The sequence below is a fragment of the Veillonella parvula genome (genome assembly GCF_024461875.1).
Classification (GTDB): domain Bacteria; phylum Bacillota; class Negativicutes; order Veillonellales; family Veillonellaceae; genus Veillonella; species Veillonella parvula_I.
The window spans coordinates 403,701-461,371 of record NZ_JANGAL010000001.1 but is presented as its reverse complement, the minus strand read 5'-3'; the positions used below and the strand labels follow the sequence as shown (position 1 = coordinate 461,371).

49 protein-coding genes, 1 other RNA gene and 1 other annotated feature (1 of these 51 only partly in view) are annotated in these 57,671 nt (G+C 37.2%); all 50 genes read right to left on the bottom strand.

What is annotated here, in order from left to right; genetic code table 11:
* A protein-coding gene (gene dprA, locus NE668_RS02130) for a DNA-processing protein DprA (protein ID WP_227036972.1) crosses the window boundary here: on the bottom strand, positions 1-342 show its beginning. Its footprint begins 885 nt before the window's first position; only the first 342 of its 1,227 coding nucleotides appear in the window; the start codon lies at positions 340-342; the stop codon falls past the left edge of the window.
* A gap of 106 nt (positions 343-448) precedes the next feature.
* Positions 449-2,146, bottom strand: a complete 1,698-nt coding sequence (locus NE668_RS02125; protein ID WP_227036973.1) for a YifB family Mg chelatase-like AAA ATPase — start codon at positions 2,144-2,146, stop codon at positions 449-451.
* 12 nt (positions 2,147-2,158) lie between these two features.
* Entirely contained in the window at positions 2,159-2,557 is a 399-nt protein-coding gene (locus tag NE668_RS02120) for a YraN family protein (protein ID WP_004696986.1), read from the bottom strand.
* Positions 2,558-2,877: 320 nt separating this feature from the next.
* Positions 2,878-3,675, bottom strand: coding sequence for a ribonuclease HII (gene rnhB, locus NE668_RS02115; protein WP_227036974.1), 798 nt, complete (start codon positions 3,673-3,675; stop codon positions 2,878-2,880).
* The gene (ylqF, locus tag NE668_RS02110; RefSeq protein WP_227036975.1) at positions 3,668-4,573 is read right to left on the bottom strand and encodes a ribosome biogenesis GTPase YlqF; all 906 of its coding nucleotides are present in this window, start codon (positions 4,571-4,573) and stop codon (positions 3,668-3,670) included. Before ylqF ends, rnhB begins: the two co-directional genes overlap by 8 nt.
* Before the next feature lie 184 nt (positions 4,574-4,757).
* The gene (gene rplS, locus NE668_RS02105) at positions 4,758-5,099 is read right to left on the bottom strand and encodes a 50S ribosomal protein L19 (RefSeq protein WP_004695921.1); all 342 of its coding nucleotides are present in this window, start codon (positions 5,097-5,099) and stop codon (positions 4,758-4,760) included.
* Positions 5,100-5,241: 142 nt separating this feature from the next.
* Positions 5,242-5,628 (bottom strand): MarR family winged helix-turn-helix transcriptional regulator, encoded by a 387-nt coding sequence (locus tag NE668_RS02100; RefSeq protein WP_024061633.1) that lies wholly within the window; start codon positions 5,626-5,628, stop codon positions 5,242-5,244.
* Between the two features lie 166 nt (positions 5,629-5,794).
* Positions 5,795-7,846, bottom strand: a complete 2,052-nt coding sequence (gene glyS / locus NE668_RS02095) for a glycine--tRNA ligase subunit beta (protein WP_227036976.1) — start codon at positions 7,844-7,846, stop codon at positions 5,795-5,797.
* Between the two features lies 1 nt (position 7,847).
* A complete protein-coding gene (gene glyQ / locus NE668_RS02090; protein WP_060919832.1) occupies positions 7,848-8,723 on the bottom strand; it encodes a glycine--tRNA ligase subunit alpha in 876 nt (291 codons plus the stop codon).
* Between the two features lie 300 nt (positions 8,724-9,023).
* Complete coding sequence (locus NE668_RS02085) at positions 9,024-9,560, bottom strand: immunity protein YezG family protein (RefSeq protein WP_227036977.1); 537 nt, start codon at positions 9,558-9,560, stop codon at positions 9,024-9,026.
* Between the two features lie 8 nt (positions 9,561-9,568).
* The gene (locus NE668_RS02080) at positions 9,569-10,060 is read right to left on the bottom strand and encodes an immunity protein YezG family protein (protein ID WP_227036978.1); all 492 of its coding nucleotides are present in this window, start codon (positions 10,058-10,060) and stop codon (positions 9,569-9,571) included.
* A complete protein-coding gene (locus tag NE668_RS02075) occupies positions 10,038-15,050 on the bottom strand; it encodes a DNA/RNA non-specific endonuclease (protein WP_227036979.1) in 5,013 nt (1,670 codons plus the stop codon). Before NE668_RS02075 ends, NE668_RS02080 begins: the two co-directional genes overlap by 23 nt.
* Positions 15,051-15,092: 42 nt before the next feature.
* A complete protein-coding gene (locus NE668_RS02070) occupies positions 15,093-16,412 on the bottom strand; it encodes an amidohydrolase (RefSeq protein ID WP_227036980.1) in 1,320 nt (439 codons plus the stop codon).
* Positions 16,413-16,544: 132 nt separating this feature from the next.
* Positions 16,545-17,006 (bottom strand): hypothetical protein, encoded by a 462-nt coding sequence (locus NE668_RS02065; protein WP_004695934.1) that lies wholly within the window; start codon positions 17,004-17,006, stop codon positions 16,545-16,547.
* Positions 16,999-17,802 carry a DUF3100 domain-containing protein gene (locus NE668_RS02060; protein ID WP_227036981.1) on the bottom strand — a complete coding sequence of 268 codons (804 nt, stop codon included), beginning with the start codon at positions 17,800-17,802 and terminating at the stop codon, positions 16,999-17,001. Before NE668_RS02060 ends, NE668_RS02065 begins: the two co-directional genes overlap by 8 nt.
* A gap of 96 nt (positions 17,803-17,898) precedes the next feature.
* A complete protein-coding gene (locus NE668_RS02055) occupies positions 17,899-18,423 on the bottom strand; it encodes a hypothetical protein (RefSeq protein WP_227036982.1) in 525 nt (174 codons plus the stop codon).
* 65 nt (positions 18,424-18,488) lie between these two features.
* Positions 18,489-19,193, bottom strand: a complete 705-nt coding sequence (recO, locus tag NE668_RS02050; protein WP_077708455.1) for a DNA repair protein RecO — start codon at positions 19,191-19,193, stop codon at positions 18,489-18,491.
* Positions 19,180-20,511, bottom strand: coding sequence for a hemolysin family protein (locus NE668_RS02045; protein ID WP_227037155.1), 1,332 nt, complete (start codon positions 20,509-20,511; stop codon positions 19,180-19,182). The genes recO and NE668_RS02045 overlap by 14 nt, the downstream gene beginning before the upstream one ends.
* Before the next feature lie 54 nt (positions 20,512-20,565).
* Positions 20,566-21,465: a GTPase Era gene (gene era / locus NE668_RS02040; protein WP_077708456.1), complete on the bottom strand. Its 900-nt coding sequence runs from the start codon at positions 21,463-21,465 to the stop codon at positions 20,566-20,568.
* On the bottom strand, positions 21,458-21,934 hold the full coding sequence (gene ybeY / locus NE668_RS02035; protein ID WP_021148196.1) for an rRNA maturation RNase YbeY: 477 nt from the start codon (positions 21,932-21,934) through the stop codon (positions 21,458-21,460). Before ybeY ends, era begins: the two co-directional genes overlap by 8 nt.
* Positions 21,935-21,936: 2 nt before the next feature.
* Positions 21,937-22,950, bottom strand: coding sequence for a PhoH family protein (locus NE668_RS02030; protein WP_008601036.1), 1,014 nt, complete (start codon positions 22,948-22,950; stop codon positions 21,937-21,939).
* Between the two features lie 8 nt (positions 22,951-22,958).
* A complete protein-coding gene (gene mnmL / locus NE668_RS02025; RefSeq protein ID WP_004695956.1) occupies positions 22,959-23,924 on the bottom strand; it encodes a tRNA modification radical SAM protein MnmL/YtqA in 966 nt (321 codons plus the stop codon).
* 108 nt (positions 23,925-24,032) lie between these two features.
* On the bottom strand, positions 24,033-25,871 hold the full coding sequence (locus tag NE668_RS02020; RefSeq protein ID WP_227036983.1) for a B12-binding domain-containing radical SAM protein: 1,839 nt from the start codon (positions 25,869-25,871) through the stop codon (positions 24,033-24,035).
* A 63-nt stretch (positions 25,872-25,934) separates the two neighbouring features.
* Positions 25,935-26,351 (bottom strand): DUF308 domain-containing protein, encoded by a 417-nt coding sequence (locus tag NE668_RS02015; RefSeq protein ID WP_227036984.1) that lies wholly within the window; start codon positions 26,349-26,351, stop codon positions 25,935-25,937.
* 163 nt (positions 26,352-26,514) lie between these two features.
* Positions 26,515-27,963: an Asp-tRNA(Asn)/Glu-tRNA(Gln) amidotransferase subunit GatB gene (gene gatB / locus NE668_RS02010; protein ID WP_227036985.1), complete on the bottom strand. Its 1,449-nt coding sequence runs from the start codon at positions 27,961-27,963 to the stop codon at positions 26,515-26,517.
* The gene (gene gatA / locus NE668_RS02005; protein WP_227036986.1) at positions 27,960-29,420 is read right to left on the bottom strand and encodes an Asp-tRNA(Asn)/Glu-tRNA(Gln) amidotransferase subunit GatA; all 1,461 of its coding nucleotides are present in this window, start codon (positions 29,418-29,420) and stop codon (positions 27,960-27,962) included. Before gatA ends, gatB begins: the two co-directional genes overlap by 4 nt.
* An 11-nt stretch (positions 29,421-29,431) precedes the next feature.
* A complete protein-coding gene (gene gatC, locus NE668_RS02000) occupies positions 29,432-29,722 on the bottom strand; it encodes an Asp-tRNA(Asn)/Glu-tRNA(Gln) amidotransferase subunit GatC (RefSeq protein ID WP_004696952.1) in 291 nt (96 codons plus the stop codon).
* Between the two features lie 74 nt (positions 29,723-29,796).
* Entirely contained in the window at positions 29,797-31,800 is a 2,004-nt protein-coding gene (ligA, locus tag NE668_RS01995) for an NAD-dependent DNA ligase LigA (protein WP_227036987.1), read from the bottom strand.
* An 81-nt stretch (positions 31,801-31,881) separates the two neighbouring features.
* Positions 31,882-34,071, bottom strand: coding sequence for a DNA helicase PcrA (gene pcrA, locus NE668_RS01990; RefSeq protein WP_227036988.1), 2,190 nt, complete (start codon positions 34,069-34,071; stop codon positions 31,882-31,884).
* A gap of 219 nt (positions 34,072-34,290) precedes the next feature.
* Positions 34,291-35,232, bottom strand: a complete 942-nt coding sequence (locus tag NE668_RS01985; RefSeq protein WP_128114073.1) for a manganese-dependent inorganic pyrophosphatase — start codon at positions 35,230-35,232, stop codon at positions 34,291-34,293.
* 155 nt (positions 35,233-35,387) lie between these two features.
* On the bottom strand, positions 35,388-38,570 hold the full coding sequence (locus NE668_RS01980) for an efflux RND transporter permease subunit (protein ID WP_227036989.1): 3,183 nt from the start codon (positions 38,568-38,570) through the stop codon (positions 35,388-35,390).
* A 14-nt stretch (positions 38,571-38,584) separates the two neighbouring features.
* A complete protein-coding gene (locus NE668_RS01975; protein WP_060918851.1) occupies positions 38,585-39,712 on the bottom strand; it encodes an efflux RND transporter periplasmic adaptor subunit in 1,128 nt (375 codons plus the stop codon).
* 241 nt (positions 39,713-39,953) lie between these two features.
* A complete protein-coding gene (locus NE668_RS01970; protein WP_227036990.1) occupies positions 39,954-40,580 on the bottom strand; it encodes a Type 1 glutamine amidotransferase-like domain-containing protein in 627 nt (208 codons plus the stop codon).
* A gap of 189 nt (positions 40,581-40,769) precedes the next feature.
* Positions 40,770-41,111: a transfer-messenger RNA gene (ssrA, locus tag NE668_RS01965) on the bottom strand.
* Positions 41,112-41,248: 137 nt separating this feature from the next.
* Positions 41,249-42,406, bottom strand: a complete 1,158-nt coding sequence (gene bioF / locus NE668_RS01960; protein WP_227036991.1) for an 8-amino-7-oxononanoate synthase — start codon at positions 42,404-42,406, stop codon at positions 41,249-41,251.
* A gap of 4 nt (positions 42,407-42,410) precedes the next feature.
* A complete protein-coding gene (locus NE668_RS01955) occupies positions 42,411-43,139 on the bottom strand; it encodes a 6-carboxyhexanoate--CoA ligase (protein WP_227036992.1) in 729 nt (242 codons plus the stop codon).
* On the bottom strand, positions 43,139-43,639 hold the full coding sequence (locus tag NE668_RS01950) for a hypothetical protein (protein WP_101928323.1): 501 nt from the start codon (positions 43,637-43,639) through the stop codon (positions 43,139-43,141). The genes NE668_RS01955 and NE668_RS01950 overlap by 1 nt, the downstream gene beginning before the upstream one ends.
* Before the next feature lie 154 nt (positions 43,640-43,793).
* Positions 43,794-44,264, bottom strand: a complete 471-nt coding sequence (smpB, locus tag NE668_RS01945) for an SsrA-binding protein SmpB (protein ID WP_227036993.1) — start codon at positions 44,262-44,264, stop codon at positions 43,794-43,796.
* A gap of 8 nt (positions 44,265-44,272) precedes the next feature.
* On the bottom strand, positions 44,273-46,636 hold the full coding sequence (rnr, locus tag NE668_RS01940; RefSeq protein WP_227036994.1) for a ribonuclease R: 2,364 nt from the start codon (positions 46,634-46,636) through the stop codon (positions 44,273-44,275).
* A gap of 58 nt (positions 46,637-46,694) precedes the next feature.
* Positions 46,695-46,931 (bottom strand): preprotein translocase subunit SecG, encoded by a 237-nt coding sequence (gene secG / locus NE668_RS01935; RefSeq protein WP_004695991.1) that lies wholly within the window; start codon positions 46,929-46,931, stop codon positions 46,695-46,697.
* A 5-nt stretch (positions 46,932-46,936) separates the two neighbouring features.
* Complete coding sequence (gene sigH / locus NE668_RS01930; protein WP_155086199.1) at positions 46,937-47,611, bottom strand: RNA polymerase sporulation sigma factor SigH; 675 nt, start codon at positions 47,609-47,611, stop codon at positions 46,937-46,939.
* A gap of 73 nt (positions 47,612-47,684) precedes the next feature.
* The gene (locus tag NE668_RS01925) at positions 47,685-48,218 is read right to left on the bottom strand and encodes an NYN domain-containing protein (protein WP_004695995.1); all 534 of its coding nucleotides are present in this window, start codon (positions 48,216-48,218) and stop codon (positions 47,685-47,687) included.
* Between the two features lie 2 nt (positions 48,219-48,220).
* A complete protein-coding gene (rlmB, locus tag NE668_RS01920) occupies positions 48,221-48,952 on the bottom strand; it encodes a 23S rRNA (guanosine(2251)-2'-O)-methyltransferase RlmB (protein ID WP_227036995.1) in 732 nt (243 codons plus the stop codon).
* A 1-nt stretch (position 48,953) separates the two neighbouring features.
* Entirely contained in the window at positions 48,954-49,430 is a 477-nt protein-coding gene (locus tag NE668_RS01915; RefSeq protein WP_173014530.1) for a Mini-ribonuclease 3, read from the bottom strand.
* Positions 49,420-50,868, bottom strand: coding sequence for a cysteine--tRNA ligase (cysS, locus tag NE668_RS01910; protein WP_155086196.1), 1,449 nt, complete (start codon positions 50,866-50,868; stop codon positions 49,420-49,422). The genes NE668_RS01915 and cysS overlap by 11 nt, the downstream gene beginning before the upstream one ends.
* 49 nt (positions 50,869-50,917) lie before the next feature.
* Positions 50,918-51,124: a binding site (T-box leader), on the bottom strand.
* A gap of 240 nt (positions 51,125-51,364) precedes the next feature.
* Positions 51,365-52,336, bottom strand: coding sequence for a bile acid:sodium symporter family protein (locus tag NE668_RS01905; RefSeq protein WP_008601073.1), 972 nt, complete (start codon positions 52,334-52,336; stop codon positions 51,365-51,367).
* A 118-nt stretch (positions 52,337-52,454) separates the two neighbouring features.
* A complete protein-coding gene (gene gltX, locus NE668_RS01900) occupies positions 52,455-53,924 on the bottom strand; it encodes a glutamate--tRNA ligase (protein ID WP_227036996.1) in 1,470 nt (489 codons plus the stop codon).
* Positions 53,925-53,926: 2 nt separating this feature from the next.
* Positions 53,927-55,102, bottom strand: a complete 1,176-nt coding sequence (gene ispD / locus NE668_RS01895; protein WP_227036997.1) for a 2-C-methyl-D-erythritol 4-phosphate cytidylyltransferase — start codon at positions 55,100-55,102, stop codon at positions 53,927-53,929.
* Positions 55,086-56,237 carry a PIN/TRAM domain-containing protein gene (locus NE668_RS01890; protein WP_004696009.1) on the bottom strand — a complete coding sequence of 384 codons (1,152 nt, stop codon included), beginning with the start codon at positions 56,235-56,237 and terminating at the stop codon, positions 55,086-55,088. Before NE668_RS01890 ends, ispD begins: the two co-directional genes overlap by 17 nt.
* Positions 56,238-56,252: 15 nt before the next feature.
* A complete protein-coding gene (radA, locus tag NE668_RS01885; RefSeq protein WP_024061849.1) occupies positions 56,253-57,626 on the bottom strand; it encodes a DNA repair protein RadA in 1,374 nt (457 codons plus the stop codon).
* Between the last annotated feature and the right edge of the window lie 45 nt (positions 57,627-57,671).

Genomic DNA, 57,671 nt, shown 5'->3' with positions numbered 1-57,671 from the left:
GAGTGCCCGATTACCTCTCATAAATAAAATGGCTGGCGGATTGTATATATGATTTAAGATAGACGGAAAGTCTTTGTCTAAAAAGGTAGTAAAATCCATCTGGTATTCGTCTACTTTATGGATAATATACTCTAATTTTTCATCTTTAGCCGATGCTGAAATGGCACGTTTATCAGATGCAGAAATATATGTATAAGATTTTAAGTTTTCTACATTCTTAATAGCTTGCCACGCATCATAAGGGGATCCAAAATCCTCTATAAAACGCCTTACATATGTGGCTCCAACATTGTATAAGCTTTGTAATCCTGCAATATAAATATTGTCATCGTATCTAATCATATAAACACCTAGTAATTCTTTCTATGTATATAATCATTAATTTTATATAGAATCAAACAACTACTTTTAGCAAATAAACAACTACTAAATTTATGAGATAAATACTTTATTTGCCAGTTCTAAATAACATTGCTTCAGAAATATGATGTGGTTCTACTTTTGGATTTTCTTCTAAATCAGCAATTGTACGAGCCACCTTTAATATGCGATCAAAAGCTCGCCCACTTAAATGAAAATGGTCAAATATATTGCCTAAAACACTCCAAGCCTTATCTGTAATATTGCATAGTTCACTAATTGCCTTATGAGGAACTGCTCCATTCGAATTAAAGTCAAAACCTTCATATCGTTTCTGTTGCATAGCAGTGGCCATGATAACTTGTTGTCTCATACTTTCACTCGTCATATTTGAAGATGATGTATCTAACAGCTGTTCAAGGGTCGGTCTCTCAACGGGAATATGCAAATCAATACGATCCATAATCGGCCCTGATAACCGTTGCTGATAGTTTTTAACCATCGTTTCTGTACAGACACATTCCTTATGAGGATCATGGTAATACCCACAAGGACAAGGATTGGCCGCAAGAATACAAATAAAATTAGCTGGATATATATAATTTCCTTGAGACCGATTTATAGTAATCGTTCTAGACTCTAAAGGCTGTCGTAATGCATCGATTACTTGGCGTTGAAACTCAGGCGCTTCATCCATAAATAATACGCCTCCATGAGCTAATGTTACCTCTCCAGGACGTCCCTGTATCCCTCCACCGACCATACTAGCCAAAGTTGCTGTATGATGAGGATGTCTAAAAGGTCTAGATTTCACTAGCCCATTATCACCTAGTAAACCTATTACATCTTGTATACGACTCACTTCAACAATTTCATTCCAAGTCATAGGAGGCAATATGGTCGGCAATCGTTCGGCCATCATCGTTTTACCCCCACCTGGAGGCCCTATCATAATACAATGATGATGACCTGCAGCACTGATGAGCATTGCTCGTTTTCCTAACTCTTGACCTTGTACATCGCCAAAATCAACTGTATATATTTGATTAGACTTTATAGTTATACTTTCATCCGTAACAGACATATCAACACAATTATTACTAATCATAGTTACTTGCGGTTTGCTGATTGTATCTACATTTTCATTATTGCCAGTTAATGGCATAGACTCTAGAGTTGATTTATTGGTATTATGTTTATCTACATGTTCTGTTTTGATACTTATTTGTTTATTTTTATCAACTACCTTTGGCTTAATTTGTTCCTCTAAAATAGTAATAATTTCTTGTAATGATGATCCACCATATATGGTTAAATTAGGAATAGACTGTAGCACTTTACCATTTGCAATACTTGTATAAACTGTTGAATAGTTAGCATCTAATCCTGCTAGCGACATAGCTAAAGTCCCAAAGGTTGGTAATAGCGAACCATCTAACGCTAACTCTCCCATAAACAAACTCTTATCAAATAAAGCCGAAATCTTTGCTTTACGCCCCTTTATCTGTCCTGATGCAAGCAGAACCCCTAAAGCAATAGCTAAATCGAGTCCAGCGCTACTTTTACGAATTGTAGCCGGAGCTAAATTGACTACGATGCGTCTCATTGGAAATTCGTATCCACTATTTTTAATGGCCGCTCGTGCCCGTTCACGAGCCTCTTTAACCGATTGATTAGGTAGTCCAACGATATCAAAGACCGGCAAACCTTGTGATATATCGACCTCTACAGTAATGATGCATCCATTAATGCCGTGTAAGGTGGCTCCATATAATTTTGCGTACATAAACAGACCTCACTAAAAACACTGTGGTAAATAATGAATAGAACTTTGAAAGTCCTCGTGCAAATACACCTCTATTACATCAAAGGATATTTCCTTCCAACGGCGCTTTTTTTGATTTAAATCATATAGAAACAACATAGCAGCTCGTTTAATATGCTTTTGTTTTTTCTTGGTAACTGCCTCACGTGCTAGTCCATGTTGCATACCTCGGCGAGCTTTAATCTCTATAAAATGATAGACTAAATCACGTTTAGCAATGATGTCTATTTCGCCTAAACGGGTTCGATAATTTGTATCTACTACAGTAAGTCCCATTTTTTCAATATAATTGGTAGCTACTCGTTCTCCCCATTTGCCCAGTTCTTTTGAATCGAGTTCATTAAATGCTTTACCAGTACTAATCGTTTTCATATATACCTCCTAATATGGTGTATCTGCAACAACAACTCATAGAATTTAATATCTATACTATATTAATCTTTCAACAGGTAATACTTACTTGTAGCGTAAATTATGGAGGTTACAAAAGTAAATACAAAAGAGGTTCCTAATAGTCACATAGGTGACCAATAGGAACCTCTTTACGGTTATAAACTATATGCAATTTATAATGATAATACGAATAAAACTAATATAACTAATATAACTAATATAACTAATACAACTATAAGACTTAACTTAATAGTCGAATCATAAAATAAACCTATTACCCATATATAAATAAATAAGATTTACTCAGGTTTAACCCAACGCACAATAGATTTAACAGGCTCAAAGCTCTTGCGGTGAAGCGGTGTTACCCCTTGTTGCTCCACAGCTTCTTTATGTAACTCCGTATAATAACCTTTATGAATACCGAAGCCATAACCAGGATATTCATCATCAAGGCTCTTCATATATCGATCTCGCGTAACCTTTGCAATAATGGATGCAGCAGCAATATTAGCGCTTTTGCTATCACCTTTAATGATGGATTCAACGGGAATCCTCAAATCAGGCAATTTCATAGCATCAGCTACTACTGCTTCAGCTGGTACGCTGAGCATACGAATGGCCTCATACATCGCTTGTCGCGTTGCTTCATAAATATTGAGTTCATCAATCTTTTCTGGACCGTAGGAAATACAGCTAACAGCAACGGCTTCGTCCATGATGATATCATAGAGTGCTTCCCGTTTTTCCTCTGTTAGTTTTTTAGAGTCATTGAGCCCCGGAATTAATGTCATAGGTGGCAAGATAACAGCAGCTACCGTTACAGGGCCCGCAATAGGGCCACGCCCCACTTCATCGACTCCAGCCACATGATAGATACCTTGATCATAGAACATGCCTTCATAGTCATACATACCCATGAGGCGTTGCTGTTCTTTTAACTCTTTTTCTTGACGCTTAATATAAGAAGCAGCCAATTTCTGTACAGAACTACGAGTATCCTCTTGAGCAAAAGACAAAATTTCTAAAGCTTGTTCAGTTTGAAAGAGAGCTTTAATATCTGCTACTTTTAACTTAGAAAATATATCCTTATCCATTATGACTCTCCTCACCATCTGCAGGGTAGTACGGTTCTTCATCAACTTGATCGAGAGTAATTGTACCTAACTTAGTATTGCGGTAGTCTTGCAAAATAATACGGCGAGCCTTGTCAAAATCTACAATGCCACCGCTTACAAGACAACCTCGACGACGTCCGATGCTTTCAAGAATCGTATCAACATCGGTCATCTCTTCTTCTTTTAATTTATAACGCTCTACCAAAATATTTGGCGTGTTCGTCAATAAGTAATTTAATAGCTGTTTTATAACATGCTCTAAATCATAAACATCATCGGAAATGGCACCTGTCATAGCGAGGCGAGCCGCTGCACGTTGGTCTTCTAATTTTGGCCATAATACACCTGGTGTATCAAGCAATTCAAGATTTTTACCGATTTTAACCCACTGTTGACCACGTGTATGACCTGCCTTATTAGCTGTACGCGTTGCAGCAGAACCAGCTAAAGAGTTAATCAATGTAGATTTACCAACATTAGGAATGCCTAAAATAATAGTCCTAACAGAACGACTGCGAATCCCCTTCGCTACCCAACGCTCAATGATAGGTTTACTTAGACGTTCTACGGTAGATAATAATTTTTTATTGCCTTTGCCAGATTTAGAATCGATAGCCAATACTGTAATGCCTTGTTTAGTAAAGAATTCAGTCCATTCCTTTGTGGCTTTAGGATCAGCTAAGTCAACTTTATTTAACAGTACAATATGTGGTTTTTGTCCAACGAGTTCAAGGATTACAGGATTCGCACTAGAGCGAGGAATACGCGCATCTAATAACTCGATAACAACATCTACCTTCTTGATATACTCTGTAATCATACGAGTAGCTTTCGCCATATGCCCAGGGAACCAATGTACGATAGGTGAATCTGCCATTTTATATCCTTTCTATATACTTTATATACATCTCATAGAGATACTTAGTATATTTTATATTTATCTTTTTACAGCTCTATATTCCTCTATTATAACTCTTTAAATCATAGAATAATAAAATAGAACTATTCATATCTAATCTTAGCAAAAATAAAAGGCTGCCAACGGCAGCCTTTTATGAACATTAGCGTTTTTCGCGAATACGAGCAGCTTTACCAGTAAGGTTACGTAAGTAGTACAATTTAGCACGACGAACAACACCACGGCGCATAACTTCGATTTTAGCTAAACGTGGGCTGTGAAGTGGGAATGTACGTTCTACACCTACACCGGATGCAATACGACGAACTGTAAAAGTTTCACGTACGCCACCGTTTTGACGTTTGATTACCAAACCTTCGAACACTTGGATACGTTCACGAGTACCTTCCACTACTTTTACGTGTACGCGAACTGTGTCACCAGCGCGGAAAGTAGGGATGTCTGTACGAAGTTGTTCTTGTTCAAGTACGTTAATAATGTTCATTGTTTCCTCCTGTTTGCAGACATTCAATACCTACACCTTATAGGCAGCGGACTGTCTCAAATTAACAGCAATATAGTATCATAAATCACGTACTGTTAGCAAGTATTTTCTATATTATTTTAATAATCCAAATATTTACGTATTATTTACGTATAATTGGTCGTTTTAACTTACCTAATAAGCGGTATAAATTCTCCTGTTCTTCATCCGATAAATCAGAGAACATTACATTAAGAAATTCGTTATATGTATGTAAAAGAGTTTTGCCTAACCGTTTCCCCTCATCTGTTAAAGTAACTACAGATATACGTTTATCCATATAATCAATATGTTTTGTAACATATCCCAATTCAATGAGAATATCTGTCTGCTCCGACACAGTAGCAGGACGCATATTTAGAGCATCTACTAACTGCTTCTGTGATGCTCCTTGGGAACGCATATATAATTCAATAATAATTCTATCACGAGACTTTTCTTTGCCGCTTGGCACCTTACATAAGGCTTTATATAATTCATCATGATTCATAATCATCTATCTCCTCATACAACTTTGTATATTATAAAGTATTCGTCATAGTCTCTAAAAATCCTGCATAAAATTTGCATATTCTTCGTAAAAGCAAAAAAGAGATACGCACGGTACCTCTTCTCCTGTATATCATTGTAAAATTTTTAAGTTTTACTGAAATATGTTATTTTAATGCGCTAATATCGCCAATAATAGCCATTACACTGTATGCTAAACGAACGAGTTGTAGACGGTTTGCTTTAATAGCTTCATCTTTATCCATAACCATTACATCTTCAAAGAATTTGTTGATGGCTGGAACTAAAGTAGCTGGAACAGCCACGACTGCATCATAATCGCCAGCTTCCCAAGCAGCACTACTCGCTTCAGATGCTTTAGTAGCAGCTTCAAACAATTCTTTTTCAGCATCTTCTTTCAACAAATCGCTATTAACACCAGTATATTCCACATCTTTTACAAGATTGTACATACGAGTATAAGCTTGAACAAGTTCAACGTTTTCATCGATGCGATTAGCTAACAATGCATTTACAAGACCTTCAGCATCAGCAACGGATAATTCGTTGTTAGATAACAATAAGTCAATTACATGATGAGGAACTTCGCGATCAAGGAAGATATTTTTCAAACGAAGCGTGAAGAACTCTTCTACTTGGCCAAGCAATTCGTCTTGTTTTTCAGCTGGTACATTAAGCAATTCCATAGATGCTTTGAAGATTGGACGTAAGCTGATATTCCATTCACTACCAAGCAAGATGTTTAAGATACCAATTGTTTGACGGCGCAATGCATATGGATCTTGAGAGCCTGTAGGGATTAAACCACGGCTGAAAGTGGCAACGATGTTATCTACTTTATCGATGATGGACAATACTTTACCTGCTTCAGTTTGAGGCAATACATCGCCTGCAAAACGTGGTAAATATTGTTCGAAAATAGCTTCTGCTACTTCAGGAGATTCACCATCAAGTAAAGCGTATTCTTTACCCATTACACCTTGTAATTCAGTGAATTCTGTAACCATACCAGTTGTAAGGTCGGTTTTAGCAAGCTCTGTAGCACGTTCTAACACAACAGCTGCGTCCTCGTGTAACCCACATTCTTTACCAAATACACGGCCCAATTTAAGTAAACGTTCAGTTTTATCCGCTAAGTTACCAAGACCTTCTTGGAATACAATTTTAGTCAAACCATCTTGACGGTCGATAAGAGGTTTCTTGCGGTCTTCGTTAAAGAAAAATTTAGCATCATCAAGACGTGCACGCAATACACGTTCATTACCAGCTTGAACTACTTCGATAGAATGATCGGAGCCGTTACGAACTGTTAAGAACATTGGCAACAATTTGCCGTCTTGGTCAACTAATGGGAAGTAACGTTGATGGTCTTTCATAGGTGTAATGATAGCTGCATCTGGAAGTGCCAAGTAGGACTCTTCAAAGCCACCACACAATGCTGTAGGCCATTCAACAAGATAGTTGATTTCTTCTAACAAATCATCATCCCAAACGATGGATGCATTTTTAGAAGCTGCCATGTCATGTAATTGTTTGGAAATCAATTCACGACGTGCGTCTTGATCAACCATAACAAAGTTTTCTTTTAATGTGTCTACATAGGATGATGCATTTTTGATAGTGATTTCATCAGCACCTAAGAATCGATGACCACGTGTTACATTACCAGATTTAACAGTAGCAAATTCTACAGGAATTACTTCTTCATCAAGTAATGCTACAAGCCAACGTACAGGACGTACGAACTTAGCATCTAAATTACCCCAATGCATGGATTTAGGGAAGTTAAGACCTGTAATTAATTGTGGTAACATATCTGTTACGATATCTTTTGCAGGTACACCAGCAGTTTTAGTTTCAGCATAAATATAGCCGTCTTCTACAACTAGGTTAGCTACATCAAGACCTTTACCACGAGCAAAACCGATAGCTGCTTTTGTAGCATTGCCGTCAGCATCATATGCGATAGACGCAGAAGGACCTTTATGACGTTCACTGATTTCAGCAGATGTGTCAGCAAGACCTTTCACAATAAGAGCCAAACGACGTGGTGTGCCGTATGTTGCGATGCTTTCAAAAGGAAGATGGGCATCATTTAATTTTGTTTCAGCCAATTGTTTCAATTGACCTAAGATATTTGGCATAAAGCCGGCAGGAATTTCTTCTGCACCGATTTCAAATAATAAATCTTTTGCCATCTTATTTATCTCCTTTCAAAAGTGGGAAACCTAATTCTTCGCGTTTAGCGAGGTATTGTTGTGCACAAATACGAGCTAATGCACGTACGCGACCGATGAAAGCAGTACGTTCGCTGATAGAAATAGCACCACGGGAATCAAGCAAGTTGAATGTGTGGGAACATTTCAATACATAGTCATAAGCTGGTAATACATAACCGGCTGCACAAACGCGTTTTGCTTCTGCTTCGTACATATCAAACAATTTGAAAAGCATATCTGTATCTGCTAATTCAAAGTTATATACGGATTGTTCAACTTCGTTGGCATGCCAAACGTCACCATATGTAACATTTTCATTCCATTTAAGGTCATATACGTTTTCTACACCTTGAATGTACATAGCCAAACGTTCTAAACCGTATGTAATTTCTACGGAAACTGGTTTACAGTCGATGGAACCAACTTGTTGGAAATATGTGAATTGAGTTACTTCCATGCCATCGAGCCATACTTCCCAGCCAAGGCCCCAAGCGCCCAATGTTGGAGATTCCCAGTTATCCTCTACAAAACGGATATCGTGATCTTCAGCATGAATACCAAGAGTAGCCAAAGATTGTAAATACAATTCTTGAATATTATCTGGAGATGGTTTTACGATTACTTGGAATTGATGATGTTGGAACAAACGGTTAGGGTTATCACCATAACGACCGTCTGCTGGACGACGAGAAGGCTCTACATAACATACAGCCCATGGTTCAGGACCAATAGCGTGTAAGAATGTAGCAGGATTCATTGTACCTGCACCCTTTTCGATGTCATATGGATTTTGAACGATACAACCTTGATCGCTCCAGAATTTTTGTAGATTTAAAATAATCTCTTGAAATGTCATTGCTGCCTCCACTTTACACAACCGACATAAAATCAACCATTTCGTTACAAACAAAAAGTCCCTGTAACGAAAAACGTTACAGGGACGAGTATACCCGCGGTTCCACCCTATTTGGCTTGCGCCCTCTTTTTTCTATGTTGGCCTTTACTAACAGATACCTGCTTTCCTGCCAATGCTCTGCAGCGCCTTCAACCAAATGTGAGCTTACACCATCCTCACTCGCTAGAGAGGTTTACTACTCTGCTTCATCGCATATATTATACACAATATTGTAGCAATATAGAAGGATGAATGTCAAATCTACTTTACTAAACAAGTAAATGTATTTTTCTCATATTCTTCAAAATAAATATCTATATCGTCTATATTTTCATCGTAGCCAAAATTAATTTCGACTTTTCCCTCATTTGTAACACTAATTGTAATAGAAGAAGGTGGATGCATATTCCCAGATTTAAAATGAATATATAACTCACGAATACATTGAGCCATATCCATACTGCCCTCGATATAGTTCTCTAGATCAATTCCTGGATTTGATAAAAGTTGACCAGAGTAAGCAGTCCCATCTGAATTCGTATAATAAAATCTACATTCAACAGATTCTTCATTAGGAACCCCATGTAAAAATACAACATGCCAATCGTCACTATCAAGCATTTGATATAGTACAGTTGCACTTTTCTTGATTAAATCATTTGTATGTGCATGCCATACATCCATATCAACCTCCATTGATTCCTTGCTTAAAGAATCTTCTTGTACAGTATTCGCTTCTATAGAATTATCTATTTCTTGTTTAGTTTTTCCAAGTATATTTTTTAATACGTTTTTCATATAACTCCTTATTTTATATTTACAAACGGGTTACCTGGTGGTTGTTTTAATAATTTATTCTTTTCTTTATCTTCAAGAATCCAAAGATTATCAGTAAGCCCCAAAGTTAGATATTCCCATTTTACAATCTCTTCTAAATCATATTTTTGATTAAAGTCACCATACTGAAATGAAAGCTTAATCCTTAAAGAGTCATCAACAATAATATTCATTATATTCCATAAATAGTCTTTGTTTATGCCATTATTTGAAAACGAGAATATTAAATGTAATAGTTCATCCCAATATACTTCTAGTAAAGTATTATCAGAATTCTTTAAGAATCGATAACTATCTATAAGCTCATTTCCTTTTACGATATATAAACTCATTCTAGTATTTCCATAATCTTTATCTATTTCAGCATGAAAATATAATTTCTTCCAATTAGCACAAGTTGAATTAGCTATATTAATAATGTAATTCCATATAGTATTACTATTTCCTGACATTATTGACATTAGGTACCTCCACTTTAGGCATTTCCTTACCATCTATTTTATAAATAATTTCAAATCTATCAGGTCTCAAGCTATTTTCAATATAATTTAGTTTTATATCAACAAATACCTTCTTTCCTTCTTCTAGAGCTTTAGCCCACATATTTTCAAGTTTTTTATATGCTCCTTGATTTAATTCTGCTGACATTGCAACAAGATTATCTAGATTTCCAGAACCACCAAACTGGTGCCCTATAAGATGTCCACCATGGTCACCACGGTTACCAGAAGATGCTTTTATTCTATCTTCTCCTCCAGCTTTCAGCTGTGCAGAATTATTTCTTTTAATATTTTCTTTTACTACTTCAGATGGTATCCGCAAGTCACCTTTCGCAGAGATAATTCGCCCCATAGAATCAGTTTCATATTTATAACCATTAGACTCATAAACTATATCAGGCTTAAGAGTACTCTTAGTTTTACTTGAAAATTGATCTCCATTAGTATACACAGGTTTTGAGATATTTTCTAGCTCTAAATCTTTGGCTCTATTAAGTTTTGTGGTTTTAGATGATACTTTGATATTTTGATTTATTTGCTTTTTAGCTTTATCAATATTAGTTTTTTCACTAATATTATTTTCTATAGATTTTCTTGTATTTCTCTGAGGATTAACGTCAGATTTATTTACATGTATTGTAATAGCATCTGCTTCTACCATTACAGTTTTTCCATCTACAGACTTAATGTTTTTTGCTTTAGGTATATTAACAGATTCTTTAACTATTACTTTTTCAAGATTTTTGCGCTCAATATCGACAACATTATTTATAAGATCAATATCATCTGTTAACTTACTAGCCCAGTGTACATTTGAAACATTTTTTCCATTTATAACTTCATTTCTAATGACTTTAACCGGTGTACTAATTTTTTTTATCGTATTAGATAAAGCAGCTAGTCTTGGAGCTGACTTAGTAATAGCTGTTTTTGCTAATCCTCCAGGCATAGGAATTAAAGATATAGCAAGATCTCCTGTAAGTTCACCAGTAATACGTCCTTTTTCTAATTTAGAAACATTAGGATCTGTCAATTTGTTATAATTGCTTTTAATTGAATCCCAAATTGCAGGTGGAATTTTTTTTATAAGTTCTGGGTTATCTTTTATTATATTAAAAGTAAATATTACGTCCTCTTTAACCTTTTCCGGATTATCATAAATTTTTTTAATTAAATCTACATTGCTATCGATCCATCTATCTACTCCAGATATAAAGCCCGCTTTAAAGGTATCTTCTTTCCCATATAAAGATAATGGTCGAATAGCCTCATTATCTCCTGGAATAAGATTTAATTCTTTCCATAATATATCATCACCACCAAAATAGGTTGATACTTTCGAATTTTCTCTTATTCCAATTGAAGTAAAGTTTCCATCAATCTTTTTTTTAGTTGATAATATTGGCTTACCGTTTTTATCCAAAGCAAAATAATAATCTTGTCCATTATTTGGATCATCTGGATTTTCCTCCCACGCAATAATGCTAGAGATATGCTCAAATAATAAGATATCAACCAACTTACCATGTTTATATTGATAAAATTTACCATCTTTTAAAATTATTTCACCATCAAAATATCTTCTATGCCCATATCTATTATGTTCAATTGAATAATATTGTTGAGATAATGCTGTATCTTTATCTAAACCTAATAGTTTTCCAACACTCGAGACAACAACATATTCTATGGCTCTTCTTGCAGATTCATTTTTAATATTTTTTAAAATAGCTTTTAAGCCATCATCACTTACACCACCAACAGCTCCTGAAGTGAAATTACTCCCAGAATACTCAGCAATAATACCTCCTCCAATTGCATGTAGTAGCATTTTGTATTCTCCTCCATCTGCCCATTTTCTTCGTTCCGCATCTGAAGAAGTCTTATGTTCCATATGATAAGCAATATCACCAATACTCTTATTAAGTAAAATACTTAATTTATCAACTAAAATTTCCTTTTCTTCTATTTCTTTTTTATCAAAAATTTTATCTAGTTGATTAAGACTTTTACTTATATCTGTATAGATTTCATCCCCAACCATTTTTTTTACATCAATTTTATTACCTGTAATTACTGAATGTGTAATACTAGATTCATTGCCTGTTAGCCCTTGTCTAGTATTTTTATTAATTAAAGGAATTATATTTAATGTACCTTGTTTATCAAGAGACTTTTTAGAAGAATCTATTCTAATTGAAAAACCATTTTTCTTAGAATGATAAAAAGCTTCATTTTTAATATCTTTACTATATATCTTTTTGGACTTAATAACACTATTCTTTTGGTTGTCACTTATCACTCCCCCAACAAGTGAGGTAATATTTTCTACATCAACATTATATCCACTATCACCTGCATATATGCCAGCCTGATCTGTAACACTTGCATAGTGACTGTCTGTAGTGCCTCTAGAATTATCAAATCCAACTCTTACAGATCCACTCATTCCATAAGATACAGATATACCTTTATTTTTACTTATTTTATGGTAGTCATTCGTATCTTGTAAACTTTCAATATTCAAATTATGTCCAACTTTTGTGGTCACACTTTCACCAATGACCTTAGAACCAATAATTTCTGTATCATTTCCAGAGACAGTATTGACTTGTTTACCACGAATAACAGTTCCAGTATGCGTCTTAGTTGTCTCTAATGCATTTTCTTTACCTTTATACACATTAGCATCTAAACCAATAACACCATTACCGTGAGGACTAACTATGGCACCAACAGACCATCCTGAACTTGTATATGTATCGCGTTGTACTAAAGAGTTCGTTCCTGCATCTATACTTAGGTTATTTGATGCATTTAGATTAACCTTTGGAGCCTCTACAATACTACCTTTAATATGAATATTTCCTTTGTCACTATTATGACTATCTGCAGTAATACTTACATTATTTTTGCTCCCTATAGAACTACCTATATAATTTTCTTGATTAAGTTCGCTATGCTGTTTAAATTTACTTGAACCAATACCTACTTGTATATTGAGTAAACGATCTTTTTTAATTCTATTATTTACATTATTAATCGCTGTTCTTACATCTGGATGCATAGCATTGCTCTCTTCAGGATGTTCTGCCTGATATGCTTTATTAAGTTCATCAGCCTTAGCAAGTATATCTTTTTCTTTTTCTAAAAGCTTTTCTATCTTAGCATTTTTATAAGAAGTCCCATCATTATAAGCATGTTTTAAAGTATTTGCAGCCTCAAGATACTCTAATGTTGATAAGTTTCTATTTTTTCTAGAGTTAGCGCGTTTACCAAGTTGCTGAACATTATTTAATTCATTAACAATCTGACCGCCAACACTTACAGTAAGGCCGGAACGCTTCTCTTCATGACTTTGCACTACATGTACAGTATTATGCTTCCCATCAACAATTACATTTTGAGCAGAAAGATCTGCAGGTTGATTACTAAAATAGTTTGTCGTAGTACTATGAATTTCATTACCTGCCTTAACATTAATCTCTCCATCTGAAGAAGCAATATTACTTGCAACTTGATTTTTATATCTGCCATCTGTTGTATCAGTCACTTTTTTACTACCAATAGTAAAGCCTATCCCAGCGCCCATTAAGCCAGATTTTTTACTATATTGATATACATCATCACGTTGTGTTTCTTCACCTGAATCTGTACGCACGTCATTACCTGCAGATACGGATACATCTTTTGTTCCCAAAATATTAGAACCTGTTACCGAAACATTGCGATTAGCTTTCACATTAATCGTATCTCCACCAATTGTTGAAGATAAAACACCTGTGCGTTCATGATCTGTACGTATGATATTAGTTGTACGAGATAGTAAACTCTTTTCTTTGTATTTTAGACCATATTCATCACGACTATAACTTTGCCCATTTGTAATAGTAACATCATTTCCAGCTTCAACAGATGTGACACCATGTTCACTATTAACAATACCATTGCGGATATTTACATCATTTCCTGCATGTAAATTAACATTACTATCACTTAAAATAGCTGTACCTAATTCAGTACGACGATCTGTGCGATTATAATTCTCACTATTAACAGTCATATCCTTTTTAGCGGATAATGCCTCTGTTGTTACATTAATATTATGGCCAGCCTCAATCGTTGCTTTAGAATTATCTCCAGTATGAACAATAGCACCTTTAAGGTTAATATCTCGTTTAGCAGATAAAACTAAATCGCCTTTTTCTCCTACACCTATAGTTCCTTGGCGACCAACAATATCTTGATGTTGTAATCTATTTACATGAGCACCTACATTAATATCACGACCAGCATTAATATTAACCTGTTTCTCACCATGAATATTACCAGTATTTATTACGTCTTGAGATGCCTTAATAGTCACTGTACGTCCATCTATACGGCCTGTATTTTCTACATCATTAGCCCCTAATACAATTGTATCTGCAGTCATAATGCCTTGATTTAGAATATCTGTATTAGTATTGCTAACGATAGCTTTGCCACTTATAATACCCCCCATTGCATCCATAGATTTAGCAGTCTGTTTGGCTAAATACACTTTAGGATACAAAACTTGTTGCGCTTTTCCATCTACTATAACGGTTTTAGTTTCCAACCAAACCATATCTGTTGTTATAGCGTCCATTTGCTCTTTAGATAAAGCAATTCCAGGTGTTAATTTAAAAGCTTTACCAAAAGCTACACCAGCCTCTAATAATGCTTTATATTCAGCTTCATTATCTGTATAACCTTCTAAATACTGTTTACCTGTAGCTGATACAATTTGCTCATTAATAAGTTGCTGTTCATAGAATCCATCACCTAAGCGTTTGAATCTTCTTTCAGGATTATTTGTCAACGCATCAATCATAAATTGAGAGGATAAAAAATTCTTTCGATTAGTAAAAGCAGGGTCAGTCTCTATCAAAGCATTAGCCGTAATAGAGAGTTTAAACTGTAAAACCACCTACCAAAGATAAATCAATTTATCTTCGATAGGTGGTTTATTTTATTCACCCCTAGCGATACGGTCTAAGAGTTCAATATAGCTTTCTTTGTTTAATGCTGGTGTAAAGTTGTCTAATACATCTTTAGCACCTGCTGCGTCATCGTATAATAGATCCACGATTGTCATAGCTAAGGCTTGTGCTGTTTTAATGTACGCTACATCAGGTACAGAGATTTCATATTCCGCACTGTGTAGTACACCACTGATACAGCCAACCCAAGGGTGGATAACCGGCATCAGGTGAGATACATCGCCCATGTCTGTACTAGCTGTTATATGTGGGCCTTGATATACATTGGCTTCACCAAAGATAGGGTTTGAATTTTCTCGTAATAGAGCATTCATACGTTCATCATTACGCATCGGTAAATAGCCTGGTAGGTCATGGATAACACATGTTGCCCCTACTGCATCGCCACCGGCTTTTAATGCTCTGTTCACACGATGGTTACCATCTACAATAGCTTCAATATTAGAGGCACGCACGTAGCTTTCAACTTGAACATAATCAGGCACACAGTTTACCAATGTACCGCCTTGATTAATGATTGGGTGGAATCTGAAATAATCGCTTTCTTTGAAAGTTTCACGAATGGAGTTAACCCCCATAACCCCCATCAAAGCAGCATTAAGAGCATTAATGCCTTCATGAGGTGCTTGAGCCGCATGAGCTACCTTACCGTGATATTCAATCAGTTTAGATACGAAACCATTGGAGGTACTACCAAGCCCCATTTCACCAGCTGATGTTTTGGCTGTCTCCACATGCATTTGCATAGCCATATCAATATCGTCGAAAGCTCCTTCATAGATGAGCTGTTGCTTACCACCCATATACTTAAGCTTATCTTGCTCACGCAATTTATTGCGGTAATCAATTTCAATCATTTCCTCTGCCGGAACAGCAAATAATACAACATCGCCAGCTAATTCGTCCATCACAGCTTGTAAACCCATAGCGACAGCAAACATATTCGCAATTTGTACATTATGACCACAGCAATGGGCGGCCCCTGTTAAATCATCGGCACGAGGATGGCGAGGACAGAGAATGGCATCTAATTCCCCCACCATTGCAACCGTATATTTACTATCTCGGCCTTTAATTCTACCTTTTACACCTGTCAATGCATGGCCAGTAGTATAAGAAATGCCAAGTTCATCAAACATAGCTTGAACCTTTTTAGAGGTTTTTACCTCTTTAAAACCCAATTCTGGTTCAGCCATAATAGATTCAGCCAATTCTCGTAAACGCGGTTGTGCATCAACAATAGCTTTACAAACACGTTGCTTTACTTCTTCCTTTGTCATACGGCTCATAATATCTCCTTTATAAAATCGACCGTATAAAATACGGTCGATCATGTCATCATGATGTATAGATATCTTCTAAAATATAATTCTATAATTATATCTTAACATAATTTAGACATCTAACATTATGATTTAGTATTAAATTAAACCTTCTAAATGAAGTACTAATTGGGCTAATGCTGTTGCACAGATGAAAGTACCTGCTGTTACAGCTAGTGCAACAGGAATAATACGCCAAGATAATCGACGGAACGCACCAAGGTCTTTACCTAAGGATAAACCTGCGTACGCAAGTACAGGTGTTGTTGTAGCAAGGAATGTAACTTGGCTAGTTTTAGCGATAATCCATTCTTGGCCAGGCATACCTGGTAAGGATGCAATAACACCAACTAAAGATACCCAGAACACCATAGGCAATTTATTAGCATATGGCAAGTTAGAGATCAAAGCGCCAATTGTAGCAAGGACAGCCAAGATAGCTACGCCAACTAAACTATCACTAAATAGATGTTTACCATCCATTACATTACCTACTGCAGTGATGATAGCAGCAATACAGATAACGATGACAAATTGTGTTAATTTTTCGCTTTTACTCATGATGTGCTGCCTCCTCTGCTAAATCTTGTTCACGGGTACGACCTGTAAAGAAGTTGTATGTTTTTTCCATAACTGGTAAAGAAACAAATAAACCAAAGTATACACCTAGAACAGTAGTCAACAAGTTTGCAGCCCCAGCAAGAGCCATAATTTGTTGTTCGTAATCTGGATATACTGCAATGATTGGAGCTGTAGCTGCCGCCATCATACTAGCACTACCTACGCCAGCGCCCATAGCTAATGCCAATGGATGGAACCAACCAGATTGTGCCAACATACCAGCCAATACGGAGGCCCACATTGCGCCGATAAGAACACCACAGATGTACATGCCCATAACACCACGGCCCTCAGGAGAGCTAAAGCCAAATTTGTCGATAATAATTGCTACGTTCGGCTCACGGTCTACAGAGTAACAAGCACCTACTGCTTCACGACGCATACCTACTAATAAAGCTACAGGTAAACCAAATACAATAGTACCAAAGAAATGACCAAGCTCTTGTAATAACAGTGCCCAGCCAGCACTTGTAAGAATACCAAGATTTGGACCGATACCTAAACCTACTTTTACCATCAAGATCATAACGGCGATACCGATATAATCGGCGGATTTTTCCATCTGTTTAATCGTAAGAATTTTAAACTTAGGAATAGAAATTAATAAACCTAGAATCAATGTGTACAATAATGGCAATAATACAACAGGACCTAGTTTTTTTATGCCTATAAATTCAGCGACTACAGTTAGTACGAGCGCTAGAAAATGTATTTTGAGATTTCCCAAAAGCTGCATAATGACCTCCTATAAAAACATATAATATAACATTATTATATTATAAATAATTATTATTTATAGTGTCAATTACAGATGTACATTTGTCTATTTGAATTATTCTTTTCCAATAATATAAAGACCCTGTTCAGCATCAACTACCTCAATGATAATATTTTCTATCATTGATGGTTTTACTTTATGAAATCTTTGTTCTTCTTCATCATAATAAATGGCCCATTCAGATATAGATGCCGGAATACTGTCACTATCATAATCCTTCCCTCTCCAAATAGCATCATCTCTAAAATAACTTAGTCTATCTTTTACTAATTCTGTATCTAAACAAAATTCACCAGCTAAGCTAACATGATTATCTAATAGAAGATCTCTAACAATGATGGCTTCATATTCCCAACTTAGAAAACATAAATAATCAAAGTATCTAAGTGCTATCTTGTAATCCCAACGATTGTTTAAGACCATCGTTTGATATAATTTATTTACTAACTCATAATCAGAAAATATATAATAATAGTCGTTAGTTAAAAGAAAATTATATATCTGTTGAATTTCTTGTAGTTCTAACGTTTTATCTTCATTTATTTTGTCTATAGGCAACGAAGAAAATATTGTATCCATATAGTACCTCATAATATATTTCAACAAAAGGCAGTTTGATTTCTCAAACTGCCTTTTTACTGTCATTAAATTATGGAATTTAAAAACTTTACGCTTTGCAACGGCTTACCTATTTCTTGCTCGCAGTATGCAAATAGTAGCTTTTCAAGTTCCTTCCAAATTGTTTTGGGAAATTCTAAAGGCGTATCTTCACCCCACTGGTAAGCTAGAATCTGAGGTAATGTAGCTTTCACAGAACGAGAAATGCTAAGATTTGTAGTTTCCCGTACCTGCATCCAGAATGGCTCAATTCCGTCTTGATGGTTAAAAGCATTAGCACTAGGGACAACCCCTGCGAGAGATAATAGTTGCCATCCAAGCATTATCGTTCCCAATTGTACATTGCGACGTCGAATTTGCTTGGAATAGTTTACAACGGTATCAAAGACCTTGCGATCTACGTCATACATGGCAAATAACTCTTGAATGAGCTCACTCGCTACCGCTGCATAAGCAATATTATCGAGGTTTACATCTAAGGATTCCACCACATAGGAGCCATCAATTTGCGTAACATTTACATATTCCCCATCGGGTACAACTGTAATATACATGGCACTAAATGGACGTAAATAGGAGCTGTTGCGCATCGTCATCATTCGCTTATGTGGAATCGATGCTTTAATAAGTCCCAAGCTAGGCGTAATAAATGTAAATACGGAATACAACTTATACTTTTTTCGACTTATGACGATGGCTGGCGTATTAAAACCACCATTAAGCTTCTTCATTTTCTTCTTCCGTTGGTTCCTCTACTGGTATAGGTGTTACTTTAATGCGAGAGATACGATATCCTTGCATTTGAGTAACTTCAAAGGTGTAACCATGAGCATCCACCGTATCACCTACGATTGGTGTACGTTCTAATAAGCCAAAGACATAGCCACCTATTGTATCAGAATCAGAATTATCAATTTCAATATTCATAATTTCTTCTACTTCGTCTACGAGGACCTTGCCATCAAACTCGAAGGAACCATCTGCATAGGACATCGTAGCTGGTAAATGCGGCTCATGCTCGTCTTGTATATCTCCAACTAGCTCTTCTATAATATCTTCTAAGCCTACAAGACCTACCATGCCACCATATTCATCTACTACTACAGCTAGATATATACGGCGCGTTCTCATATATTGCAACAAGGTAGATAATTTCATTACCTCTGGAACAGTAAGAATGTCTCGTTTAATATTGCGCAAATCCTTACGGGCTTGATTAGGGCGTTCCATTAGATCTTTAATATGAACGAGGCCAATAATGTGATCCTTATCCTCTACACAGAGTGGATAACGTGTATGTACTTTAGAGCGGATAACCTTCATCGCTTCATCGTAACCATCTTCAACGAATACGCAGTCTACATCTTGACGAGGCACCATAACCTCTTTCGCCATGCGATCTACGAAGTTAAAGACATTATCGATTAACTCAGACTCTACTTGGTCCAATTGCCCTTCCTCGTGGCTTCGAGAAATCATCATGCGAATTTCTTCTTCTGAGTACACAAGATCAAGCTCTGTTAAATATTTTGTTTTGTAAAAGCCTAAAATAACATTGGAGATTTTACTAGCAATCCAAATAAATGGATACACCAATTTACCTGCAGCCACGACGATACGGCTATAGGTATTTACGTATTTTGTAGGGAAGGATAAGCCCAATGCTTTAGGTACAATTTCACCGAAAATTAGGACGATTAAACTAATTAATAGTAATAGAATAATATCTAGTACCAAATGCATCCAAGTACTATGAATATTAAGAACCGCCACTATACGATCAACAATATTATCAAATACAAAAGTACCTGTGCCTGCAAGGGCCAAAATAAAGAATAGAATCAAAAACTGTGTAGTATTTAAAAAATACTCAGGATTTTGATAAAGCTTTAATAAAAATTCTCTATCCTTCTCCAAGAGGATGTCCATATCCTCTACATGTTCTTTACGAAGGCGTGCAAAGGAGAACTTTGCAACCACAAAAAAGTTAATTAAAAAAATACATAACAGACCAAACCCTATGGGTAACAGGCCATCTACACCATCCATCTTTATTCCTTTCATATGAATATGGAAACACTTATTTCTTTTTATTATATCAAATTATTTTCTATAACCAAGTTCAGATAACATACCAGATTTATTTCTCCAATCTTTTTTTACTTTAACCCAAAGGTCCAAGTACACCTTTGTAGCTAATAGCTTTTGAATATCTGCGCGCGCTTCAGCGCCAAGTTGTTTTAATAAAGCACCTTTTTTACCGATAATAATACCCTTTTGAGAGTCTCTTTCACAGTAGATTGTAGCGCGGATATAGGTAGTACCATCATCACGTGTTTTCATTTCATCTACGTCTACAGCGATAGCATGAGGAATCTCATCTCGTGTAGCTAACAAGATTTTTTCACGAATGATATCGGAAATAATAAGGCGTTCCGGTTGATCCGTAATCATATCCTCCGGAAAATATTGTGGACCTTCCGGCAAGGTTTCCTCTAGAACCTTAAGAATTTCAGATAAGTTCTCTTTATCTTTTGCAGAAATAGGAATGACACCTGCAAAAGGATATGCATCTTGATAAGAAACGATTGCTTCTAAAAGCTCTTCTTTTTTGAGTGTATCAATTTTGTTGACTACCAAAAATACAGGAACCTTTACACGTTTCAATTGTTCAATAATAAAATTATCCCCAGGACCACGTTTTTCATTGCCTGCTACGACAAATAAAACGGCTTCCGTTTCTTTTAAGGACTCAATAGCAGCATCTACCATGAATTCGCCTAACTTGTGCTTAGGTTTATGCACACCAGGTGTATCCATAAATACGATTTGTTTGGATTCATCCGTATATACGCAGATGATACGGTTACGCGTTGTTTGAGCCTTATCGGATACGATAGCAATCTTATCGCCAATAAGAGCGTTGATTAAGGTAGATTTACCTACATTAGGGCGTCCTACAACGGCAACAAAGCCTGATTTAAAATGTTCGTTCTTATTCATTATATGGTGCATCCTCCCGCACATAACCCAAGTTACCTAGGATAAATTCTTCCTCTGTGCGCATCTCTTTTTTATCTTCGTCGTTCATATGGTCATAGCCTAAAATATGTAAGCAACTGTGAGTCGTTAAATATGCTAATTCCCGTTCAAAACTATGTCCATATTCAATAGCTTGTTCACGAGTACGCTCTAAGGAAATAATCATATCACCAAGTAAGTGATGTTCCTCTTTACTACCTTCGTAATCATCCCCTTCATTGAGGGCAAAGGACAATACATCCGTTGGTCTATCGATGCCTCGATATTCCTTATTAAGCTCGTGAATTTTAGCATTATTGCAGAGTAAAATACTCATTTCATCTTCTTCGAGGCCATATACGCGACTCACTTCATCGCAGACCTTGCGTATAACAGCCTCAATATTGGAATCCTCTTGAATTCCTTCATCATAGCTAATGTGTATATACATGCTTATCCTTTCGCTACATTCTCTTTGGATACTGCGTTAGATTCTGTAGTCTCACCAGCTAACTTACGTTCGTGATATGCATCGTAAGCTTTTACAATGCGACCTACTAAATCGTGACGAACAACGTCTTGATCGCTAAAGTAAACCATATTAATACCATGCACATGACGCAATACCTTTTCAGCCTCGCCGAGGCCAGACACAACACGTGGAGGTAAGTCAATTTGTGTCTTATCACCGTTGACTACCATTTTAGAGTTGTTGCCTAGACGAGTTAGGAACATTTTCATCTGTTCTGCCGTCGTATTTTGAGCCTCATCGAGAATGACGAAGGCATTTTCCAATGTACGGCCACGCATATACGCTAGTGGTGCTACCTCGATAGTACCACGTTCCATAAAACGTTGTACTTGCTCGATACCAAACATTTCATGTAATGCATCATAAAGAGGTCTTAAATAAGGATCAACCTTGTCTTGTAATTCACCAGGTAGGAAGCCTAACCGTTCACCTGCCTCTACAGCAGGGCGTGTCAAAATAATTTTATCTACATTGCGGTTTTTTAAATAGAATGCAGCTAAAGCTACTGCTAGGAATGTTTTACCTGTACCAGCAGGACCAATACCAAAAGTAATAGTATTTTTTCGGATACTATCTACATAGTATTTTTGACCTTCCGTTTTAGGCGTAATATTTTTACCACGCATATTAACGGATAAAGTATCCTCAAACATAGTATGTACGGCATCAGCTTTACCATTAGCCACAAGTTTAGCCGCAATACGCACTTGAGACTCAGTTATGGTACTACCTTCACGGTAAAGGAATACTAATTCTTCAAGGGTACGATAGAGAGCTTCTACTTGTTTTTCATCGCCCTTTATAACTACCGTATCACCTCGTGCCACTACATCTGCAGAGATGACTTCAAGCATCATATGCAGATATCGATTATGTTGACCTAGTATGGATTGTGCTAGGTCATATGTAGGAAATGTAAATACTTGTTCGCTCATACAACCTCCTAATCTATAAATTTACGAACTGCTTTACCATTTAGGTAATCACAAAGATCACCTTGATGAGCATCTAGTTCGTCTAGTTTATCATCAATTAAATCTTGTACGCGCCACCAACCCATGGACCAGTTTGTAAAAAGCGTATTATCTTCAGGCGCTCTACCTACAAGACGCTGTAAAACAATGTCAGGATGTAAATGACGTACAAAATTAACAACCCGGTCAGCATATTCTTCCGCACTAATTAAAGTAAACTGCCCCTCTTGATACCACTTGGCCATCAATGTATTTTTTACAATATACAAAGCATGCAGTTTCACTTGATCAACACCGAGTGCAGATAAAATACGAGCCCCTTCGATTGTATCCTTCATTGTATCCCATGGTAAATTAACTATCATATGAGTAGTTATGTTAAATCCATATCGTTTAATCCGTAATACGGCATCAATAAACTGGGCTAAATCATGACCACGATTAATTTTCTCTAATGTATCATAGTTAACCGTTTGAAGACCTAGCTCAATATAGATATCCTTATGAAAGCGATCCCTAATATCAGCTAATATTTCAAGATATTCATCGGCAATACAATCGGGTCTAGTTGCAATAGCAATGCCCACGGCTTCATCGATACAACCTTGTTCAATATAGCTTTTAAAATCATCAAGATTCAAGTAGGTATTACTAAAGTTTTGGTAATAAGGGATGAACTTCTTTGCTTTATATTTAGGTCCTATGTGAGCAATGTTTTCCTCTAATTGCATGCGCACAGTCATCCAGGCAGGACGATTTTCGTAGCCCGCGCCAATTTCACCACAAAAGGTACAGCCTCCAACACCAGCCGAACCATCTCTGTTAGGACAGGTCAAGGGTAGTGCTACAGGTAATTTATAAACCTTTTCCCCATATGTTTCTTTATAATATTTAGATACCATGCGGTATCGTTTTGGTCTCGTTGTATCGGTCATAATACTCCTATTAAACTAACCAATCATCGCTTATTATGTAATATTTCAACTATCATAAATTCTCTAATCTTTTGATTATAAAAAATTAGATAAACTATTTTTGTATTACTAACAAGCCTCTATTTCAGGACGTATAAAAGGTTTTACCTCTTTATTTACGTCGATTACAACTGTAAAAGGTACATTTGGTACATTCTCTATACCTAACACTTTAGCCGTATCTTCAGACATAGGCATTTCTACATATTGTTGGCGAATTTTGCGCCACTCTTTAAATGTATAGTTAGGAATATACTGAGATGCAATTTCTTCATTGCGCCAGAATGCTTCCCCTTCTTGTAAAAGTTCTTTTGTCTGTTTTGGTAAACCTACGGCTTCACTGCGGACCTTACCACGATAGCTAACGAGTGTATCATATTGTAATAATTCGGCAGCTACTGTATCACCTTTAGACAAGAAAAAATTGTACAAGAACTCTATTTGATCTATATCTTTCAAATTAATCTTATGATTACCTGCATCGAGCCAAGCTTGTGTCATGTCACAAAAATAGGAAAAGGCATCGTTTTTTGTCTCCACTTTAGAAGGATCATACTTTTTCATAGGTGGTACATGATTAGTTTCTGTATCTTTCCCAGTTATAGATGTATCAGTATGTTCTTTTATAAGCTTACTACCAATATAGCCAAACACAGTTCTAAATCGTTCACTATTATAAAAGCGTTCAAAGACATCTTCAAAGTGTTTTAAGAAGCGTATATCTCTATAAGGGAGCACGTGAGTACTTAATACCTCATATGGCGCTAAGGGATCACTAATGTATTGATACTCCTCCATACGGCGTACACCAGAACCTTTTAACAGTTTTAAAAATCCAATTTGTAACGCATGTGGCTGTAAACTAAAAAGATCATTAAAGGATAATCCAAATCGCCGTTTATTCTCGTAAGGCAGGCCTACAATTAAATCCATGTGCACATGAGTTCGGCCTGCTTCAATAATAGGGCGAATAGCCTTTTGAATATACGACCAATCATTATATCGATTAATAGCATCCAAGGTTTTCTTATGTGTACTTTGAACCCCTACCTCAATTTGAATACGGCCTGGTGGTGTTTCACAGAGAATATTTGTTTCCCATTCCGTCATTAGCTCTGGTTCCATTTCTAGATGGAAATTCGTCTCCGTATCGGCATCACGCATGAATTCCATCATAGGTCGATGATGATGTGGCGCACAGTTAAAAGTTCTATCAACAAATTTAACTTGTTTTACCTTATGATCGATAAACCACTGTAGTTCTTTAAAAGTTCTTTCCTGCGGAAAAAAGCGAACGGTATTTTTATTGCCAGATAAACAGTACTGACAAGAGAATGGGCACCCTCGAGAGGATTCATAGTAGATGATTTTATGTTCTAAATCTATCATATCCTCTTCCACATATGGGAATGGTATAGTACTCAGATCTTTTACCTCCACCGTATCAGTAGAGCCCAGGAGTCGGCCAGAAATGTGGCGACCACGTACGCCAGGAATCTGCTCTTCTAAGCCATCCTTGCCAGCGATTAGTGCACTAATAAGTTGATAAAAAGCTTCTTCCCCCTCACCTTGTACGACATAGTCCACAGCAGCACAACGATTTAAGATTTCATCGGCTGTGAAAGACACCTCCGGCCCACCTAAAATAATTTTAATATCTGGTCGTACAGCTTTCACCATGTCTACTACATGTAAAGTCATCTCAATATTCCAGATATAGCAAGCAAAGCCCAATACATCTATATTGCGCTCTGTAATATCGCTAAGAATATGTAAAACAGGCATATTAATAGTATATTCTACTATATCGTATGCCTGTCCGTGAGCCTGCCCATACGCTTTGAGATAACGTAAAGCCAGAGAAGAATGTATAAATTTTGAGTTTAATGTGGATAAAACTACGTTCATAGGTCCCCTTTAAATCATCGAATGGCTCAGCCACCGTCTAGTCATAATATATGTATTATACCATTAAAAGAGACTAAATATAATAGAAATAATAGCACCCACTAAAATAACAACAGATGCGACAGTGAGAATGATACTGCCAAAGAATACAACAGCAGCCAAAATAATCCCTAAAACAATGAACAATATAATTCGACTAAGCCAGCTTGTACTATTAAAGCTATACACCTTAACTTTCGGTTCATATTGATTGTTTTCATCGTAATATTTTTGCTCGTCATTGATATTAGTTGGCGTTGAATCTACATTGACGGAATCGCCTACCTCTTCAATAGTTACACCATCAAATTCTCGTCTCTCATCGTCGGATAATACGCGTGTATTAGGTGCACCAGAATAAGTACTGCGACTATAAGTATCATCTGATTGACCATTTCTATATGTATTTTGATTATTGTTTATATTGTGTTGATCATTCATATGTATTTCCTTTATATGAACAAATACTAATTGATTTTATACAATTTATTATACCATATTTTACCATCATAATGGCAAATAGAAATCCCTTCAGATATAAAGCCATATACCTGAAGGGATTATTTTTTATATTGCTTAATGCTAATATATGTTAACACTCATATCAGTCATTTAAGAATTTTTTAAGTAATTCATTTACCATTCCAGGATTAGCTCGGCCTTTGGATTCCTTCATAACTTGACCAACTAAGAAGCCTATAGCCTTACCATTACCACTCTTGAAGTCTGCTACTGGTTGTGGATTATTAGCAATAACTTGCTTAACAATTTCTTCAATAGCACCAGTATCTGTGATTTGAACTAGACCTTCCTCTTTTACAATAGTATCAGCATCCTTGCCGGATTCCCACATGGATACGATAACTTTTTTCGCAATTTTGCCGGAAATTGTACCTTTATCGATAAGAGCAATCATACCAGCCAAGTTTTCAGGGCTTACTTTAGATTCAGCAAATGTTAAACCGCTTTCATTAATCATCTTGGATAAGTCACCAAGCATCCAGTTAGCCACAGTTTTAGCATCTGCACCTGCTTTTACAGTAGCATCTAAAAAGTCTGCAGTCTTACGAGATACTGTAAGAATTGTAGCATCTTCACGAGACAAACCATATTCAGATACAAAGCGTGCAATTTTAGCATCTTGTAATTCTGGCAGTGCACGACGTACTTCTTCGATTTTTTCATCTGTAATTACGATTGGTACCAAATCTGGTTCTGGGAAGTAACGGTAATCGTTTTCTTCGTCTTTTTTACGCATACCAAGAGTGATACCTTGTGCATCATCCCAAGTACGTGTTTCTTGATCTACAGTACCGCCAGCTTCGATTAACTTAGCTTGGCGCAATGCTTCATATTCAACAACTTTTTGGATTGCAGTTAAAGAGTTAACATTTTTAGTTTCTGTACGTGTACCAAATTCTGTAGTGCCACGTAAACGTACGGATACGTTACAGTCACCACGCAAAGAACCCTCTTCCATACGACCGTCAGATACTTCTAAATATTGCAAAATAGAACGTAATTTTTCAACGTATGCTCGCGCTTCTGCACCGGAACGGATATCTGGTTCAGATACGATTTCAAGAAGAGGTACACCCGTACGGTTGTAGTCAACATTAGAAGATTTAGAGTCGGAAATAGTGTTGCCACTATGGACGAGTTTACCTGCATCCTCTTCCATATGAATACGGGTAATACCGATGCGTTTAGTTTCACCATTAACCTCAATATCTAAATGACCATTTAAGCAAATTGGCAAATCATATTGAGATGTTTGATAGTTTTTAGGCAAATCAGGATAATAGTAGTTTTTGCGGTCAAATTTGTTAAAGTTAAGGATTTCACAATTCAATGCTAAACCTACTTTAATAGCAAATTCTACTACTTGTTTATTTAACACAGGCATTGCACCAGGTAAGCCAAGGCACACTGGGCATACATGTGTATTTTGATCACCGCCGAATTCAGTGGTACAACCACAGAAGATTTTAGACTTAGTCTTAAGCTCTGTATGAACCTCTAAACCAACGACTGTTTCGTATTTACTACTCATAGAGAAACCTCCCCAGTTGGTGCTACTAATTGACAGTCTGGACGTGCTTGTTCAAATGTAAAAGCGGCACGTAACAATGTTTCTTCACCCATAGCAGGTCCAAGCAATTGCAAGCCGATTGGCAAATTACTGTTGCTCATACCTGCTGGAATGCTAATGCCTGGAATACCTGCAAGGTTTGCTGGTACCGTACAGATATCTTCTAAATACATTGCCAATGGGTCATTTGCTTTTTCACCAAATTTATAAGACGTATTAGGTGCCGTTGGTGTTAAAATCAAATCCACTTTGGAGAATGCTTCATCAAATTCATTTTTAATGAGGCGGCGGACTTTTAATGCTTTCAAATAGTAAGCATCGTAGTAACCAGCACTCAATACATAAGTACCTAACAAGATACGGCGTTGTACCTCAGGGCCAAAACCTTCTGTACGAGTTTTAGTAGACATGTCTACTAGATTATCTGCAGGTACGCGCATACCATAGCTTACGCCGTCATAACGAGCCAAATTGGAGCTTGCCTCTGCCAATGCGATGATATAGTATGCAGACAACGCATATTTAGAGTTAGGCAAGGAAATCTCAACGATTTCAGCACCTAATTTTTTATATGTTTCGATAGCCTCTTCCATAGCTTTGCGAACTTCACTATTGAGACCTTCACCAAAGAATTCTTTTGGCACACCAATTTTAAGATTTTTTACATCATTTACAAGAGCTGTAGTGTAATCCACACGAGCACCTGGAATCGATGTAGAATCCTTTGCATCGTAACCAGAAATAGCATTCAATACCAATGCAGCATCCGTTACATCCCGTGTAACAGGTCCGATTTGATCTAAAGAAGATGCAAAAGCAATAAGGCCGTAACGGGATACATTACCATAGGTTGGTTTTAAACCTACTACGCCACAGAAAGAGGCTGGTTGACGAATGGAGCCACCTGTATCAGAACCGAGAGCCCAAATTGCAGAACCACTAGAAACAGCAGCTGCACTACCACCAGAAGAACCACCCGGTACACAGTCAATATTCCATGGATTAGTCGTTTTTGCTAATGCAGAATTCTCTGTAGAACCGCCCATAGCAAATTCATCCATATTAAGTTTACCAAGGCTAATATAATGATTGTCTTGTAAGCGCTCGATAACAGATGCATTATATGGAGGCACAAAGTTTTCTAACATTTTAGACGCACAAGTTGCGGGTTCGTCTTTGATACAAATATTATCTTTAATCGCACCAGGAATACCAGCTAATGGAGAAATCGCTTCACCTTTAGCAATTGCTTCGTCTACAACCTTAGCTATAGTTAAAGCACGGTCATGAGAATCAGACAAGTACGCATGCACAGTCGGTTCCACTTTCGCTTTATGTGCAATAACAGCATTCGTCAATTCAACAGCGCTGATTTCTTTATTCACTAGTTTCTTGTGTAATTCATGAATTGTTGCCACAGCGAAACCTCCTATTCTTGTACAACGCGAGGTACCTTAAAGTACCCATCCTCTGCTTCTGGAGCATTGGATAAAGCTAAATCATGATCGAGGGATGGTTTTGTTTCATCCTCTCTAAATACATTGTGCAATGGTACTGCATGAGCCATAGGCTCCACACCATCAAGTTCTAATGCATCTAGTTCAGCAACATAAGTCAAGATGTCGGACAACTCTTTTTCTACATGTGCCATATGTTCTTCCTTAACTTCCAAGCGTGAAAGTAAGGCGATTTTTTTAATTTCCTCTTGGCTGATTTTCATCGAGACACATCCTTTCATAATTATTTATTATAAAGCAAATAATATATATTTTCAAAATATTGTAGAATGTATATCTATTGGATTTCTCCGAGTTCGCGTAGGAGTTCTACAAACTCTTCTTCATTCATAACACGAATACCCAATTCATTTGCTTTAGTAAGCTTACTACCACTGTCTTCGCCAGCAATAACAAGGGTTGTTTTCTTAGAAACGGAACCTGTCACCTTAGCCCCATGAGCTTCAAGAATCTTACCAGCTTCACTGCGGCCCATAACTTCAAGTTTACCTGTGAGAACGACGATTTCTCCTTCCATTTGGTTGCCTGCTGCTTCAACAACATCTACAGTCATCTTAAGTCCTGCCGCTGTTAAGCCCTCAATGATTTCTACATGAGCAGAATCTTGACGGTATTCAACAATACTATCTGCCATAGTAGGACCGATTTCTTCTACCGCCACCAATTCTTCTTTAGTAATTGTCATGAAACGTTCCATAGATTTTACAACGTTAGCAATTGTGCCGGCTGCTTTAGATCCAATTAGTCGAATACCAAGACCATATAGTACACGATCTAATCCGCGAGATTTAGAATCTCCGATAGCTTTTACCAAATTCTCTGCAGATTTCTTACCCATTCGGTCCATTGTAACTAGTTGTTCGACCGTTAAATGATATAAATCAACAACATTAGTGATTAATTTGTTATTGATGAGGTTTTCTACAATGCTAGGACCTAAACCATCAATATTCATAGCATCGCGAGATGCAAAATGGATAATTTGTTCCTTTTCAATGGCAGGACAATGTTTATTGGTACAACGAATAGCGGCTTCACCTTCACGACGAACTGTAGGAGAGTCACATACTGGACAGCGATTTGGAATAGTGAAAGGCACCTCAGAACCATTACGTTTTTCTGGAACTACGCGGATGACTTCTGGAATAATTTCAGCCGCCTTGTGAATGATAACGTGGTCACCAATGCGAATATCCTTTTCATTGATAAAGTCTTGATTGTGTAATGTTACACGACTTACATTCGTACCAGATACGAATACGGATTCAAGCTCGCCTGTTGGCGTAAGAACACCTGTACGTCCTACATTGATAGTAATATCCTTAAGAACGGTTTCTACCTCTTCTGGAGGATATTTGTACGCTGTTGCCCACTTAGGATCCTTCGCAGTACTACCAAGTACCTCTTGGTCATCAAAACTATTGACCTTAATTACCATACCATCTGTATCGTATGGCAACTCATGGCGCTTTTCACCCCAATAATTAATAGCCTCTATGACCTCGTCAATTGTTTTGCATACGCGGTAATGAGGGTTTACAGAAAACTTAAACGTTTCTAAGCTTTGTAATAATTCCTCTTGGCTATGAATATTAGCCCCCACTTCAGAACCGATTGCATAGGCAAAGAATGCTAAATTACGACTAGCCGTAATGGCAGGATCTTGCTGACGCAAAGAACCGGCTGCTGCATTACGAGGATTTACGAAGGTAGGTAAGCCCTCTTCGTCACGTTCTTCATTTATACGTTTAAATTCACTATGAGGCATATACGCTTCACCGCGAACCTCGATAAATTCTGGCGCATTCTCTAAATATAAAGGAATGGATTTAATAGTACGCACATTAGCAGTTACGTCTTCACCAATGCGACCATCACCACGTGTTACGGCACGTACAAACATGCCGTTCTCATAGTGCAAATTAACAGCTAAACCATCGATTTTAAGTTCTACCACATAAGCAGAAGGCTTATGACCTAATTCCTTCTCTACACGACTAGCAAATGCACGTACTTCATCAGCACTAAATACATTAGATAAGCTCAACATAGGACGGCCATGAACGACCTTTTCAAAGGAACCTTCCACCTTCATGCCTACCCGTTGTGTTGGAGAAGATGACACAATATATTCAGGATGAGCGGTTTCCAAATCAACAAGCTCACGATATTTTTTATCATATTCAAAGTCACTCATTGTAGGAGCATCTTTTACGTAGTATAAATACTGCGCATGAGTTAGCTCTTGTTGTAACTCTTTAATTCTATCTTTCGGATTCATATTACATCCCTTTTACAGTGCAGTAACACTCTATACGTTCCTTACAAGTAAGGTAGAGAGGTTAACTGCCATACACAAATTTTATCCCTTCTTAACAGGTGCAAATTTTGCCATTACTACACGTACACCTTGTGTGGGGAATTCAATTGTCAGCTTCATACCAGCCCCTTCGCCGGCAACATTGATGACTTTACCATTGCCCCACTTGCTATGAATAGCCGTATCACCAACCTTCCAATCGGCAATTACTTCATTGCGAACGATTGGCTTTGTAACTGGTCGGCTTGTGACACTCATATGTTGCGGCACATGACGCTTAATATCATCAGGTACTTTACGCTTAGCACGCAAACCATCTACTAACTCTTCTGGAATTTCATCGATAAAACGAGATGGTAAATAGCTGCTAGTCCGTCCAAATACGGTACGCGTAGTGGCATGAGAAATATATAATTCCTTTTCAGCACGCGTAATACCTACATAAGCAAGACGACGTTCCTCTTCAATTTCTTCAGGGTTCATCAAGGTACGACTATGAGGGAATAAACCTTCTTCCAAACCACATAAGAATACGATAGGAAATTCCAAACCCTTTGCAGCATGTAATGTCATCAATGTCACTTTAGCCTCTTCTTGTTCGAAGGAGTCTACATCGTTAACAAGTGCTACTTGCTCTAAAAAGTCCTCTACAGTACCAGATGGATTTGTATCTTGGAAGTCTTTTGCCACAGATAAAAGCTCACCAATATTCTCAGCACGAGCTTGATCTTGTGGGTCTGTACTCTCTTCTAATTGAGCCAAATAACCTGTTCTATCTAGAATAGATTCTAAGATATCGAGTACAGTTTTATCTTCCATTTCAGAAACAAGAGTAAAGATGAGAATACCGAATTCTTCTAACTTTTCTTTAGTTTTTCCCTTGATAGAATCAATTAAGTGTAACTGCGTAAGCGTCATAAACAAAGACGTTCCTTTTTCACGAGCATAGTCTTGTAGTTTAGCAACTGTAGTGGCCCCAATACTCCGTTTTGGCACATTAATGATGCGCAATAAGCTCAAATCATCAAAGGGATTGTATAATACGCGTAAATAAGCTAAAACGTCTTTGATTTCTTTACGATCATAAAACTTTGTGCCCCCTACCATCGTATAGGGTAAGGCTCGCTTAATAAGTGCTTCTTCAAGGACACGAGACTGGGCATTTGTACGATATAAAATGGCCATATCCCCATATGGAACATCGTGAATATCATGTTTTTTAGCGATTGTGTCACCGATAAAAGCTGCTTCCTCATGTTCGGATTGAGCCGTAAAATGCTGAATTTTTGCGCCTTCTATTTTATCGGTCCAAAGATTTTTCTCTGGGCGACCTTCATTATTATCGATAACAGCATTGGCTGCATCGAGAATAATCTTAGTAGAACGATAGTTTTGCTCTAATTTAATAGATGTACAATTAGGATAGTCCTTTTCAAAATCTAAGATATTTTGAATATCAGCGCCACGCCAAGCATAAATACTTTGATCAGCATCACCCACGACGGCGATATTCTTCCAATGTGAAGCTAATAATTTCGCCAATAAATATTGTGCATGGTTTGTATCTTGATACTCGTCAATCATGACATAACGGAAACGATGACTATATTTATCAAAAACAGTTGCATTAGACTGTAATAATTTAACGGCTACTAATAATAGATCATCAAAATCTAATGCATTATTCTTGCGCAACTCCCGCTCATAATACTCATAAACATCAGCTACCTTTTGTTGGTAAAAGTCTCGTGCTTGTTTTCTAAAATCAGAAGCAAAAAGTAATTTATTCTTAGCATCTGATATGGCAGCAATCATAGCCCCTACAGGATAGTATTTATCATCCAAATTTAACGCTTTCAATGCGGCCTTAATAACAGCTTGAGAGTCAGATGTGTCATAGATAGTAAAATTGCTGTTATACCCTAAGAAACTATCTATTTCAAAACGTAAAAACTTAGCACAAAAACTATGGAATGTACTAAGCCATATACGATTTGCCACATCGCCTACAAGACCTTCTACACGGCTTTTCATCTCTTTTGCCGCTTTATTGGTGAAAGTAATAGCCAAGATTTCATAAGGATTAATACCTTGTGCCAATAAATGTGCAATACGAACCGTTAAGACCTTTGTTTTACCAGATCCAGCACCAGCTAAAATCAATAAAGGGCCTTCCGTATGCTGGACTGCTTGTTGTTGTTCTTTATTTAAACCTGTTAATAATGAATTCATCGAAACACACCTATTGTCCTTACATATGCAATACAAACTCCAAATATACATAAATAATCTTTAATAAGCTGTGAAACAAGTATGTATAGTTAAAAGCTAAATTATTATATGTAAATAAACACATATATAATAGCAATTACAATATACATGCAATATACTTGAAGCCCTATAAATAGAGAAGAAGAACGTTGCGAGCAACGTTCTTTTTTAGTTTGTATACTATTTCATGGCACCAAGAATTGGTGGTACAATTTGTTTTTTACGAGACATAGTATTAGGTAAGAATACACCATTATCTTTTATTTCTTTTTCAAATGCTTTAGTAACTACGGCCTCTACATCTCCACTAAACAACAATGTAGTACTTTCATCGAGAATATTTGTAATCATGATGTAAGATGCATCATAGTTATTAGCATTGCGAAGCGCTTCTAAGGCTTGTACTAGTTCGCCTTGTTTAGCCAATACATCAGTTGTATCCATAACAGAAATTTGACCGATAGAAATGGTCTTACCTGCTTCAGAGAACTCTTTCATGTCGGTACGAACAATGTCATCATTAGTTAAATCAGAAATATCTGCTCCCGCTTTCAACATATCTAGCCCATAGGACTCAATATCTACGCCAGCGATTTCGGCTAATTTATGAGCCATTTCTTTATCTGTTTCTGTACATGTTGGAGAACGGAATAATACAGTATCAGAAATGATAGCAGATAACATCAAGCCTGCAATGCCTTTAGGAATTTCTTGATTATTCTCCATGTACAATTTAGTAATGATTGTATTGGAGCAACCAACTGGTTCTAAACGCATAAATACAGGTCCATCAGTTTCGAAATCACCAATACGGTGATGATCAACTACACCACACATATTCATGGATTTGTAACCATCAATAATTTGTTTTGATTCATTATGGTCTGTTAAATACAAGTTGCCGCCTTCTGGAGCAAATTCTTCCCAGTTCTTAACAATTTGTGGGTGTTCAAAGCCAAAATGATTCAAAATATATGTTGTTTCTTTGTTAGCTTCACCTGCACAGACTGGAGTTGCTGGTGTTCCCATTTGTGTTAGTAAGTTAGCAAAGGAAATAGCAGAACAAATTGAATCCGTATCAGGGCTTTTATGACCTGCTACATATGTTTTTACATCACTCATAATATACCTCTTTTATATTAATTTCATACTTAATATCGACTTACGTCAATCCGATTTTTAACTATATCATTATATCATAAATCATATAAAAAAACACGCCACTACTAAGTAGTGACGTGTTTTTAACATTCTACAAAATTATCTAATGTGAATGATTAGTCGTGATTCTTTTTGCGGTTTGTTAACAAACCAGGTCCAAGTGTTTCAATAATGATAAACAACATTGGAATGATAAAGATACCAAACAATGTAGCTGTTGTCATCCCTGCTACTACTGTAATCCCCATGGAAGTACGTGCACCAGAACCAGCACCAGTAGATACTGCCAATGGTAATACACCAAGGATAAATGCAAAGGATGTCATCAAAATTGGACGCAAACGAATTTTTGCAGCTTCAATAGCAGCATCAACCACGTTCATACCACGCTCGTCAACGCGAATCTTAGCATATTCGATAATCAGAATCGCATTTTTTGCAGCCAAGCCAACCAAGGTTAAAAGACCAATTTGCATATAAATATCATTTGCCAAAGAGTATCTGCCTGTAAAGTTCAATAAGAATGGTACTAAAGAAGCACCAATCATACCAGATGGTACGGAGAACAATACGGCAAATGGAACCTTCCAAGACTCATATAAGGCAGCCAAGATTAAGAATACAAAGACAAGGCCTAAACCTAGAATCAACATAGATTGAGAACCGGCTTTTAACTCTTCACGAGATTGCCCTGCCCAATCATATGTATAACCAGCAGGTAATGTTTTAGCGGCGGCCTCTTTTAATGCATTGATAGCATCACCAGAGGAATATCCTCTAGCTTGAGAACCACCAATTTGTACGGCCATCGCATTATCAAAGCGAGTAATGCTAGATGGTGTACCCGTTTGTTCCTTTGTAATATAGTTAGAAACAGGAACCATTTGGCCATTGCTATTTCTAACAGCTAACATATTAAGCTGGTCCGCATTTTGACGATATGCGTCTTCCGCTTGGACTACAACCTTATAGTTTTTACCATAAGTAGTAAAGTCGTTAACTTGAATACTACCATAGAACCCTTGCAAAGTGGTAAAGATATCAGCTAATGCTACACCATCTTGAGCCGCTTTTTCACGATTTACATCAAATTGTAATGTCGGCGTAGATGTATCAAAAGTAGTATAAATAGATTGAATTGCTGGGCTCTTACGAGCTTCCGCAATAAATTCATTAGTACGATCAGCCATAACTTGTGGACTATCGCCAGCTTTGTTAATGATGTACATACTAAAACCACCAGTTGTACCAAGACCTGGAATAGATGGTGGATTCATAGCAATAACTGTTGCTTCTGGTACACCTTGAGCAGCAAAACCAAAGGTTTGCCCAACCATTGCATTGATAGAAGTTGCAGCAGTAGTACGATATTTCCAATCGGACATAGTAGCAAAAATTACACCAGCACTAGACTTTTGACCGCCACCTAAGAGGTCAAAACCAGCGACAGTAAATACTTCTTGGAATAATTGTTCGTCCTTAGGTTTTTCAGGATCATTTTTTTCTTCCAAGAAAGATGCAACTTTTTCAAGTGTAGCCATAGTACGTTCAGACGTAGCACCAGGTGGCTCATTAATAGCAATCATATAGTAACCACTATCTTCAGCTGGTACGAAAGAAGTTGGTAAGAAGTGGAATACTAAGGCTGTACCACCTGCAAAGACTAGCAATGCAATAACAGTTAAACTCAAACGATGACTTAAACGCGCTAATTGGAGACCATACCAATTACTGAATCGTTCTAGAGCAGCATTAAATTTATTTAATTGGCGATGTAACCAATCTTCACGCTCTTTAGTTATATGTGGTTTCAACATGGTAGCACATAATGCTGGTGTTAACACAAGTGCAATAATAGCTGAAATTACAACGGAAACGGCAATCGTTAATGCGAACTGTTTGTAAAGGATGCCTGTCATCCCCCCCATGAAAGCAACCGGTACAAATACCGCTACCAATACGAAGGCGATACCAATTACAGGACCTTGTACGTTTTCCATCGCTTTAATAGCCGCCTCGTTAGGAGGCAATCCATTATACTTTAATTCGTACTCAACAGCTTCTACTACGACGATAGCATCGTCAACAACAAGGCCGATAGCCAAAACCATGGCAAAAAGCGTCAAAGTGTTAATAGAGAAATCTAACAAAACAAAAGCGCCAAATGTGCCAAGCAAAGATACTGGCACAGCAATCATAGGAATGATTGTGGAGCGCCAAGATTGTAAGAACACATATACTACAACTAAAACAAGGAGCAATGCCTCTACAAAAGTATGCTCAACCTCATTAATAGATGCACTTACAAATTTAGTATTATCTACAACTACGTTATATTGCATATCTGGTGGGAAGGATTTAGATTGCTCATCTAGAACCTTCTTAACATTAGCAATTGTTTCTAATGCATTAGCATCATTTTGTAAGGAAATAGCAAAACCAGCAACCTCTTTATGAGCAGATTTTGCAATGAAGTCATATCCTTCAGCCCCAATTTGAATACGGGAGACATCCTTTAGATGTAATACCTTACCATTAGTGCTTTTAATAGCAATATTACCAAATTGCTCAGGTGTTACGAGACGTCCATCAATTTTGATAGGATATTGGAATGCTTGTTCACCATTTGTAGGATTTTTCCCTACTGTACCTGCTGCGGCTTGTAAGTTTTGACCTTTAATAGCCGCCGTAACTTCAGAGATAGTAACACCAAGTTTTTGCATCTTCGCAGGATCCAACCAAATGCGCATAGAATAATCAGATCCGAACTCCTGTACAGAACCAACACCCTTAATGGATTTGATAGTATCCATCATATAATTGGTACCATAGTTCTTTAAGAATGTTGCATCATATGTGCCATTTGGTGAACTCAAAGAGAATATAAGTGCCATATCACCAGAAGATTTAGTAGTTGTAACACCTACAGCTTGTACTTCTGAAGGCAATTGTGCAAGTGCTGCTTGAACACGGTTTTGCGTATTAACCGCATCCATATCAGCATCTGTACCTTGATTGAACTGAACAGTCAACGAATAGCTACCGTTACTGGAACTATTAGAAGTCATATAGTCCATATCTTGTACGCCTACAATCTGCGTTTCAATAACACTGGCTACTGTATCATTAACAACTTGAGCAGTTGCACCAGTATAGGCAGTATTAACGCGAACTGTAGGTGGAGAAATTTGTGGATATCGAGCTACCGGAAGGTTCATCATGGAGATAAGCCCTACCAACGTGATAACAATGGCTATTACGATGGCAAAGATAGGTCGATTAATAAAGAATTTCGACACGATCTATCCTCCTTTTATTTTGTAGCTTTCAACTGTTCTTTAGTTAGTAGTTTACCATTTACTTTTACGCCATTCTTCACCTTAGTTAAGCCGTCAACGATGATTGTATCACCAGCAGCCAAACCAGATTTAATGATTGTTTCATTACCTTTAGTACCACCAACCTCTACTGTCTTTTGTTCTACTACACCAGCTGCATTTACAACATAAACAAAGTTTTTGTCCATGATTTGTAAAATAGCACGACTTGGTACAAGGATTGCATTTTTAATCTTTTCACCAGGAGAAACAACAGTGGCATACATATTAGGTAATAATAAATGATTAGGATTTGGGAAGGATGCTTTCAATACAAGCTTACCCGTAGATTGATCTAAACTCTTAGCCGCTTGAACGATAGAACCAAGTTCATTATACGTTTCGCCATCAGCAAGTTTTAATTGAATATTTGGACCATTAGAATCATCCGTTGTAGGATTCTTCATGAAGTCGAGATATTCTTGCTCAGTCATACTAAACTCAACAAAGATTGGATCGATAGAATCGATTGTAACCAATGTAGTGGAGCCAGCCTGAACGTAAGTGCCTGTATCTACGTCATCCATGCGTAATGTACCAGAATATGGTGCATATACCATGGTATCCCCCATATTATCTTGAGCAATTTTTACGGATGCTTCATACGCTTCATACGTAGCCTTAGCTTGCTCTGTAGCACTACGTTGCGTATCTACACGTTGTTGAGCAATCGCATCTTGTGATGCCAAAGTTTCATAACGTTGAAGATCCACTTCTGCATTTTTCAAGTTTGCATTAGCTTGAGCTGCTTGGGCTTCTGCATTGGCAAGACTCGCTTCATATTGACGGGAATCAATTCGATATAGTGGTTGTCCAGCTACTACTTGTTCGCCACCTTTTACAAACTTCTCAACAATATAACCACTTACACGAGCATGTACAGCTACAGAGTTCTCCGCAACTACAGTACCAGCAAATGTTTGATCAACTTGTGTATCACTTGCTGTAAGTTTATATGTATTAACATTAATCTCACCAGCTTGCTGTTGATTGTTGCCACACCCAGCAATCATCACAGCAGACATTACGAGAGCTGCTAACATACGGGAATAACGATACTTCATTATCTGTACTCCTTTTCAGAAACTAATCATTCATGTCACATAATTACATAAATATCTTTATATATTTTACAGGATTCAATAGATAAAGTCAATTTTTCTGATACCCCTCTACCTTTGTAGAACATAGATAAAATCTAAATAGATTCATATTCATTGTATACAACAAAAGCGATAAAAATTATTGATTGTAAATATTCAAATATGAACACTTATAACTTTAAAAATATAAAGTTATAAAACACTAGTTTACTTTTTTACTTTCATATAATACCGTATAACCATTATTATCCACTAAAACCGCTTCATTATTGTTGATCGGCACTAAAGGTATCTTATCTTGATATGTATCTAATGTTTTTTGAGCAGTCTCTTCAAATGGATACTCCCCTAAATGAGGCACAACATAATGATCAAATACATTTACACCCGTATAATCATCTAATTCAGATGCTATACTTTTATCATCCATGATCTGATTATATTCAATATTTTCAGACATAATAATTGCGCCAGCAGATTCACCAATATAAAATAAGCCTTCTTTGATTCTTTTAAAAAGTAGGCCTACAAGATTTTTCTTTTTCAGCTCTTGTAATAGATAAAATGTGTTACCACCCGATATACAGATACATTCAGTCTTTGAAAATTTATCCTTTAAATAATCTTCATCATATTTTGAAATATCAATAATTTCCAATTCATATCCTAAAGACTTTAACATCTCAACACCTTCATCAATATATCCAGTATATGGTTCAACATTTCCAGCAATAGGAATAAAAATTATTTTATTTGAAACCATTTTTGAAAGATACTTTTTTGTTATACTTTTTGCTCCTGCTAAATATGACATAAGTAAAATTTCCATGTCTTATCACCTCTAAGATTCTTTATTTAAATTAATATGAAATTTTATTATTATATACAAAAACCCGTCTAAGAATCTACCTAGGCGGTTTTAAATCACTTAATCGGCCCTTCTCTATCTATTATAGCCGAATAATCACAAATTTATATGTAAGCGCAGACATATTTCTTAAAATGTCCGCTTATTATTTGGTGGAGATGAGGGGAGTCGAACCCCTGTCCAAGAGTGTTGCCATATAGACTTCTCCGAGCACAGTCTATGATTTAAGTCTCAGGTTGCTATCGCTCACAGACAAGCTACACAACCCCAGTTCATATTGTCTCGCCTAATTCATATGAACAACTAAATTAGACCAGCCTACTGTTTGACGTCCATTCACACTTGGTAGGCACAAGTATGAAGGACGTAGCTTATGCAGCTAATGCAAAATTTTCTTCTGCGTTTAAATGTTTTTCCACCGTTTAACGGCCTCATGGAACGCCGACTCGCTATCTATACCACACGCACCCCTGTCGAAACCTTTACATCCCCGTGCGTCGGTCTCATAATTATAAGCCCATTTAATACAACTGTCAATTATATAGAGCCTTTATAATTCAGTAAAATCTATAACTTCTAGATTACTTTATCTCCTACTAAAGATGAAGCTATTATATAGAATCATAAAATTAATTCAATTCTTTGATAGCTTTATCCAATGTCCGGCACACATAATCAATTTGTTCTTTATTATGGGCAGCTGTAACGGTTAAACGGATCCTACTTTCACCAACAGGAACTGTAGGCGGACGTATCGCTGTACCTATAATTCCAGCATTGTATAAATAATTTGATACTGCTAAAGTATCCTCATTGCTACCGATAAGTATTGGGAAAATTGGAGTATCATTCGTAGCATATATTCCTATAGAATTTAAGCAATCTGCCATATAGTTCACATTATTTTGTAGTTGCCTTAAAACAGATGTATCAGACTCAAGAACATGTAATGCAGACAGGGCTGCCCCTATGTCAGCAGGAGATAATGCAGTGGAGAATATAAAGCTACGACTCATATTCACAAGATAATCAATGATGGTGCTATTAGCAGCTACATAGCCGCCAACAGAACCTAACGATTTGCTCAATGTACCTAGCTGAATATCCACTTCTTTTTCAAGACCATAATAAGCAGCCGTTCCATGACCGCTACCAATGGTACCCGTCGCATGAGCATCGTCTACCATAAGTAAAGCATTATACTCACGGCTAAGCTCGTAGAGCTTATCCAATGGAGCTATATCGCCATCCATGCTAAATACACCATCTGTGACAATTAGCTTTCTTGTATTTCGATCTACTTCTTTCAATAAATACTTTAATTCGTCTACATCACAATGGTTATAAGCCTTTACAGATCCTCTACTCAGTCTACAACCATCTATAATACTAGCATGATTTAAAGCATCGCTAAAAATAATAGTATTCTTATCTGCTATGGCAGAAATAGTACCTACATTTGCCATGTAGCCCGTATTAAATACGAGAGCCTTCTCTGTATTCTTAAATTTTGCTAGTTCTCTTTCAAGGTCTGTAAACAAGGGAAATGTACCGGATACAAGACGCGATCCACCTGATCCAGTGCCATATTGTTGAGCCCCCTTAATGGCCCCCTCTATTACACGTTCATCAAAAGTAAGCCCTAAATAGTTATTTGATGCCATCATCAAATATTCTTTATTATCTCTTCTAACCCGTACTGCGTCTATAGGGCAATATTCAGTTAATGTACGCAAATTTAGGTTATTGATTTTATTATTTAATTGCTCTTGGAAGAATTTATACATACAATCACCGCTGAACAAGTACTGGTGCTTTTTCCAAATACTTGATTACACAGTCCACATCAGTATTTGGTTTAACAAAAAATACACGCCCTCCTAGATTAGATCCAAATTCTTTCATGCTAGGAATTCGATGGTAAATATCATTGCAAGCCACATAGCCTACTGTGTAATCAGGATCATCAGACCAACATAATTCACCTACAATCCCCTCAGCAGATTGCACTTTAGAAGCCAATACTAAGGCCTCTCTCATATGTTCATTTTCCCCTAGTTTTTCCGAATCAAATGAATCCATATGACTCACGCGAACACCACGGTTACCAGAATCTATGCGCTCACCAGAAATTGCATCAACCAACATAGCACCTCGCATAGATGAATCTAAACCTTCTAATAGAAAAATAGCATGTTTAACAGCAGTTTCACTAATATCAGCGCCCTGTAAAAGTTCAACAGCTAATTGATGCGCCTCAGCAACAGTATTAGCAAAATGTTCATTTACTTTTAAGCATTCTATATATGTAATTGTTTCTGAAGGAATCAAGTCCACTGTAATATTGATAAAATCAGCTGTCCCCTTACTATGATGCAGCGCTCGTTCGGCTAAAGACTGAGCGATAGCTCCAACTTGATTTAAGGTCACAATGCGTTCTGCGCCAGAAATATGGTGGCCCCCGTTTTCATGGGGACCACCTTGAGCCGCGCGCATACGCACACTATATAATTCGTCCATTATGATACCTTACCTTTAACTACATTACTTTGAGGTACTTGGTTGTGAATTTTATGGAATACTTTCACAAATACTGGTGCCATAATTACTGTAAAGATCATACCTGGGACTGCGAGAGCTATCATCGGTAATGCAGCCTTACCAACGTATAAAGACAAAGATAATCGCGCTAAAGCAGATGCAATTGGACCAGAAACCATAATACCTATCATGTGATTATGGCAGATCCAAAGAATTAGTCCCACAATGAGCCGGAATTGCATAGCAATCATAACATTTAAAATGGTTTGAGTACCTAATGCTAATCCTATTAAACTAGATAAACAACCACTTATAATATACTTTTTAAATCCGAATACGGCACATATCGCTACCGCTAACGGGGCTGATAATTGAAACTCTATACCTGGAATGACATTAGGTATTTTAATAGCCCCTAATACAGTAATCATGGCAGTTAAAATAGCAACTTCTGTAATGTACCGAATGTTCTGATTCATAATGTATCTCCTCTACTTAGAAAATGTCAACTACAAACATCTCTTATTGTTTACATTATAAATTCTCACTGTATTTTTATCAACTACTTAAAACAACATAGTTAACAAATATACAAAAAGAACCAAGCCATATCGACTTGATTCCTTATGACTCTTAATATTTTTGTTGTTCTTTGATTCGCTTAGCAATATCGCGCTTGGCATCACGTTCCGCCATATCTTGACGCTTGTCATAAATTTTCTTACCAGTTACTAGACCTACGGTAACCTTTACATAACCGTGACTGAAATGAAAGTTTAGCGGCACTAAAGAAAATCCTTTTTCCTTAACTTGAGCATGTAACTTATTGATTTCAGATTTATGCATCAACAACTTGCGTGTCCGCTCCGGTTCATGGTTAAAACGATTACCTTGTTCATACGGACTGATATGTACACCATACAATAAAATTTCCCCTTTATCTATACGACAAAAGCTGTCCTTAAGATTAAGCTTACCTTGACGAATAGACTTTATTTCAGTTCCTGTTAAAGCAATACCAGCTTCATAGGTTTCATGAATATGAAAATCATGATGCGCCTTACGATTGTCAGCAATAAGCGATGGGCTAGATTTCTTTGCCATATTCTCCTCTATCGTTTACGTTTACTTTTAGATTTTTTAGATTGACTACGTTTTGTAGCTTTATTTGACTTCTTGCGACTCGATTTACCTTTTTTAGATTTTTTACTGAAAGCATCATATCTAGAACGCCCAGCTTTTGAATCATCTCGTTTAGAAGTTTTTCTACCGTTTTTTCGGGATGACTTTCGCCCCTTTAGATTTCCAAAACCATCACGACTAGTAGCATGGTCAGAGCCACTACTCAATTGTTCTTGGATAGCCATCAGATTATCTACTTCACCAAGAACAAAATCGATTTGTTTCTTTTCTACATCGGCTTTTACAAGTGTAACAGTAACCTTTTCACCTAAGTGATAGGTTTTACCTGTCCGCTTACCAACAAGAACAAAATGTTCTTCGTCAAAGAAATAATAATCGTCGTTCATCATGCTAATATGCACGAGACCGTCGATACCATTCTCTAACTCTACGAACATGCCAAAGGAGGTTATGCTCGCAATAGTGCCTTCAAAAACTTCACCTACAAATGGAACCATGTATTGAGTCTTCTTTAGATCAGTAGTTTCTCGTTCTGCCTCGGTTGCCACTTGTTCTTGTATGGAAGAATGTTCCACAGCACCAGCTAAGAAAGCTTCATCTACATCTCGTTTAGAGTATCCACCCTTCCAGTGCATATCCGCTTTTAAAAGTCGATGTACCATCAAATCCGGATAACGTCTAATGGGAGATGTAAAATGCGTATAGCAAGTGGATGCTAACCCAAAATGGCCGACGTTTTCAATGCTATATTTCGCTTGCTGCATAGAACGTAAGGTCATAATTTGAGCCACTTGCTCAATATCTTGTCCCTTCACTACATCAAGGATTTTTTGGAAATCTCGTGGTGTTACACCATCAGCACTAAGTACAAGAGTTTGACCTAAATAATGTAATACCTTTTGGAATAAATCCAATTTTTCTTCACTAGGATGTTCATGAATACGATATACCGATGTACGTTGAGTATCCTTTAAATGCGTAGCTACCGTCTCATTAGCAATGAGCATACATTCTTCGATAAGCCGCTCTGCCATAGTTCGATCGCGTTTTACGATACGCAACGGTGTACCATCGAGATCAAGTAATACCTTATATTCCGGAAAATCAAAGTCTAATGCCCCTCTACGACGACGCATACGATTTAAAATCTTAGAAATTTCTGCTAAGTCACGAAGCATAGGAATAAAATCTACTAAATCGTCAGGAACAATATTTTCCTCTAACGCTTTATAAACTTCTTTATAGCTGCAACGACGCCCTACATGGATAATAGACGGACGAATACGATAATTAACAACTGTACCTGAATCATCAATTTCCATCATACACGTCATAGCATAGCGATCTTCATGGGCATTTAAACTACAAATACCATTCGATAATACCTCTGGTAACATTGGTACTACGCGGTCCACTAAGTAAACTGAAGTCCCCCGCTTGTATGCTTCATTATCAATAGGCTGGCCTGAAGTAACATAATGACTAACATCCGCAATGTGTACGCCTAGCTCATAATTACCATTTGGTAATTTACGACCACTTACAGCATCGTCAAGATCTTTTGCATCTTCTCCATCGATAGTTACCATTTGTAAGTCTCTAAGATCCCACCGCTTCGGATCTTCATGAACAATAGTATCTATCTTCTCACTTGCCTCAATTACCTCTTTAGGGAATGCAAAAGGAATCTTATGATTAGCCATAATACAGTTAATGTCTAGGCCTACATCCCCCTTATAACCTAAAATTTCTGTTATAATTCCTTCAGGTTTTTTATTGCCTTCAGGCCATTTTGTAATTTTTACTAGTACCTTAGCTCCACTCCGAGCATCTAAAGTATCTTTTAAATCTACAAAAATATCTGTTCCAATACGTTCATCATCTGGTACAACAAAGCCGAAGTGTTGTTGTCTGTCGTAAGTACCAACTATGGTTTCATTAGCACGCTCAATAACATCAACGATGATGCCTTCACGTTTATGCTTTGTATAATCTGATGGTACAATACGAACACGTACCTTATCATTATGCATAGCAGTTCCTTTATTTTGTTCTGCTACATAAATATCTTCATCATCCAGCATAATAACAAATCCATAAGATTTACGATATCCTTTGTAGATACCTTCATATTCTTCATGCTGTTGATCTTCATATCGGTATACATCTGGTCGAGATGAAGTTAATACGCCTTCACGGGCGAGCATTTTCGCAGATCGAATAAACATTTCAAGATCTTTGCCACCTCGAATACGATTATCCATTGCAGCATCCTCAATATGGTATGCATGTGGTTGTATAGATTTATAAAAGTCCAATACCTTCTTCTTCAAGTCTGCACCCCCTTATTAGGATGAAAAAAGAAAAAGCCTGCAAAGCAGGCTTTCATCATTAAAATTGATTAATCATTGCCCCTAACACTAAGCTCAACACAGCAAAGATAATCCCCAATATAATCGTACATTTAGATAAGAAAGCATCTAAACCGCGTTGCTTACCACCAAAAGAAGAGTCTGCCGCACCAGAAACAGCACCGCCCATGCCTGCATTTTTGCTATTTTGTGCAACAACTACTACAATTAATAAAATAGATACGATTACTTCTACAATCATTAAGAAATTTGTCACGACTGTCATCCTTCCTGTGTTGCTCGATGCGAGCCCAATACACGATGTTCTAAATACTTCTCTAATTTACGTTTTACCCTTTGTAGCGCATTATCAATAGATTTAACACTACGATCTGTGACCTCAGCCATTTCTTGATAGGAACGTCCATCAAGGTATCCTTCCAAGACTTCCCATTCGAGATCACTTAAAATATGACCAATATTGCGCTCAATATCATCTAGTTCCTCTTGACTGATAATGAGGTCTTCAGGATTTGTAATCTTTGTTGAAGATAGCATTTCAATCAATGTACGCTCAGAGTCCTCTGTATACACCGGTTTATTTAAGGATATATAGGAGTTCAAAGGCGCATGTTTTTGTCTTGTAGCCGATTTAATAGCTGTAATAATTTGTCTAGTTATACAAAGTTCTGCAAAGGCTCTAAAAGACGCTAATTTATCATGTTTAAAATCTCGCGTCGCCTTATAGAGTCCAATCATCCCTTCTTGGATGATATCCTCTCGGTCGGCACCTACCAAAAAATAGGAGCGCGCCTTAGCTCTTACAAAGTTCTTATATTTATTAACAATATAATCGATTGCAAACTCATTTTGCTCTTCCTGAGCTATGACCACAACTTGCTCATCGGTCATTTCCTTGAAATTGTAATCGGACTTGCGTGTATGAATCATTTTCATAAGCTCCTCCTTACAATTGAGCGAGAAAAACCAATATATTTATTATACTGGAACGGTATATGATTTTCAACTATCAATGACCTCGACGCAATTTCTCGAGCTTTTCAGCAACTTCAGGAGATAATAAACCTCCCACTTCATTACGACGCACTGAAAATTGATCACGTCTATGTTCATGGGCATATTGAAGTCGTTCTTCTTCCTTAGCTATACGAATCATATTTTGCAACTCACGAGCAGGAATACGCAACCCGCCAGAGCCTAGAATTTGATTTTGCTCTGCTCCATCGGAAGTTACAACATATACATTAGTATATTTGCCTTTACGTAAAAATACCTCTCGTTCAATAAAGGAATCCGCCGTTTCTCCATCCTCAGTATACACTTCGATAAATCCACTTGTGATGGATTCAATGGAACCTCCAGATTTTGTATACTTACCATCAAATACAAGGATTACTTCGTAACCCTTAAATTTACCATAGTTCAACAATCTATCTCGAAGCTCCATTCTCGCGTGTTCTAAAGACTCATGAGCCAATTTCTTCAAATGAGTCCAAGCAAAAATAACATTATAGCCGTCTACAATTAAGATATCTTTTAGCATGATTATTTCGCCTGGCGTTGACGTACCGCCTCATACATAAGAACTGCAGCTGCAACAGATGCATTCAAAGAATTCAAATTTCCATACATAGGAATTGTTACAAGGAAATCACAAGCTTCTTTTACAACGCGACTAATCCCCTTACCTTCATTACCAATGACGATAACCGTAGGAATTGTCATATCAGCTTCATACAAGGTACGATCACCTTCCATATGAGCCCCCATTACCCAAAAGCCCTGTTTTTGAAGTTGTTTAATGGTTTGCGCTACATTGCCAATTTGTACAAGTGGAATTTGCTCAATAGCTCCAGCAGATGTCTTTGCAACAGTAGCATTAATAGGCGCATTATGTCGTTTAGGAATGAGTACAGCCGTAGCTCCCGCACATTCAGCAGTACGAATGATAGCTCCCATATTATGTGGGTCTTCAACCCCATCCGTTAAGATGAGTAAAGGAATCTCATGTGTCGATTCTTGTAATACCTCTCCCAATTCTTTAAATTGAACGGCCGATACAAGAGCTATAACCCCTTGATGTGGTACCTCCAAATTGTACTTATTCATCTGTTTAACTGGTGTTGGTCTAACTTCAATTCCTTGAGATTTAGCAAGGCCTACAATATCAGCTAACCCTGTTTTTACCTTATCTTCACTGACCAGAATACGTTGAATAGAACGGCCACTTTTAAGGGCTTCTTTAACCGCATTGCGACCTACAATATAATTATCCATACTACATACCTCGTAGAGTTATAGAAAAGGCTTGCCCCAAGATATGCTGTAAGCGCTCTTCTTGGCACGTTTCATAAAGAAATCCTAGTACTGCTTCAAAGGCCGTACTACTGCGATATTCTTGAACAGTACTACTTTTAGGCACGTTTACATTACTATTTCTAGCACGGCGTGCAATAGCTTGTTCATCTTCTGTAAAAGTATTTTCTATTTCTAGCAATACTTTTGCCTGTGATTTAGCACAAATAAATTCAGTAACGATAGTATGTAAAATCTGTACTTTTGTAATATTCATTTGTACTACGCGTTCGCGCACATACATGGAGTATACTGCATCACCGATATAAGCTAGCATAACTGCATCGGCACTTAGGCACTCCTCTATTGTTCGTTTGCGCAAACGAAGCGGCTCTTCTTCAAGAGCCGTTAGTTTCTTTATCGCTTCATTCTTTAAGAATTGAAATTGTTTAAACTTCACGTTTTTTCCACCGTGCACCTTGAGGAGAGTCCTCAATGGTAATACCAATCTCAGCTAATCGATCGCGGATACAATCAGCTAATGCCCATTGTTTTTGCTCGCGACAAGCTTGACGTACAGAAAGAATAACTTGCATTAATTCTTCATATTCAGCAGCATTAGCACCCGTATTGCCTTCCCAAGCTTTTTCAAGGACACCAATAACATCTGTCATAAATTTGAAGATTCGTTTCACTTCAGCAATTGCCTCTTGGCAAACAACGCCTTCTCTACTTGTTACAGCTTGATAGTAGATATTAATTTCTTTTGCAAGACCGAACATACTAGAAGTTGCTAGAGCAGTGTTGAAATCATCACTCATAGCATCCTCAAATTCTTCTTCGTATGCTTCCGCTTTTTCTAATAAGCGTTGAGCTTCATCACATGAGCCTGGCTCACATTTTTCAAGGTAAAGAAGGTTTTCAATAGCTGTGCTTAACCGTTCCAAAGATTTATTAGCTTCTTCTAGACGCTCATCAGAGAAATCTAATGGGCTACGGTAATGCGTGCTCAATAAGAAGTAACGCAATGCATCAGGACTATATTGTTCTAAAATATCTTTTACCAAGAAGAAATTATTCAAGGACTTAGACATTTTTTCAGAGTTAATAGTGATAAAACCATTGTGCAACCAGTAGCGCACTGCTGGATGTTGACCAGAGCAACCTTCTGATTGAGCAATTTCATTTTCATGATGAGGGAAAATCAAATCGCTACCACCACCGTGGAAGTCAAATTCTGTGCCTAAATATTTTTGGCTCATAGCAGAACATTCAATGTGCCACCCTGGACGACCATTCCCCCATGGGCTTTCCCAATAAGGTTCACCAGGTTTTGCTGCTTTCCACAAAGCAAAGTCCATAGGATTCTTCTTACGACCATCCACTTCAATACGTGCGCCTGCTTCCATATCGTCTAATGTACGACCAGATAACTCACCGTAATGTTCAAATTTCTCCACACTATAATATACATCGCCATCGAGTTCATAGGCGTAGCCCTTGTCAATCAATGTTTGAATCATAGCAATGATATCATCAATATGTGTAGATACACGTGGATAAATGTCTGCACGTTGTACACCTAACGCATCCATTACTTCAAAATAACTATCGATATAACGGTTTGCAATGGTATCCCAAGAGACACCTTCACCATTAGAAGTGTTGATGATTTTATCATCCACATCAGTAAAGTTTTGTACATATGTTACTTTATAGCCTACATGTTTCATATAGCGACGAATTACGTCCCAAGTCACGAAAGGACGAGCATTGCCAATATGAGGATGATTGTATGGTGTGACACCACATACGTACATTTTTGCCTCACCTGGTGTTACAGGATTAAAAACCTCTTTTTGGCGCGTCATAGTATTATAAACAGTAATTTCTCTCATCGTTACCGATGCCTCCAATTTTGTAAAATAAAAAAGACCTCTCATCTCATACAGAGACGATGGTCCGCGGTTCCACTCTGTTAGGTACCAATAGAGATACCCACTCATCGCATAACGGTGCGTCGCCGGACAAACCTACCTATAATCGGAGTGTCAGCTCGTGAATGCATTTCATCTACCTATCCATGAACCCTCCCACCATCGGTTCTCGCTAAAAAGTTAGTTGTAGAGTACTTCTTTCAGTCTCAGCTATTAAAATAATCTATATTCATATATAAAAATATTTTACCAATAAAGCTATAGAATGTCAATATTTACAAGAAAGATCCCCATCTTTCATAGGCAGCTATTCACATATCATACATAGGTATTTTAAATAGCTTAATTAAAAAGATGAGGATATATAATCAGAATATTAAATTACTATTATCATTCATAACAATAGCTTTTATAGTACACAAGTAATAATAATGTCATTACATCAAATCAATTAATATTAAGCATTTTCTAATTTATCTTGATCATCATGTTTACGGCAAATACCTGCAAAAATAGATCCTGTAAAGTTATGAATGATGGAGAATACTGCACCTGCTACCGCAGCTTGTGGTGTAAAGTGTTTTAGTGCTAAAGATACGGATAATGCAGAATTTTGCATAGCCACTTCGATTTGCATAGCACGACGAGAAGACACATCAATACTGAGAGCTTTACATATAAAGTATGTCACAACATAACCACTCAAATTTTGTACTAAACACGCTACAAAAATAATGAAACCAGTTTCGGCAATTTGCTTTTGGTTAACTGCAGTTACAGCTGCCAAGATAAGCAATACCGCGATAGCTGCAATGGTTGGACATACAGATTTTACAGGTTCAATTTTTGCGCCAATAAAGTAATTCAATACAATCCCCAAAATAATTGGTACTAACACGATTTTTACAATGGATATAAACATTGGCATAAATTGAATTTCAATAGAAGATGTTGCACCTGCATATAATACGACAAATAAAGGCGTTAAAATAGGTGCCAATAATGTGGATACAGTTGTTGCTGATACGGATAAGGGAACATTACCATTTGCAAGGAAGGTCATTACATTAGAAGCAGTACCACCAGGACATGCACCCAACAAGATAAAACCAATCCCAACTTCTGGAGGAAAATTAAATGCTAAGGCTACTAAGAAACCTGCCAATGGCATCCATAAGAATTGGATTACGGATACGAGAATAACCTTCATTGGTTGCTTAAATACATCAATAAAGACTTGAGCCGTCAATGTTAACCCCATCGCAAACATAACAAACTGTAGCATGTAAGCAATATATGGAGTCATCCAAGAAAATACTGCAGGTAGCATATATGCTAAAACAGCCATCAATAGTACTATCCAGGATAGATAACTATTGAATAAGTGATTAATAGAACGAATAACACTCATAAAAACACTCGCTTTCATAATAAATCAAAATTTAATACGCCGATTATTATAGCATTTCTATAGAATATTAACAACACATACAAAAGGAGTTCACATAACACTTGTTACGTAGACTCCTTTGATTAATTGATCAAATTTATTTTGTTAATGCACCTACATTATCTAAACGATGTAAGCACTTTTCTTTACCAAGTAATGTAACAATATTATTCAAATCCGGACCATGCATTTGACCTGTTAAAGCTACACGGATTGGCATAAATACGAATTTACCTTTTAAAGAGGTTTCTTTCATTACGGCCTTGATTGTTGCTTTTACAACTTCAGGTGTAATTTCATCAAGTTCAGCCAATGCATTCCGGAAAGCGCCGAGAACTGTTGGAGCTGTTTCTTCATTCAATACAGCACGCAACTCCTCTTCATGCCCCTCTTCAAGGAATACTGTTTCGCCCATAAACAAGCCTACATGATCTTTAATTTGAGCACCATAGCTAATATGATCACGGAATGTAGAGCATAATAATGTCAACCAATCAATATCAGCTTGATTCAAGCTATCTGGAGCTAAACCAACCTCTTTCAAATGCGGTAAACAAAGATGGAATAACTCTTCATCACTCAAATTCTTCATATAGTGGAAATTTATATGGTTCAATTTATCAATATCAAACACAGCAGGATTTTTCGCTACCCGATCCATAGAGAAAGCCTGAATTAATTCATCTTGTGTGAAGAATTCTTCTTCACCTTCAGGAGCCCAACCAAGAAGTGCCAAGAAGTTTACAAGTGCTTCTGGCAAGTACCCTAATTGTTTGTATTGTTCAACAGAGGTAGCACCATGACGTTTGGACATTTTCTTGTAATCTTTACCAAGAATCAAAGAAATATGACCAAACTTAGGGACCTCCCAACCTAAAGCTTCATAAATAGCCATTTGACGAGGTGTATTAGATAGATGTTCCTCTGCACGAATAACGTGAGTGATACCCATCATATGATCGTCCATTACTACAGCAAAGTTATATACAGGAATGCCATCAGATTTTACAATTACAAAATCACCAACGCCATTAGATTCAAAGGATACATGCCCACGTACCATATCATCAAAAGCGTATGTTTTATTCAACGGTACACGCAAACGAATTGTAGGTTTACGACCTTCAGCAATGTATTTAGCCTTTGTCTCTTCATCTAAGTGTTCACAATGACCGTTGTATTTTGGTGTTTCCCCACGATCCATTTGATCTTGACGCACCGCATCTAATTCTTCTGGTGTGCAATAACACTCATAAGCTTTGCCTTCATCTAATAGGCGTTGTGTTACTTCTTTATATAAATCAAGACGTTCTGTTTGACGGTAAGGACCATTATTACCACCTACATCAATGCCTTCATCCCAGTTCATGCCAAGCCATTGTAAGGAAGCTTTGATATTTTCTTCACTTTCACGTGTGGAGCGAGTCAAATCTGTATCTTCAATACGCAATACAAATGTGCCTTTTTCCTTACGTGCTAATAACCAGTTAAATAAAGCAGAACGAGCACCACCAATATGGAATGGACCCGTAGGACTTGGAGCAAAACGAACTTTCAAGGAACTCATGATTAAATCTCTCCTTCATATACAGAAACGACAGCTTGTGCAGCAATGCCTTCACGGCGCCCAATAGCCCCTAGCATTTCATTTGTTGTCGCTTTAATACTAATGCGATCTAATGGTATCTTTAATATGGACTGTAAATTAACCTTCATCATATCGATGTGAGGTTTTAATTTAGGTGTCTCAGAAATAACCATAATATCAATATTATAGGCTTGTAACCCACGTTCTTTCAATAAGAAATTTACTTTTTCTAGTAAAAGCATGCTAGAAATCCCTTTATACTGGTCATCTTCAGGTGGAAAATAGTATCCAATATCCCGTAAACCTGCAGCTCCCAACATGGCATCCATCAAGGCATGAATGAGAACATCCGCATCGGAGTGTCCATCAGGGCCAAGGTCAGATTCGATATGAACACCACCTAAGATACAAGGACGCCCTGCTTTTAATTGATGAATATCATAACCAAATCCAACGCGCATACGCTTATCCTCAATTCCTAAATATCGTTTTGCTACTGCAATATCATTAGGAGTGGTCACCTTAATATTACAATAGTCTCCACTTACTATATGTACAGGCTGCCCTAAATGCTCAACGAGGGACACATCATCAGTGCCTAAATATTTTTCATCATAAGCCTTTTGATGGGCCTCTTTAAATAGATCTTTTTGAAAGCCTTGTGGCGTTTGAATTTGGTATAATTCACTGCGTTTTAATGTTTCTATTACAGTATGCTCTGTATCAACTCGTTTAATCGTATCCGTAGCAGGGACACCTACAGTAGCAGCTCCATATTCTATTGCGACCCTAACAACAGAATCAAACAGTTTAGTTGATGCTAATGGACGCGCTCCATCATGAACTAGCACAATATTACTATCTTCTGATACAGCTTTGAGCCCATATGCCACAGAATCTTGACGTTCTCTTCCACCAAGCACTATCTTTACAGGAATATGCAAATCCAACCCTTGAATATGGTTAGACATATATTCTTGTTCGCCTTCAGCTACAACAAGAATAATTTCTTTTAAACATTCAATCTTTTCTACATTCTGTATGGTACGCTGAATGATAGAGAATTTTCCAAGAGGGATAAAAATCTTATTTTCTTTATACCCCATTCGACGTCCAGCACCTGCAGCGAGAACAATACAACTAATTACCTTGTCCATTTTGTCCTCCATCTACACGGGCAAAGATCATTCGACCGGCACTCGTTTGTAATATGGATGTAACCATAACCTCTACATTTTGACCAACATAAGGCTTACCATCCTCTACGACAATCATCGTACCATCATCGAGATAAGCCACACCTTGGTGTACTTCCTTACCTTCTTTCATAATTTGAACACGAATCCATTCTCCAGCAATTAGAGCAGGTTTTAATACATTTGCCAATTCATTGAGGTTAAGCACTTCAATACCTTGTACACGAGCCACCTTATTCAAGTTAAAGTCATTAGTCATCAATTTCCACTGCTTATCTAAAGCAAGTCGCATAAGTTTTGAATCAACCTCTACAAGATCATCATAATCGTCTTCAACAACTTCTATAGCTACCTTATTGGCATCTTGCATATCCTTCAAAATATCAAGGCCACGTCGGCCACGGTTGCGTTTCGTAGCATCCGCAGAATCAGAAATTACCTGTAACTCATTTAATACAAATAGTGGCACCATAAGAGGGCCTTCAATGAAGCCCGTAGCACATAGTTCTTTGATACGACCGTCAATGATAACTGAAGTATCTAGTAATTTTGGCGTACTAGAGGATTTATCTAATTTATGAGTTGAAAACATTTTAAAACGACTTGTTTTTTTAGTGCTATCTCCTCCCCATTGTTGTACGTAATTATTGTACATTTCGGGGCCTTTACGAGCCATGATTTTAAGTCCACTATATCCAAAAATAGCACTCAAAATTATAGGAATATAAGGTCCTATAATAGGTACTTGATTGAATGCAACACCAATTAGATTTGCAATAATAAGGCCGAATAATAAACCGATGGTGCCTGCAATCAATTCTTGATTTGGAATATGAGTAAGAATACGCTCTAATCTTTTAGCAATTACTAAACCTTGTTTCAGAATAAATGATGAAATCAGATAACCAATAACAAGGCCTAATAGAGTACCTACGATTAATACTGCAATACGTGCAATTGTTAACGACATGTCCCCAAAAGATTCAAATTGAGAAACCAAATATGGGTCAATAATAGGTGCTAAGCTATCCATTCCCACGTAGGCGGCTGTACCTACTAAAATGGCTATTACATAGCGTAAAATCCGATAAATCATGAAATCACCTCCTAATTATGAAAATACGAGTTGCATCGCCTCTTGTATAGATTTGACGCCTCTAATTTTGATAGAACTATCATTGTCCTTGATTTGTTTATAGTTGCCTTCAGGAATAATAAACTTTTTAAAACCTAATTTCTTGGCTTCATTTATACGCTGTTCAATGCGAGGAATACTGCGAACATTACCAGTTAAGCCTACTTCACCTAAAATTACCATATCTGTTGGAACGATTCGATTTTTCAGATTTGACACAATGGCAACCGCCATAGATAAATCACAAGCAGGTTCATTTACCTTGAGACCACCGATGACATTTACATACACGTCTTTATTGCCTAATGTAAAGCCACAGCGTTTTTCTAAGACTGCTAATAATACAATTAATCGGTTAAGATCATAACCAATCGCCGTACGTCTAGGCATACCAAAGGCCGTAGTAACGACCAAGCTTTGTACCTCTACTAAGATGGGCCGAACCCCTTCGAGGTAGATCATAACAGCACTGCCACTTTCTTCATCGGAACGCTCTGCCAAGAGAGAAGCAGATGGATTAGATAATTCTTGTAACCCTTCCTCTACCATGGCAAAAATGCCTGTTTCTGATGTAGAACCAAAACGGTTTTTAATGGACCGTAATATACGGAATTGATAAGAACGCTCCCCTTCAAAGTAAAGCACTACATCTACCATATGCTCTAACATACGAGGCCCTGCAATATTGCCTTCCTTTGTTACATGACCAATGATTACAGTAGGTATATTTCGTTCTTTACAGAAGCGAAGTAGACGAGATGTGCATTCACGAACTTGACTAACACTGCCTGGCGCAGCATCTATATCTCCAGTATACATAGTTTGTATAGAGTCAATGACTAGTAAGGAAGGAGTCATTGCTTCAGCTTGCTCCAATATATGATCTAGATCAGTATCTGCAATAACTTGTAACCGTTCACTATTAATATGCAGTCGTTCTGCTCGAAGTTTAAGTTGTAACTGAGACTCTTCACCAGATGCATAAAGAACTGTTCCTACTGTATCGGCTACCTTCTGGGATACTTGTAGTAACAGAGTAGATTTACCAATACCAGGATCACCACCTAAAAGCATTAGAGCACCAGGCACTATGCCACCACCTAATACACGGTCAATTTCACCAAAGGTTGTAGATACGCGTGCAATAGAAGAAATTTCGATATCTGGCAAGGCGGTAGGCTTCGCCGTTTGATTTCCAACACCTTGAGAAGGTGTTCGACTATGTTTAGTTTCTTTAATGATTTCTTCAACTAATGTATTCCATTCTCCACATTGTGGACAACGGCCCATCCACTTAGAGGATTCAGCCCCACAATTTTGACAAAAGAATACAGATTTTGCTTTTGCCATAACACCTCAATACATTTAAAAAGAAAGGTCATGAATGATAACCAT

Excerpts from the sequence above, each read along its gene's own strand:
- NE668_RS02125 (WP_227036973.1), bottom strand. The coding sequence starts at position 2,146 with ATGTACGCAAAATTATATGGAGCCACCTTACACGGCATTAATGGATGC.
- NE668_RS02120 (WP_004696986.1), bottom strand. The coding sequence starts at position 2,557 with ATGAAAACGATTAGTACTGGTAAAGCATTTAATGAACTCGATTCAAAA.
- rnhB (WP_227036974.1), bottom strand. The coding sequence starts at position 3,675 with ATGGATAAGGATATATTTTCTAAGTTAAAAGTAGCAGATATTAAAGCT.
- ylqF (WP_227036975.1), bottom strand. The coding sequence starts at position 4,573 with ATGGCAGATTCACCTATCGTACATTGGTTCCCTGGGCATATGGCGAAA.
- rplS (WP_004695921.1), bottom strand. The coding sequence starts at position 5,099 with ATGAACATTATTAACGTACTTGAACAAGAACAACTTCGTACAGACATC.
- NE668_RS02100 (WP_024061633.1), bottom strand. The coding sequence starts at position 5,628 with ATGAATCATGATGAATTATATAAAGCCTTATGTAAGGTGCCAAGCGGC.
- glyS (WP_227036976.1), bottom strand. The coding sequence starts at position 7,846 with ATGGCAAAAGATTTATTATTTGAAATCGGTGCAGAAGAAATTCCTGCC.
- glyQ (WP_060919832.1), bottom strand. The coding sequence starts at position 8,723 with ATGACATTTCAAGAGATTATTTTAAATCTACAAAAATTCTGGAGCGAT.
- NE668_RS02085 (WP_227036977.1), bottom strand. The coding sequence starts at position 9,560 with ATGAAAAACGTATTAAAAAATATACTTGGAAAAACTAAACAAGAAATA.
- NE668_RS02080 (WP_227036978.1), bottom strand. The coding sequence starts at position 10,060 with ATGTCAATAATGTCAGGAAATAGTAATACTATATGGAATTACATTATT.
- NE668_RS02070 (WP_227036980.1), bottom strand. The coding sequence starts at position 16,412 with ATGAGCCGTATGACAAAGGAAGAAGTAAAGCAACGTGTTTGTAAAGCT.
- NE668_RS02065 (WP_004695934.1), bottom strand. The coding sequence starts at position 17,006 with ATGAGTAAAAGCGAAAAATTAACACAATTTGTCATCGTTATCTGTATT.
- NE668_RS02060 (WP_227036981.1), bottom strand. The coding sequence starts at position 17,802 with ATGCAGCTTTTGGGAAATCTCAAAATACATTTTCTAGCGCTCGTACTA.
- NE668_RS02055 (WP_227036982.1), bottom strand. The coding sequence starts at position 18,423 with ATGGATACAATATTTTCTTCGTTGCCTATAGACAAAATAAATGAAGAT.
- recO (WP_077708455.1), bottom strand. The coding sequence starts at position 19,193 with ATGAAGAAGCTTAATGGTGGTTTTAATACGCCAGCCATCGTCATAAGT.
- NE668_RS02045 (WP_227037155.1), bottom strand. The coding sequence starts at position 20,511 with ATGGATGGTGTAGATGGCCTGTTACCCATAGGGTTTGGTCTGTTATGT.
- era (WP_077708456.1), bottom strand. The coding sequence starts at position 21,465 with ATGAATAAGAACGAACATTTTAAATCAGGCTTTGTTGCCGTTGTAGGA.
- ybeY (WP_021148196.1), bottom strand. The coding sequence starts at position 21,934 with ATGTATATACACATTAGCTATGATGAAGGAATTCAAGAGGATTCCAAT.
- NE668_RS02030 (WP_008601036.1), bottom strand. The coding sequence starts at position 22,950 with ATGAGCGAACAAGTATTTACATTTCCTACATATGACCTAGCACAATCC.
- mnmL (WP_004695956.1), bottom strand. The coding sequence starts at position 23,924 with ATGACCGATACAACGAGACCAAAACGATACCGCATGGTATCTAAATAT.
- NE668_RS02020 (WP_227036983.1), bottom strand. The coding sequence starts at position 25,871 with ATGAACGTAGTTTTATCCACATTAAACTCAAAATTTATACATTCTTCT.
- NE668_RS02015 (WP_227036984.1), bottom strand. The coding sequence starts at position 26,351 with ATGAATGATCAACACAATATAAACAATAATCAAAATACATATAGAAAT.
- gatB (WP_227036985.1), bottom strand. The coding sequence starts at position 27,963 with ATGAGTAGTAAATACGAAACAGTCGTTGGTTTAGAGGTTCATACAGAG.
- gatC (WP_004696952.1), bottom strand. The coding sequence starts at position 29,722 with ATGAAAATCAGCCAAGAGGAAATTAAAAAAATCGCCTTACTTTCACGC.
- ligA (WP_227036987.1), bottom strand. The coding sequence starts at position 31,800 with ATGAATCCGAAAGATAGAATTAAAGAGTTACAACAAGAGCTAACTCAT.
- pcrA (WP_227036988.1), bottom strand. The coding sequence starts at position 34,071 with ATGAATTCATTATTAACAGGTTTAAATAAAGAACAACAACAAGCAGTC.
- NE668_RS01985 (WP_128114073.1), bottom strand. The coding sequence starts at position 35,232 with ATGAGTGATGTAAAAACATATGTAGCAGGTCATAAAAGCCCTGATACG.
- NE668_RS01975 (WP_060918851.1), bottom strand. The coding sequence starts at position 39,712 with ATGAAGTATCGTTATTCCCGTATGTTAGCAGCTCTCGTAATGTCTGCT.
- NE668_RS01970 (WP_227036990.1), bottom strand. The coding sequence starts at position 40,580 with ATGGAAATTTTACTTATGTCATATTTAGCAGGAGCAAAAAGTATAACA.
- bioF (WP_227036991.1), bottom strand. The coding sequence starts at position 42,406 with ATGTATAAATTCTTCCAAGAGCAATTAAATAATAAAATCAATAACCTA.
- NE668_RS01955 (WP_227036992.1), bottom strand. The coding sequence starts at position 43,139 with ATGGACGAATTATATAGTGTGCGTATGCGCGCGGCTCAAGGTGGTCCC.
- NE668_RS01950 (WP_101928323.1), bottom strand. The coding sequence starts at position 43,639 with ATGAATCAGAACATTCGGTACATTACAGAAGTTGCTATTTTAACTGCC.
- smpB (WP_227036993.1), bottom strand. The coding sequence starts at position 44,264 with ATGGCAAAGAAATCTAGCCCATCGCTTATTGCTGACAATCGTAAGGCG.
- sigH (WP_155086199.1), bottom strand. The coding sequence starts at position 47,611 with ATGAAAATGATTCATACACGCAAGTCCGATTACAATTTCAAGGAAATG.
- NE668_RS01925 (WP_004695995.1), bottom strand. The coding sequence starts at position 48,218 with ATGCTAAAAGATATCTTAATTGTAGACGGCTATAATGTTATTTTTGCT.
- rlmB (WP_227036995.1), bottom strand. The coding sequence starts at position 48,952 with ATGGATAATTATATTGTAGGTCGCAATGCGGTTAAAGAAGCCCTTAAA.
- cysS (WP_155086196.1), bottom strand. The coding sequence starts at position 50,868 with ATGAGAGAAATTACTGTTTATAATACTATGACGCGCCAAAAAGAGGTT.
- NE668_RS01905 (WP_008601073.1), bottom strand. The coding sequence starts at position 52,336 with ATGAAAGCGAGTGTTTTTATGAGTGTTATTCGTTCTATTAATCACTTA.
- gltX (WP_227036996.1), bottom strand. The coding sequence starts at position 53,924 with ATGAGTTCCTTGAAAGTTCGTTTTGCTCCAAGTCCTACGGGTCCATTC.
- ispD (WP_227036997.1), bottom strand. The coding sequence starts at position 55,102 with ATGGACAAGGTAATTAGTTGTATTGTTCTCGCTGCAGGTGCTGGACGT.
- NE668_RS01890 (WP_004696009.1), bottom strand. The coding sequence starts at position 56,237 with ATGATTTATCGGATTTTACGCTATGTAATAGCCATTTTAGTAGGTACA.
- radA (WP_024061849.1), bottom strand. The coding sequence starts at position 57,626 with ATGGCAAAAGCAAAATCTGTATTCTTTTGTCAAAATTGTGGGGCTGAA.